Origin of the sequence: Cellulomonas sp. ICMP 17802, from assembly GCF_041295535.1 — a bacterium.
Lineage (GTDB): Bacteria > Actinomycetota > Actinomycetes > Actinomycetales > Cellulomonadaceae > Cellulomonas.
This window is the reverse complement of the sequence record NZ_JBGFQZ010000011.1, coordinates 1-56,396: the sequence shown is the minus strand read 5'-3', so window position 1 is coordinate 56,396 and position 56,396 is coordinate 1. Positions and strand designations below refer to the sequence as shown.

Genomic DNA, 56,396 nt, shown 5'->3' with positions numbered 1-56,396 from the left:
CCGACGTCGACCGCATCCCCGGCGCCAAGAAGCCCGACCCGATCGTCGTCGCCGACCACGTCACGCGGCACTTCGGCGGCATGACGGCCGTCGACGTCGACCACATCGAGATCCAGCGGGGCGCCATCACCGCCCTGATCGGGCCGAACGGCGCGGGCAAGACCACGCTGTTCAACCTGCTCACGGGCTTCGACAAGCCCAGCACGGGCACCTGGTCGTTCAACGGCAAGTCGCTGCACGGCGTCTCGGCGGCCCGGGTGGCCCGCTCCGGCATGGTCCGCACGTTCCAGCTGACGAAGGCCCTGAGCCGCATGCTCGTCATCGAGAACATGCGGCTCGGCGCCACCAAGCAGCCGGGCGAGAACCTGGGCACCGCCCTCTTCCCGCCGCTGTGGCGTGCGCGGGAGAAGGAGATCACGGTCCAGGCCGAGGAGCTGTTGGCGCGCTTCAAGCTGGACACCAAGCGCGACGACTTCGCCGGCAGCCTCTCGGGCGGCCAGCGCAAGCTGCTCGAGATGGCCCGGGCGCTGATGAGCAAGCCGATCATGGTGATGCTCGACGAGCCGATGGCCGGCGTGAACCCCGCGCTCACGCAGTCGCTGCTGGGCCACATCGAGGCGCTCCGCGACGAGGGCACCACCGTGCTGTTCGTCGAGCACGACATGCACATGGTCCGGCACATCTCGGACTGGGTGATCGTCATGGCGGAGGGGCGCATCGTCGCCGAGGGTCCGCCCGAGACCGTCATGCAGGACCAGGCCGTGGTCGACGCCTACCTGGGCAAGCACCACGACACGGACCTGGGCGACGACAGCCTGCTCGACGACGAGGTCACCGAGCAGCTGGAGGCCGAGGTCCGCGCCGAGGCGATCGCGCGCGGCGAGCAGGAGGAGACCGCATGAGCACCACGGCCACGGACACCAGCGACGCGGCGTCGGTCCACCGCGGGGCCCCCGCGGGCGAGCCGCTGCTCGACGCGAAGGACGTCTACGCGGGCTACATCCCGGGCGTCGACATCCTCAACGGCTGCAACCTGGTGGTGCACCCCGGCGAGCTGGTCGGCATCATCGGCCCGAACGGCGCCGGCAAGTCGACCTTGCTCAAGGCGCTGTTCGGCCTGGTCTCGGTCCGGCAGGGTGCCGTCACGCTGCACGGCGAGGACATCACGCACCTGCGCTCGGACTCGCTGGTCAAGCGCGGCGTCGGCTTCGTCCCCCAGTCGAACAACGTGTTCCCCTCGCTCAGCATCGAGGAGAACCTGCAGATGGGGATCTTCCAGGCGCCGAAGAAGTACAACGAGCGGTTCGCGTTCATCGTCGACCTCTTCCCCACCCTGGGCGACCGCCGCAAGCAGCGCGCGGGCTCCCTGTCGGGCGGCGAGCGGCAGATGGTCGCCATGGCCCGGGCGCTGATGATGGACCCGTCCGTCCTGCTCCTGGACGAGCCGTCCGCGGGCCTGTCCCCCGTGCGCCAGGACGAGACCTTCATCCGCACCCGCAAGATCAACAAGGCGGGCGTCTCGATCGTCATCGTCGAGCAGAACGCCCGGCGCGCCCTGCAGATCTGCGACCGCGCATACGTGCTCGACCAGGGTCGCAACGCCTACTCGGGCCCGGGCCGCGAGCTCATGCACGACCCGAAGGTGATCGAGCTGTACCTGGGGACGTTGGCGACAGACGTCGAGAACGCGAACAAGCCGACGGCCCCACCGGAGGCGTGACCCCTTCTACTCCTCGGGCCCGGTCGCGTCCGCGCGGCCGGGCCTGACGTCCGTCCCGGGCGTGGGCCGCACGTCGGTGATCCCGAGCTCGTCGGCGAGGAAGAGGAACGCCCGGCCGTAGGGGTGGCCGCCGACGTCGGCGCGCACCCGGTCCCAGTCGATCTGCTCGCGCAGGGCCCGCACGATGGCCAGCAGGCGCCCGAAGTCGCAGGCGTGCTCCCCGAGCACCCGCAGCTTGGCGGAGACCACGTCCGTGGCGCTGAGCACCGGCATCCGCACCGCCAGCACCTCGAGCACGTCGCTGCGCGCCAGGAGCTCGGCCGTGACCGGCTCCCCCACCATCCGGAAGAGCACGTCGACCAGCTGCCCGTGGTGGAACGCCTTGAACAGCCAGTTCTCGGCGGGGTCCCGGACGTCGAGCCCCGCGGCCGCGATGGCCGCCTTGGCCCGGTCCACGTCCTGCTCGGTCACGGCGAAGTCGGCGTCGTGGCTGGGCTCGGGTGCTCCCCGGGCCCACGCCGCGTAGCCACCGACGAGCGCGAACGGGATCCCCGCGTCCATGAGGGCGACGGCCGTCAGCCGCAGGCCGTCCTGCAGGGCCGTGCGGTCGTCGGGCGGGGCGGCGCCGGGCTGCGTCATGGCACCCGTGTCTACACGCCGACGCGCGCGTCCGCAGGTCGGCGTGTTCAATCGTCGGGGTGCGCCTCGCGACGTTCAACATCCTGCACGGTCGCTCGCTGGTCGACGGCGCCGTCGACGTCGACCGGTTCGCGGCTGCGGTCCGGGCGCTCGACGCGGACGTGCTCGCGCTGCAGGAGGTGGACCGCGACCAGCCGCGATCGCACGGCGCCGACCTCACCGCCGTGGCCGCCGAGGCGATGGGCGCCCCGGAGCACCGCTTCGCCGCCGTGCTGCACGGCGAGCCCGGCCTGTGGACCGCCGCCACGGGCGACGCCCAGCCTGCGACCGCGAGCTACGGCATCGCGCTGCTGAGCCGGTTCCCGGTGGTCGAGTGGCGGGTGCTGGCGCTGCCGACGCTGCGGACGCGCGCTCCCGTGCGCTGGCCCGGCAACCGGTGGCCGTCCCTGGTGCGCGACGAGCCGCGCGCGGCCCTGGCGGCGGTGCTGGAGACCCCCGAGGGGCGCTTGACGGTGGTGGGCACCCACCTGACCGTGATCCCGGGCTGGACGGCGCGTCAGCTGCGGCACCTGACCGGAGGGCTCACCGCACTCCCCCGCCCGCTGGTGCTCCTGGGCGACCTGAACCTCGAGGGCGACCGCCCGGCCCGCTCGACCGGCATGCGACCGCTGGCGACCGGCCCGACGTACCCCGTCGACGCCCCCGCCCGGCAGCTCGACCACATCCTCGCCGACGGCCCGGTCCGCGCCCTCGCGCCCGGCCACACCGTGGACACGGGCCTGTCCGACCACCGCGCCCTCGTCGTGGACGTCGAGCTGTCCTGAGACGCGCCGAGGGCCGGCGCGGATCGCTCCGCACCGGCCCTCGGTGATCGTGCAGCGTCTGTCGACGCGATCAGAGCAAGGTCACTTGACCGAGCCCTCGACCGCCTTCACCCAGACGTTCTTGTTGTCGGCCCCGTACTTGTAGACGCCGATGAAGGCGCTGGACGGGTCGTTGTCCGCGTTGAACGGACCCACGCCGGCCTGGCCCTTGTACTGGATGTCCTTGCCGTCGTCGAGGAGCGCGACGCAGTCCTTGAACGTGGAGCACTCCTCGCCGCCGTTCGCGCCCGAGACCGCCGCCAGGTTCTTCTGGATCGTCGTGCCGTCGGTGCCCTTGCCCTTCACCGCGGCGAGCGCGGCGAGGATGGTGGCGTCGTACGACTCGGGACCGTAGGCGAAGTCCTTGAGGTTGGCGTCGACCGTCTTCAGCTTGGCCTGGAACTCGTCGCTCGGGAACGCGCCCGGGATGGTGCCCTGGGCACCCTCGAGCGTGCCCGGCTGGAAGTCAGCCGAGTAGTCGGCCGTGTTGCCGTCGACCAGGTAGATGGTCGACGGGTCGACGCCGGCGCCGACGAGCGCAGGGATGATCTGCTTCGTCTGCTCGAAGGCGAGGACCACGACGGAGTCGGGGTTGGTGGCCAGCAGGGCGGTGATGTCGGAGTCGAAGCTGCTCGCAGCCGGGTCGAACTCCTGGCCCTTCTTGCCGTACGTGATGGTGCCGCCGGCGTCCTCGACCGTCTTCTCGACGACGTCGCGCAGCGACGTGCCGTAGTCGTCGTTGAAGACGAGGATGCCCACGTTGGAGTGGCCGTCACCGGTGATCAGGTTGCCGAGCGCCGCGCCCTGGACCGTGTCCGGCGGAGCGGTGCGGAAGTAGAACGGCGAGTAGCCGGACAGCTTCGTGGCGGTGTTGGCCGGCGAGATCTGGACGACCTTGGCCGCCGTGATGTCGTCCACGACGTTCAGCGTCACCGACGAGGAGGCCGCACCGATGATGACCTGGACCTTCTTCGAGAGAAGGTCGGTCACCGACTGCGTGGCGACCTCGGCGTGGTCGGCGTCGGACGAGTCGGCGTCCTCCTGGACGACGTCCTGGCCCAGCACGCCGCCGGCCTCGTTGATCTCCTTGATGGCGAGCCCGACGCCCGCGATCTCGGGCGGGCCGAGGTAGGCCAGCGATCCAGTCTGCGGCAGGAGCGTGCCGACGATCAGCGGATCGGTGGAGCCGGCCGCGCTGGCGCTGTCGGTCGCGTCGCCGCCGCTGTCACCGGAGCCGCCACAGGCGGCGAGGACCAGCGCTGCTGCACCGGCCAGGGCCGCGGCCCGAACTGCGTGAGTCGAACGAATCATGCGTGGTACCCCTCTGTGAGTACTGCGATCCGCGGGATCCCGGTAGGAGTCCTGCAGGTGTGGCGCGAAGGTACTCATTGTTTGTGTCCGCGATGTGAATCGACATGTCTCAGCGTGGGTTGTTGCCAAGTTGTGACCGACCAGTAACTAGCCGAACTGGACGATTGACCGGCATCCGCGCCCTCCCGGACATGACGAAGGCCGGCCCGGAGCTTCCCGGACCGGCCTCGGCATTCACCCGTCAGGACGAGCCGCCACCCACCTGCTCGATGACCGCGTCGGCCACCTCGCGCATGGTCAGGCGACGGTCCATCGACGTCTTCTGGATCCACCGGAACGACTCCGGCTCCGTCAGGCCCATCTTCGTCATGAGCAGGCCCTTGGCCCGGTCCACGCGCTTGCGGGTCTCGAACCGTTCGGCCAGGTCGGCCACCTCGGACTCGAGCGCGCTGATCTGCGCGTACCGCGAGATCGCGATCTCCACGGCGGGCAGCAGGTCCGCGGGGCTGAACGGCTTGATGACGTACGCCATGGCGCCCGCGTCGCGCGCCCGCTCGACGAGCTCCTTCTGCGAGAACGCCGTGAGCAGCACGACCGGCGCGAGGTGGGCCTTGCCGATGCGCTCCGCCGCCGAGATGCCGTCGAGGACGGGCATCTTGACGTCCATGACGACGACGTCCGGCTTGAGCTCCGTGACCAGCTGCACGGCCTGCTCGCCGTCGCCGGCCTCGCCGACCACGTCGAACCCGGCGTCGCGCAGCGTCTCGACGACGTCCATCCGGATCAGCGCCTCGTCCTCCGCGACCACGGCGCGCCGGGCGGGGCGGCTCGGTGCCGGGGTGGGCTCACCCGCGGGAGCGGGGCTGCTCAGGTCGAGGGCGGCGTCGGGGGCCGTCTCGTTCGGGGGGGTCGCGTCGGTGCTCACGTGCACAGAGTAGTGGGCGGCACCTCCGCCTTCGCAGTGGTTGCACCTGTGAGGCAGCCCACGCGGCGCGCCACGCCCGCGTGAGGACCGTGTCGCGCCAGGCGCAACAAGGTCCTCACGCGAGGGACGACGGACGCTCCGGGCTCGTCGGCGCGGCTATCCTGCTGCACGGCCCCGATAGCCCAACCGGCAGAGGCGTTCGGCTCAAACCCGATCCAGTGTGGGTTCGAATCCCACTCGGGGCACCGCACAGGCAGGTCAGAGGCCGCACCTCAGCCATCTGTCCTCGCGTGCCGCAGCACGTCGGGCGAGCCGCGCTGCGGATCGGCGGACGCCCACCGCCGAGACGCCCGCGTGCAGGCGGGACCCGGCGCACTTAGCGTGTGCCGATGAGCAGAGTCGTCGTCGCGGTCCCCTGGCGACCGCAGGCGTCTCGGCTCGACGCGTTCGATCGGCTGGTCACGTGGCACCAGCGCCACCTGCCGGACGTCGAGCTGCGCACGATCGACACCGACGACGCGATCTTCAACGTCGCGCGCTGCCGCAACCAGGCGGTCGGCGCCGAGGGAGGCGACGACGTCGTGGTGCTCAACGACGCCGACACGCTCCCCGAGCGGGATGCGCTGCTGCGCGCGATCGAGGCGGCGGCGGCGGTGCGGGCCGTGCACCTGCCGTACACGGAGTACCGGTGGTTCGGCGCCGCCGGCAGTGCGCAGTACGCCGACGGGGTCCCCGCCGACGAGTGCGACTTCGAGCTGGTGCGGGGCGCGTGCTCCGGCGTCACCGTGACGACGCCTGCGACGTGGTTCGCCCACGGCGGGCAGGACGAGCGGTTCAGCGGGTGGGGCTTCGAGGATGCCGCGTGGTACCTCGCCCACCAGACGATGCTCGGGCGCCCGCCCGTGCGGACCGCCGGCCGCGTGTACGCGCTGCATCACGTGCCGGCCGAGCGCCGTGGCCACCAGTACGACGCGAACGCCCGACTGATGGCGCGCTACGAGGCGGCCGCGGGCGACCGCACCACCATGCCTCAGCTGATCGCCGAGGCGCCGACCGCGCGGAACGCCCTGGCCGGCCCGGGGTCCTGAGCGAGGGACGCGGCCTCGGCCGCCAGGAGCTCGGCGCCTGAGCCGCTGAGCAGACGGAGAACGGCGTCGCGGACCTCGCGCACCGACGCCAGGTTCGGGTCGAGCACCTCGCCGACGCCGACCCGCTCGACTGCTGCGGCGCCGGCGAACTGGTCGGTCGAGAACGGCAGGACCAGCATCGGTGTCGCCGTGCCGACGGCCTCGGTGACCGAGTTGTTGCCGCCGTGCGTCACCAGGACCGCCGCTGCCCGGAGCAGGCGCACCTGCGGGAGGTACTCACGCACCAGCCAGCCCGGGGGCAGCTCGCCCAGCTCGTCGACGGGGGTGGCGCCGCTGGCGATGGCCGCCCGCACACCGGCCGCGCGCAGCGCCGCCACCACGGTGCGCAGCACGTCGCCACGGACGGACAGGAAGCTGCCGAAGCTGACGTACACGAACGGCTCCGCGGTGGCGAGCCACGCGTCGACCTCGGGATCGGCGGCCTCGGCGCGCAGGCTGCCGCCGAGGTACTCGTGCGGAGGCAGGTGGGGGGCGCGCTCGGGCGCGGCGAGCAGCTCGGGGTAGTGGAAGAGCACGAGCGGGCCGTGCAGCGCGAACGCGTCGTCGACCGGTGCGATCCCTGGCGCCAGCTGGGCACCGGCCGTGTTCCACTCGGCCGTGAACCGGGCGGCCACCCGGCGGCACAGCACGTCCAGCTCCGCGAGCTCGCCCGGGTCGGGCCGGAACGCACGTGGCCAGACCGGCGGGCGTCCGTAGACCTCGTCGCCCACGGGCAGGGCGGTGGGGTGCCCGAGCACCACGTCGGCGTACGGCACCTGCGCCGCCCAGAGACCGAGCCGCGCGCCGTAGGCGAGGTGGTCGACGAGGATGGCGTCGGGCCGCACGGCGTCCGCGACCGCGAGGGTCGCCCGCGCCTTCTCGACCGGCTGCCACATGAGGTCGACCAGGCGCTCGCGGGCCTGGTACGCCAGGGTCGGCACCATCCCGCGCCGCGTCGCGTCGAAGAAGCCGCGGAGCGAGTCCGCCTCCGCGTCCGCCTGCTGCTCCGCCCGGATCACGCCGGGGTTGGATCCCCGGCCGAGCTGCAAGGGCGCCCGCTCGTAGCCGAACGAGTCGACGATGCCCGCGGTCGCGTCGCCGCTGGCGACCACGACCCGCTCCCCCGCGTCGCGCCACGCCGTGGCGAGAGCCGCGAGCGGGATGAGGTGCGAGGCGTAGTCCGGGCTGATGACCAGGAGGGTCATCCCTGACCGACCAACGCCGACCGTGCCGCCAGCTCGTCGGCCGCGACCCGTCGGTAGACGTCACCGAGCGTGTCCGCCATCCGCTGGATGGTGAAGCTCGCCGCGACGGTCTCGTGAGACTGGCCCGCCCGGCGCGCGTCCGTCTCCGCGAGCGACGCGTCGAGCGCGGACCCCATGGCGGCGGCCAGGCGGTCGGCGTGCCAGGTGGCGGTCAGGAAGCCGGTCACGCCCTCGTCGACGTAGGTGGCCGGGCCGCCTCCGTCGGGCGCGACGACGACGAGGCCGGACGCCATCGCCTCGAGCAGCGCGATGCCGAACTCCTCCTTGAGGCTCGCGCACACGTAGATGCCCCGCGGCGCGCTGAGCCCGGGCAGACCGGTGCGCGCGGCCGCGACCCAGCGGGCGACCACGTCGTTGGGGCGGTGGCCGGGGAGCAGCAGGCCGGCGGACGCCCGCTCGACGGTCGGCACGACGGCCTCGATGACGTCGAGCTGCTCCCGCTCGTCGGCCGACGGGTCTTGCAGGTCCCCCCCGACGACGAGCAGGTTCGCGCGCTCGCGCAGTCCGCCGCGAGCCCACGCGTCGACCAGGGTGGCCACACCCTTGACCCGGTGGAGTCGCCCCACGCTCACGATCAGCGGCAGCTCCCGGCGCTCGCGGGGCAGCTCCGCCACCAGGGCGCGCAGCTCGCGCAGCGCCTCCGTCGGCTCGTCGCCCGCGGCGTGCGCCTCGGCCTCGGCCACGGCGCGGTCGACGACGACGAGGTCCACGCCCTCCGGCACGATCGTGTGCCGCTCGGGGTGCGCCGTGACGTCGATGCCGACCAGCTCGCGCATGTCGCGCCGCAGCTCCGGACGCGGGAACAGGACCGTGTGCGCGGCGTTGGCAGCGAGCCGCTGCACCAGCCGGGCGCGGAACCAGAAGTGCTCCACCTCGTCGACGACGCCGAAGTTCTGCCGCGTGAGGCGGCCGGCGAGGTCGAGCGACTGGATGACGGCGTGCGGGTCCGGCGCGACCGTGAACACGACGGGGATGTCGAGCTCGCTGGCCACGTCGGCGGCGGCCAGGCTGCCGACGTCGGCCATGCGCAGGTGGATCAGGTCGACCCCGCCGGCGGCCCGCAGGACGCGGCGGATGCCCCGGCGTGCCGAGACCCGCAGCGGCCACGCCGCCGCCATCGGCACAGGCTGGTGACGCAGCGGGACCCGCCCGTAGTGGTGCCCACCGCCCCCGAGGGTCCCGAGATCGGCGGCGGCCTCGGCGACGGAGCCGCGCGAGAGCGTGAGCACCCGGTCCACCGGCCGCCGCTCGCCGGCGACGAACGCGTCCCCGAGCCGCACGAGCAGGGTCGCGATGCCCCCGTTGTCTCCCGCGCCGGCCGCGCTCAGCCGGGCGTCGATGTCCGCGTGCAGGAACAGCTGGGCGACGCTCAGGCCGTCCCTCGCGGGCTCGCGCCGCCACGACGCGGCCGCACCGATGTCGACGAGCGACAGCCGGGCGACGTCCGCCAGCTCGTCCTCGCCGCCGGCCAGCCGGTTGAGCAGGCCGATCACCGCGGTGTCGCCGGGTCGCTGGCCCAGGGCGGCGACCGCCGCGGTCCGCACCCGCTCGTCCTCGGTGACGTCCGCGGCGAGCGCGAGCAGGGGCCGGACGGCGACGGCGTGCCGGACGAGCCCGAGGGTCTCCGCGATCCGTGCCCGCGCCTCCGGCTCCGTCACCCCCAGCAGGGCAGCCTCGAGGCCCACGGCGACCGGCTCGGGTGCGCCGGCCGACCACTGCTCGAGGGTCCGCTGCGCAAGCATCCCGCCGAACCCGCCGGACTCGGTCAAACCGATGAGCCGGGCAACCGCATCGGCGCGCGGGAGCCCCGAGCCGAGCACCCAGGCGGCGTGCTCGCGGATGAACGGCCGTTCGTCGGACAGGAGCCGGGCCACGGCGCGCGAGGCCTCGTCGTCTCCGATCTTGGCCAGCGCGTGCACCGCGGCGATCGCGACGAGCTGGTCCGCGTCGTGCAGGGCGCCCGTGAGCACGCGGATGGTCCGGACGCCGGGATCCCGGGTGCTCTCGAAGGCCAGCTCGTCGGCGAGCCGCATGCCGTCGACGATGCGCTCGGCCGAGCGGAGCGTGTCGAGCGAGGTCTGGATGCCCACGGGATTCCTCTGCGTCGTTGGCGCCGGATCGGCGACGGTCCGGCAGGCCGATGCTAGGTCGGCTCTCGAGGACCGGCTCGTCGAGTTGCTGGCAAAGCTCTCAGGATCGGTCGCCGCGACGGCGTGAGCGCCTGCAGTGCCGGCAGGGTGGCCGTCCGTGCGAGTGATCACCCGCTCACGGCGTGCGGGTCTGCCGGTCGCTTCGTAGCGTGACGTGACCGAACCCCCACCCCACGAAGGAGGAGAACGGCATGGCTACTGTCGAGGAGACCGTCGACGTGCAGGCACCGCTGAGGACCGTCTACGACCAGTGGACGCAGTTCGAGGAGTTCCCACGGTTCATGGGCGGAGTCGACGAGGTCCGGCAGATCGGTGACCGCCTCACGCACTGGCGGACGTCGATCGGCGGCGTGACGCGGGAGTTCGACGCGGAGATCGTCGACCAGGAGCCGGACCAGCGCGTCGCGTGGCGCAGCGTCGACGGCACGACGCACTCGGGCGTGGTCACGTTCCAGAAGATCGACGCGGATCGGACGCGGGTGGCTGCCCGCATCGACTGGGAGCCGGAGTCGGTCGTCGAGAAGGTGGGTGCGGCCGTCGGTGTCGACGACCGCCAGGTCAAGGCCGACCTCGAGCGGTTCCGCGTGTTCATCGAGGAGCGCGGCGTCGAGACGGGTGCTTGGCGGGGCACCGTCGACTGAGCCGAGCACGTCGACGCCGGCCGGGCGCCCCCCGGCCGGCGTCGACGCGTCCAGGGACAACCCCGGCAGCGTCGCGCGACCGCCCCTCGTCGCGGTGCGTCGGCGAAGGCCCGGCGAGGTCTACCCCTGCCAGGGAGGGTGCGAGGTAGAAGCCAAGCCGTGGCGGTCATGGGGTTTCGTAGGGCACGCGCTCCCAGCTCAGCACGTCGGCGGCGCCGTGGGGGTTGATCGTGACCTTGAGCCAGTCGTTGTTGTTGCTGGAGCCGTCCACGGTGATGCGGCGCAGGTTGTCGGCCGAGCCGGTGATGCCGTAGGTGGTCAGCCATGGCGAACCGGCCGCGAGCGGCTGGTCGTCGTTGTAGACGTGGCTGTCGCCGTTGACGAGGTACACCTGCCCGTCGAACCGACGCGACTCGTCGACGAGCGACTGCACCAAGGGCTGGAAGGCCGAGATGTCCGTCCACGCCGGCGTGTAGGTCGGGTCGAACATGTCGGCCTGCAGGAGCACGGTCACGGCCCGGTCGTGCCGCTGCCGGGCAGTGGCGAACGTCTCGTGGACCACCTTGAGCGCGTTCGCCATCCGCGCAGCCTCGGCGGCGGTCTGCTCGGGCGTCGCGGCCGTGTTGCCGAGGCCGCTCCACGGCTGCAGGCCATCGTTGCTGCCGACCACGTGGATGACGGCGAAGTCCACCCGGTGGCGACGCAACTGCACGTTCTCCGGGTACCCGCGGCGCGCCTGCGTGTCGAGCCTGATCGGGTGCTGCCCGAGCGACCAGCCCGGGTGCGCGAAGAAGACCGACCGATCGAACGCGAGCCGTTCCAGAGGGTTGTACCCGCCGTTGTTCACCCGGTGGCAGTCGGTCCACTCGTTGTCCCCGGGGGTGTAGATCAGCGGGGACTTGAAGCGGTCGAAGTCCGACTTGATGAGCGCGTAGTACGGGTCGTCGCACCGGGACGAGCCGTTCTTGATGTCGCCGACGTGGAAGGTCAGCTCCGGGTCGGCGGCGTTGATCTGGTCGATCCACGCCGGGAACGCCGCGATCTGCGCGTCCCCATAGGGGACGTCCCCGATGATCGCGAACGAGTACTGCCCGAGTCTGTGCTGCTCCTCGCCCTGGTCGGACGAGGCCGAAGCGGGCCCGGCGACAGTGCCGACAAGGGCAAGGACAGCCAGGACCGTGGGCAGAGCAGTGCGGCGAAGCTTCATCGATTCCCCCGATGGGTGCGGTGCGGTGCGGACGCGACATCCCGGACAACCCACCCACCATCACAGGCCAACCCGTGACGCGGACGAACGGTCGGTGACGCTCGAGCGAACATCAGCGCACCGTGGCCGATCCGACGGGTGGCTCGCCGACCCCCGCCGTCGGCTCGGCCGTCCTGCTGCTGGCCGGCGGTGCGCTGTTCGGGTGGGCGTACGACGGGTCGGGCGGTGGGGGCGGGCACGTCGTCTCGCTGGCGCTGTCCGCCCTCGCGTACTGGCCGGCGGTGATGGTGCTCGTCGGCGTCGCCACCGCGCTCTTCCCACCTCGGGACCTCGGACCCTACGGCGGGCGCGCAGGGGCGACACAGGGTGGAGGTGTCGACCGGAGTGGCACGACGGGATCTCAGCGGAGGTGCGAGATGAGCCGGACGATCGTGGTGGGGTACGACGGGTCGGCGCACGCCGCCGACGCCCTGACCTGGGCAGCACGGGAGGCGGCGCGCGAGCACCTGCCGCTGCGGATCGTGCACGTCACACGCACCGTCGTGGACGGGTTCGTGGTGGGTGACCGACCGCTGGACCTGTCGGCCCAGGCCGGCGGCCAGGTGCTCGCGGACGCGACCGAACGCGCCTACGCGGTGGACGGGGACCTTGAGGTGAGCACCCAGCTCGAGGTGCGCGAGAGCGTCGCCGCCGTCCTCACGGAGCAGAGTGCCGACGCCCGGCTGCTGGTCGTCGGGTCGCGGGGACGCGGCGGCTTCGCCGGACTCCTGCTCGGCTCCGTGAGCATCGCCGTCGCGACGCACGCGCACTGTCCTGTCGTGGTGGTGCGCCGCCACACCGAGGCCGCGCCGTCGGCCGGTCTCCCGGTCGTGGTGGGCGTCGACGGGTCCCCGACCAGCCAGCGCGCCGTGGACCTGGCCTTCGACCAGGCCTCCCGCCGGGGCGTCCCGCTCGTCGCGGTCCACGCCTGGGAGCTGCCCGCGATGATGGGCCCGGTCCCCCCGTGGATGCCGGAGGAGATCGAGGAGCTGCGGGTCGCGGAGAAGGCTCTGCTCTCCGAGAGCCTGGCGGGGCACGCCGAGCGGTACCCGGACGTCGAGGTCCGGCCCGTGGTCCGGCGTGGCGGGGCAGCCCACGTGGTGCTCAGCGCCGCCGTCGACGCGGAGCTGCTGGTCGTCGGGTCGCGGGGTCGCGGAGGGTTCCGTGGGCTGCTGCTCGGGTCCGTGAGCCAGGCCGTCCTGCACCACGCCACGTGCCCCGTGGTCGTCGTCCACCCGGAGCCCGCGGCCGAGACGCACTGAGCAGGGCGACTCTCCGCGACGGGTGGCGACGACGCTCCTAGGGCTCGGGCATCGTCAGGACGGCGGCGCCGGTCAGCCTGCCCTCGGCCATGTCGTCGAGGGCCTGGTCGGCGTGGTCGAACGGGTACACGACCGTCCGGGCCCGCACGTGGACCGCCGCGGCGACCTGGAACAGCTCCTCGCCGTCGCGGCGGGTGTTGGCGGTCACGCTGCGGACCTGGCGCTCGCGGAAGAGGTGCCGCGCGTAGCTCAGGGTCGGGATGTCCGTGAGGTGGATGCCGGCGATCACGAGCGTGCCGCCGGGCCCGAGCGCCTCCAGGGCGACCGGGACCAGCTCCCCCGCGGGGGCGAAGAGGATCGCCGCGTCAAGCGAGACGGGCGGCCGATCGAAGGCCGCGCCGACGGAGGCCGCGCCCAGCTCGACGGCGAGCTCACGCGCCCCGGCATCGCGGGTCAGCACGTGGACTTCGGCACCCTGCCCCCTGGCGACCTGCGCCGTGAGGTGGCCGCTCGCGCCGAACCCGTAGATGCCGAGCCGCCCCCCACGCGGCAGCTCGGCGAGCCGGAGCGCCCGATAGCCGATGATGCCGGCGCACAGCAGTGGTGCGGCCTCGACGTCGGTCAGCTCGTCGGGGATCGGGTAGGCGAAGGCGGCGGGCACCACGGCGTAGGTGGCGAAGCACCCGTCCGCGTCCCAGCCGGTGTAGAGCGAGGCGGGGCAGAGGTTCTCCGCCCCCGAGGTGCACCACCGGCACCGACCGCAGGTGCGGCGCAACCACGGCACACCGACCCGGTCGCCGAGCTCGAACCGGCGCACGGCTCCCCCGCGGGCGACCACCTCCCCCACGCCCTCGTGTCCCGGGACGGCACGGGGCGCCCGGGCAGGCAGGTCGCCGTCGGCGAGGTGCAGGTCGGTGCGGCACACGCCGCACGCCCGCACCCGCAGCAGGACCTCGTCGGGCGCCACGGCGGGCACCGGGCGTCGCCCGCGGTCCAGACGATCTCGACCGCCCGGACCGACGACGGCCCAGGCGTCCGTCTCGGTCGGTACGGTCCCGGCGCGCATGCCGATCAGGCCGTCGGGCTCGGCGCGTCCTGCGGCACCGGCGCGCCGATGGTGGCGTCCGGGCCCGGGAAGAGCAGGCCCACGTGGCCGGAGTCCGACCAGCGGACGAGGAAGGGTGGCTCCCCGTCGCCACCGCGCACCTCCAGGACCTCGGCGTCCCGGACAGGATCACCCACGTGTCCGCCCGCCACGACGAGCCGGTCACCCGTGTGTGCCTTCATCACAGCCTCCTCAGGCTCGCTCCGGACTCCGTCAGTCGACGAGCACCCGCTCGCCCCGCCGCGGGACGGTGACCGCGCAGTCGTGCGCGTCACGGATCCGCTCCGCCAGGGCGCGGGACGCCTGCTCCTCGCCGTGCACCACGTAGACGGTCGCCGGCGGGGTCGCCATCTCCCCGAGCCACTCCAGCAGCTCGTCGGCGTCGGCGTGCACGGAGAACTCGTCGTCGTGCACGATCTCCGCCCGCACGGGCACGTACCGCCCGAGCAGCTTGACCTCCCGCGCGCCGTCCGCCAGGACGCGACCTCGGGTTCCCGGCGCCTGGAAGCCGGTGAGCACGACGCTGTTCTGCCGGTCCGGCAGCCAGTCGCGCAGGTGGTGGACCACCCGGCCACCGGACGCCATCCCGGACGCGGAGACGACGATGCACGGTGACTGCGGCTGGTTGAGCGCCATCGACTCCCCGGGGCTGCGCGCGAGGCGCAGGGTCGGCAGGTCGACCAGGTCCGGGCCGATCCCGGCCCGCAGCTGGCCCAGGCCGGCCGCCTCGCGGTAGACGTCCAGGGCGGCGAGGGCCATGGGGCTGTCGACCATGACGGGCACCTCGGGCATGGCTCCCTGGCGCATCATCGTCGAGATCGCCTGCAGCACCAGGGCCGTGCGGTCGATGGCGAAGGCCGCGACGAGCACGGATCCTCCGCGCGCGACGGTCCGGCGGATCGCCGCGGCCATGGCGGCGTGCTCGACCGCCACGGTGGGATGGCGCCGGTCGCCGTAGGTGGACTCCATGACGACCGTGCCCGCGTCGGGCGGTAGGGCGCGGGACGGGAGCACGGGATGGGTGGGCCGTCCGAGATCCCCCGAGAACAGCACGCGCGACCCGCCCGCGTCGACCAGGACGCTCGCCGAGCCGAGCACGTGCCCGGCCGACGAGAGCACCGCGCGCAGGCCGTCGCCGACGACGATCTGCTCGCCGTAGTCGACCGACCGGAACCGGTCGATCGCCCGGTCCGCGTCCTCCACGGTGTAGAGCGGCAGCGGCGGGTCGTGCCGCGAGTACCCCCCGGCGCGGGCGTACTGCGCGTCCCGCTCGTTCAGGTGCGCGCTGTCGCGCAGCACGATGGCTGCCAGCGCGGCGGTCCACCGGGTGAGCCAGATCGGCCCGCGGAACCCGCCCCGGACCAGCACGGGCAGGTACCCGCAGTGGTCCAGGTGGGCGTGCGTGACGACGACGGCGTCGATCCCCTCGGGCGGCACCGCGAAGGGTTCCCAGTTGAGGCGCCGCCAGTGGCGCTCACCCTGGTACAGGCCGCAGTCGACGAGCAGGCGGTGGCCGGCGTGCTCCAGCAGGAACGCGCTGCCGGTGACGGTCCCGGCGCCACCCAGGAACGTGAGGACCGTCTGCTCCTCGTCCATGTCCGGTCTCCGCTCCCGGCACGCGCCTGCGGGCCGTGTCCCCCGCACCACCAGGCTCCGCGCCGCGGGCTCGCCCGCCCAGGGCCGGAAGTCCCGCGACTCGGCGCCGGCGCGACCTCGGGACCTTCTGCTCTACGCGCCCGACCTGCCGCGACGAAGGCCGGGAGCGAGTGGAGGGCGCCCGCCGCCCGGCGATGCCGCCCCCGCCCCCAAGGGAGTGAGCGCCGTGGTACGCGACAGGCACCTCGAGCGGAGTCCGCGATGACCAGGCACATCGTGGTCCTGGGCGCTGGCACCGCGGGCACGATGCTGGTGAACGAGCTGCGCCGGCGGCTCGACGACACGTGGGCGATCACGGTGGTCGACCGCGACGACGAGCACCCGTACCAGCTGGGCTTCCTGTTCGTGCCGTTCGGCGGACCGACCGACGGCCTGGTGCGGTCCCGTCACGCGTTCGTCCACGACGGTGTGGAGCTGGTGCTCGAGGCCGTCGACCGCGTCGACGCGGCGGCCCGGGAGGTGCTGCTGCTGGACGGCCGCCTGCTCCCCTACGACTACCTCGTGATCGCGTCGGGCTCGTGCCTGCGCCCCGACCAGACACCGGGGATGCTCGGCGACGAGTGGCGGCGCACGATCTTCGACTTCTACACGCTCGACGGGGCGAAGGCCCTCGCGGAGGCGCTGCGCGGGTTCCGGGGTGGCCGGCTGGTGGTGCACGTGACCGACCTGCCCATCAAGTGCCCCGTGGCCCCGCTGGAGTTCACGTTCCTGGCCGACGACTGGCTGCGCCGGCACCGCCTGCGGGACTCCACCAGCCTGACCTTCGTCACGCCCCTGGACGGCGCCTTCACCAAGCCGATCGCGTCGGAACGTCTCGGGTCGATGCTGGTCGACCGCGACGTCGCCGTGGAGGCGGACTTCCTGGTCGAGCACGTGGACGGCCGGACGCTCGTCTCGTACGACGGACGCGAGGTGCCGTTCGACCTGCTCGTCACCGTCCCGGTGCACATGGGCGCCGAGTTCGTCACGCGCTCGGGCCTGGGTGACGAGCTCGGCTTCGTCCGGGTCGACAGGCACACCCTGCAGAGCACGGCCGACCCGCGGATCTTCGCGGTCGGCGACGCCGCGGACATCCCCACCTCGAAGGCCGGCTCGGTCGCGCACTTCTCGGTGGACGTGCTCGTCGACAACCTGGTCGAGCTGGCGGCCGGGCGCCCGATGACGCACTCCTTCGACGGCCACGCGAACTGCTTCGTCGAGTCGGGCGACCGCAAGGCCCTGCTCCTGGACTTCAACTATGAGACCGAGCCGCTCCCCGGCACGTTCCCGGCGCCGTACGTCGGGCCGATGAGCCTGCTGAAGGAGACCCGGGCCAACCACCTCGGGAAGCTGGCGTTCCGCTGGGTCTACTGGAACGTCCTGCTACCCGGCCGTCCGATGCCCCTCTCGCCGACCATGTCGATGGCCGGCAAGAAGGATCCCGCCACCACGTCCTAGGAAGGGACACGCCATGCCAGTCACGACCCTCGACGGCCACCAGGTCCACGTCGACGCACAGGGGTTCCTCACCGAGCCGTCGGAGTGGGACGACGAGCTCGCCACGGTCCTGGCGGCCCAGATCGGCCTCACCCTGACCGACGAGCACCGCGCGGTGCTGGCGTTCCTGCGCGAGGACTACGCGCAGCGGGGCGAGACGGCGACCCTGCGCCGCGCCTCGTCCGGCAGCGGGGTCTCCGTGAAGGACCTGTTCCGGCTGTTCCCGCAGAAGCCGGCCAAGAAGATGGCGTACGTCGCCGGGCTGCCGAAGCCCGTGGGCTGCGTCTGACCCGCGCGACGACGAGAGGCACTGCCATGACCACCACCGAGACCGCACCGGCCGTCGTCCCCCAGTTCGGCGACGACGAGCCCTCCGGTCGGACGCTCGCGATCATCTGCTCCAAGGGCAACCTCGACATGGCCTACCCGGGCCTCATCCTGGCGAACGCCGCGCTCGGCGAGGGCGTCCAGACCCACTTGTTCTTCACCTTCTGGGGCCTGGACATCATCACCAAGGCGACGATGGACGACCTGAAGTTCACGATGCTCGGCAACACCGCCACGCACATGCCGCAGGGCCTGGGCGGTCTTCCCGGGATGACCGCGATGGCGACGTCGAGGCTGAAGAAGGCGATCGCCGAGCTGGACGTGCCCGACGTGCCCGAGTTCCTCGAGCAGATCGTCGCGTCCGGCGGGCACCTGTGGGCGTGCCGGCTGTCGGCGGACATGAACCACCTGACCCTCGACGACCTCGACCCGGACGTCGAGGGGATCATCAGCGCCAGCGACTTCATCGAGAAGACCGAGGGCGCGCAGCTGCTGTTCATCTGAGGGCGACGCGCGAGCGCGATCGGCCGGTGCGCTCGATAGCGTGGAGATATGTCCCGGTCTGCACCGACGTCGCCGCCGCCGTGGTGACACCCCTTCCTGCAGCACGCACCCCCTGAGGAGTCACGCATGCCCGGCGCACCCGACTTCAGCGGACTGACGGCCACCTTCGTCAACTGCACCCTCAAGCGCAGCCCCGAGCTCAGCCACACCCAGGGGCTCGTGGACGCCAGCGCCGCCATCATGCGCAAGCACGGGGTCGACGTCCGCGAGCTGCGGCTGGTGGACCACGACGTCGCCACCGGCGTCTACCCCGACATGCGGGAGCACGGCTGGGCCACCGACGAGTGGCCCGACCTCTACCCCGGGATCCTCGCCAGCGACATCCTCGTCGTGGCGGGCCCGATCTGGTTGGGCGACAACTCGAGCGTCACCAAGCGGCTGATCGAGCGGATCTACTCGCTCTCGGGCCTGCTCAACGACAAGGGCCAGTACCTCTTCTACGGACGCGTCGCGGGCTGCCTGATCACCGGCAACGAGGACGGCATCAAGCACTGCGCCCAGAACGTCCTCTACTCGCTGCAGCACGTCGGGTACACCATCCCGCCGAACGCCGACGCCGGCTGGATCGGCGAGGCCGGCCCCGGCCCGTCCTACCTCGACCCCGGCAGCGGCGGCCCCGAGAACGACTTCACCAACCGCAACACCACGTTCATGACGTGGAACCTCATGCACCTGGCCAGGCTCCTCCGGGACGCCGGCGGCATCCCCGGCTACGGTAACCAGCGCTCGGCGTGGGACGCCGGGAACCGCTTCGACTTCGAGAACCCCGAGTACCGCTGACGGCACCCGAGCCCCCGCTGCGGGCGGCTGGTACGGCGTGCAGACCCGCGGCCGCCCGATCCACAGTGGAGACGACGCCGGACGGGTGTGGCCGCACGAGGGAGGTGCCCGATGCCCGGTCGCGATCCTGGTCCGAGCGTGAAGGACAAGAAGGTCTACGAGGCCCTCCGCGACGAGGGCAACAGCAAGGAGAAATCGGCGCGGATCGCCAACGCGAGCGCAGGCTCCAGCAGGCGCGCGGTCGCGTCGACGGGCGGACGGTCCGGCTCGTACGACGACTGGACCCTCGCGCAGCTCAGGAAGCGCGCGAGCGAACTCGACATCGAGGGTCGCTCGTCGATGAGCAAGGCCGAGCTGGTCGACGCGCTGCGCCACCACTGAGGGCGTCACGGGTCCACGGCAGGGCGCTAGCCCTTGCCCGACGTGCCCTTCCCAGAGGTGCCCTTCCCCGACGAGCCCTTCCCGCTGCCGCCGTCCTCCTTGCCGCTCCCCTCGTCCTTCCCGCTCGTGTCGTCGGTCTCCGCGACGTCCGGGATGGGCGACGTCGCCGCGACGGACGGCAGGACCTCGGGCGCCACGGACGGGGTGGGCGCCAGGAGCGACGGCGCGGGCGACGGCGACGCCGGCGTCGGGTCCGACCGCGGCTCGTCGGCGCCAGCCCCGGAGGTCGTCGGCGCGACCACGGGGTCGACCACCGCCGCGGGCGCTGGATCGTCGCCGTCCTCGTCCGGGTGGGTCGTCCCGACGACGGACGTCCCGCTCGACACCGACGCGGGCGCGTCGGCCGGGAGCGGACCGCTCGCCAGCGCACCACCTGCCGCGGCCGTCGACACCGAGAGCACCAGGCCGATCGTCCCCGCACCCTGGAGCGCGCCGACCGTGCTGAACCGCTGCACGACGGACGGCAGGTCGGAGGCGAAGGAGGGCAGGCTCGGGAGGGCCGACAGGACGCTCAGCGGTCCGGCGACCCGGCGCAGGCGCCCCAGCCCGATGGCGAGGAACGCCCTGACCACCTGCGGGTCGAACTGCTCGCCGGCGCACCGCGCCAGCTCGGCGCGCGCGGCGGACGCGGACAACGCCCGCTTGTACGACCGGACCGAGGTGATCGCGTCGTACGCGTCGGCGACCGCGACGATGCGCGCCCCCTCGCTGATCGCCGTGCCGGCCAGTCCCGCGGGGTATCCGCCGCCGTCCCAGCGCTCGTGGTGCTGACCGATGACCTCCAGCCAGGGACCGAGCCAGTCGCGCAGCGGCTGCGCGATCTCCATGCCTGCCTCGGGGTGGCCCGCCAGGATCGTCCACTCGCTCGTCGTGGGCCGGCCCGACTTGCTCAGCACGTCGGCGGGGACCCGCAGCTTGCCGACGTCGTGCAGCAGGGCCGCCCAGCTGAGCCTGGCGGCCTCGCGCTCGGAGAGGCCGAGCTCCTTGCCGATCAGTGCGGAGTAGGCCTGGACGCGCTCGCTGTGCCCGCGGGTGAGCTGGTCGTGCTCGCTGATCGCCGCGACCAGACCGAGGATGCGGTCGGCGTGGTCGTCCTGCGGGTGCACCCCTCGACGGTCCGCGTGCAACGCGTGCGGGGAGTAGTGCCGCATCGCGACGGCGAGCCGCGACGGGGCACGGTCGGGGAAGTAGAGCGTGAGGCGCAGCAGCGTGGCCAGCGGCGTCAGCCGGCGCGCCAGGCGCGTCGCGGCGATCAGGACGAGCGTCGCGCAGGAGACCTCGACCAGCAGCCACAGCCACGGGTCGACGCCGAGGCGGTGGGGCGGGAACCAGCGCACGGCCGCCAGCCCGAGCCCGACCGAGAGCGCGACGGGTCCGACGACCAGGAGCGCCCGGGCAGTCGCCGCCACGACCGGTCGGCCCTTCCAGACCCCGAGGCTCGGGTCGTCGTAGTTCTGCGTCGGACCAGAGGCCATCCTCTGGTGTCGACACCCGCCTCCGGCACCTTGAACCTCGTTCGGGTGACCCGAGCCGGCCGAGCAACCCGGTCCGCGGACGGTGTGTGACGCCGCCGCGGACCGGGCAGGCCTCAGCCCTCCGTGCCGGTCACGCCGATGAAGACCGCCGGGTTGCCGCGGGGGTTGAGCAGCACCACCGGGGCGATGCACCGCTGCGGCAGGGTGACCGTGGCGTGGATCTTGGCGTCACCCGTGGCCGAGAACGGGACGACGGCCGTGGTCGCGACCACCGCGCCGTTGCACGCGACGCTGGCCGAGAGCTGCATGACGGGGTTCGCGCCGGTGGACGTCAGGACCAGGCCCTCGACCCGGACGTCGACCCGGCCGTCGCGGCGCAGCCTGGCCTCGCCGTTGTCGATCACCCAGTCGGCGCCGCCGGGCGCCACCGTCCCGAAGAGCTTCTGGTCGGTGGTCAGGCTGCCGGCCACCTCCGCGCTCAGGATCGTGCGACCACCGCCGCCGCCGTGCTCGTGCTCGCCGTGGGCGAAGGCCGCGGGAGCCCCGATCAACCCGACGGTCAGCACGACCGCCGCCGCCACTGCTGTGCGCCTCAGGATCGTCTTCATCGTCAACCCTTCCTCCGCGAGCCCACGACGGGCCCGACACGAGTTGACACGAGACGGCGTGTCGACGGGTTCACCCGCGGCGGGAGCCGGCGCCGGTCCGGGGTCAGCGCCGCGGGTCGAGGAGCGCCATCGCGCGCGCGACGTGCGCCCGGGCGGCGTCCGGGGTGGGTGCGGTGACGACGATCCCGAAGACCATCCGCCACGCGAGCAGGACGTCGTCGACCTCGACGCCGGCCGGGACCCGTCCCGCCGAGACGGCGTCGGGGAGCGTGCGCGCGATCAGCTCGCGCAGCCGGTCGTCGCCGTCGTAGGCCGGCGCCGAGCTGCGCGCCTCGACCACCATCTCGACGAAGGCCGCCTCCCGCACGGTCTGCTCGAGCAGGACCGCCCAGAGGGCGCCGAACGCGTCGGGACCGCCCCCCGCGGCGGCCGCCTCCAGCTCGACGAAGTTGTCCTCGAACACGGCGAACGCGAGGTCGAGCCGCGTCGGGAAGTGCCTGTAGAGCACGCCCTGACCCACCCCGGCCTCGGTGGCGATCGCGCTCAGCGGGACGAGGAAGCCGCGATCGGCGAACAGCCGACGGGCCGCGTCGAGGATGGCGGCGCGGTTCTGCGGCGCGGCGGAGGGACCACGGTTGACGCGTCGGGCGGCGGGAGGCATGCTGCATCGTAGAACCGGACAGTGTTGTCCGGTAGTCGAGAGGACTGCGCGATGGCACCGAAGGTTCCCCAGGAGAACACCTACGACGTGGTCGTCGTCGGCACCGGCGCGGCGGGATTCGCCACCGCCATGGGTGCGGTCGACGAGGGTCTGTCGGTCCTCATGGTCGAGTCGACCGACAAGTGGGGCGGGTCCACCGCGATGTCGGGCGGCGGCATGTGGCTGCCGAACAACCCCCTGATGACCCGCGCCGGGGTCGGCGACTCCCGCGCCGAGGCGCTCACCTACATGGAGGCCTCGATCGGCGACGACGTGGGCCTCGCGTCGACACGCGCCCGCAAGGAGGCGTTCGTCGACGGCGTCGACGACTTCGTGCTCACCGCGGAGAAGTTCGGCGTGACGTTCGCCCGCGCCACCGACTACCCCGACTACTACCCCGAGCTGCCGGGCGGGAAGATCGGCCGCTCGATCGAGGTCAAGCCGCTCAGCTCGAAGATCCTCGGCCCGTGGTGGGACACCCTGCGAAACGCCCTCCCGCTGCCGGCGATGACGAACGACGTCTGGCTGCTGGGCCGCTCCTGGTCGACCCCGTCGGGGATGGTGCGCGGCGTCCAGGTCGTCTCCCGCGTCCTCGGCGGCGTCGTCACGGGCCGGCGGCTGGTCGGCATCGGCAACGCCTGGGCGACCGCGTTCTGCCACGCCGTCGTCGTCCGCAAGGGCGTCCCGCTCTGGCTCAGCTCGCCGCTCGAGGAGCTGCTCGTCGATGACGGCCGCGTGGTCGGGATCCGGGTCCGGCGCGACGGGCAGCCGATGACCGTCCGCGCGACGCGCGGCGTCATGCTCGCCGGCGGCGGGTTCGAGGGCAACAAGGACTGGCGGCAGAAGTACCACGGCATCGACGGCGCACCCTCGGGCAACCCCGGCAACCTCGGTGTCCCGATCGCCGCCGCGCAGGAGCTCGGGGTCGCCGTGGAGCTCATGGACGAGGCCTGGTGGGGTGCGTCGATCGCCGCCCCGCCCGGCGGTGGCCCCATGTTCATCGTCGGCGAGCGCTCGATGCCGTACTCGATCATGGTCGACGCCCGCGGTGACCGCTTCGCCAACGAGTCGGAGTCCTACGTCGACCTCGGTCACCACATGCTCGCGCAGGACGGCGGCGCGGGCCCGTACTGGCTGATCCTCGAGGCCCGCCACGTCCGTCGCTACTTCCGCACGTTCGCCATGGACCCGAGGGCGGTCAAGGCGATGCGCGCGGCGGGCATCGAGGTCAGGGCGCGCACGCTGGACGAGCTCTCGCGCGCCATCGAGGTCGAGCCCGCGCGCCTGCGCGCCACGGTCGCGCGGTTCAACGGCTTCGCCCGGTCCGGCGTCGACGGCGACCACGGCCGCGGCAACTCCGCGTACGACCGCTACTACGGCGACCCGACCGTGCACCCGAACCCGAACCTCGGCCCGATCGAGAAGGGTCCGTTCGTCGCGTACCGCGTGGTGCTCGGCGACCTCGGCACCAAGGGCGGCGTCGTGACCGACCCGGACGGACGCGCGCTGCGCGAGGACGGCACGGTCGTGCCCGGCCTGTACTCGGCCGGGAACAGCTCCGCGTCGGTGATGGGCCGCACCTACCCGGGCCCGGGTTCCACGATCGGTCCCGCCGCGGTGTTCGGGCTGCGCGCCGCGCGGCACATGGCCAAGGGCTGAGGCGCACCATGCAGATCCGTGATCACGTCTTCGTCGTCACCGGCGGCGGCAACGGCATCGGCCGCGAGACCGTCCTCGCGCTCCTGCGGGACGGCGCGCACGTCGCCGCGGTCGACCTGCGCGAGCCCGCGCTCACCGAGACCGCCCGCCTCGCCGGCGCGCCCGACCGCCTCACCCTGCACACCGCGGACGTCAGCGACGAGGCGGCGGTGTCCGCGCTGGCCGAGGACGTGCTCGCCGCCCACGGGCACGTGGACGGGCTGATCAACGTCGCCGGCATCATCCAGAAGTTCGCCAAGGTCGCCGACCTGAGCCACGCCGAGATCGAGAAGGTCATGGCGGTCAACTTCTGGGGCGTCGTCCACACGACGAGGGCGTTCCTGCCCGCGCTGCGCAGCCGGCCCGCGGCCTCGCTCGTCAACGTGTCGAGCATGGGCGCGCTCGTGCCCGTGCCCGGCCAGTCGGCGTACGGCGCCTCCAAGGCCGCGGTGAAGCTGTTCACCGAGGGGCTCTACGCCGAGCTGCACGGCACGCCCGTCGCCGTCACGGTCGTGTTCCCCGGCGGGGTGGCCACCGCGATCGCGGAGAACTCCGGCTCGGCCATCCCCGGCCAGCAGAGCGACACCTCCGGGATGGAGGCGAAGCTGACCAAGCCCGCCGACGCCGCCGCACAGATCGTCGACGCCGTGCGCACCGGCCGGTTCCGGGTGCGGATCGGCGGCGACGCCCGCCTGCTCGACCGGCTGTCGCGCCTGGCGCCGCGGCGGGCGACAGAGCTGGTCGCCCGACGGATGAGCGCGCTGCTGGGCTGAGCTCCGCCGGTCGGGCCGCCCGGCGCGTGAAGACTCGGTGCACATCGGCGCTCGACGGCCCGCGCGTGCCTACGGTGACCTCATGGTCGGCGTGGACGTCGCACGAACCGGGTCCGCGAGCCGCGGGCGGACCCGCACGGCCGCGCACGTGCTCCTCTGGACGCTCGCGCTCTGGCTCCCGGCGGCGGCCGCGGTCACGGTCGCCGCGGCGCTCGGCTACGGCATCGGCCAGAACCTGCTGCGGTCGTCGGCGAACGACCCCCAGGTCCAGGTCTCGAGCGACGCGGCCGCCCGCCTTGCCGCCGGCGACCCGCCCGCGTCGGTGACCCGCGGTCCGACGGTCGACCTGGCCACGAGCCTGGCGGTCGCCGTCACCGTGGTCGACGCGGACGGCACCGTCCTGGCCTCCAGCGGGCGGCTCGACGGGCAGCCCGCCCGGCCGCCGCAGGGCGCGCTCGACGCGGCCGCGGACCACCAGAACGTGGTCACCTGGCAGCCGCGCCCCGGGGTCCGGATGGCCGCCGTCATCACCGCGTGGTCGACGCCGGACGGCTCCGGCACGGTCGTCGCCACCCGCTCGCTGCGGCTGGTCGAGCAGCGCGTGACGCAGCTGACCCTGCTCGTCGCCGCGGGCTGGCTCGCCGGCCTCGCCGCGACCGGCCTGGCCGCCTTCGTCGCGAGCTGGATCCTCCCGGCGCGCCCGTCGCCCTGAGACTCCTCAGCGTGCGTCTGTCGCGCGCGGTGCGAACAGGGTCACGGTGGTGGGGCGCCGGGCGGAGAGCACCACGCGGCCTCGCGCCTGCGCGGCCAGCCGCTGCGCCATCAGGAGGCCGATCCCGTGCGGCTGCCCCGGTTCGGGCGGACCCGGCACCGGCCAGCTTCCGACGAACTCGCCCTCGTCGAGCACGTCCACCGCCACGACGTCGTCCGACTCGCCGCCGATCGCGTCCCGCAGGCGCACCGTCACGGCACCCGAACCGTGCTGCTCGGCGTTCTCCACGAGCACCTGCAGCACGTGCCGGACGGCCTCGACGGGCATGGCGATCCGCCAGGACCGGTCGTGGTCGATCTCCAGCAGGAGCCGGCGCCCTCGGGCGGCCAAAGGCCCGGTCCAGCGTTCGGCGGTGCCACGGAGCTCGTCGGTCATGTCCGTGGACCCCGCGGCGGGAGCAGAACGAGTCAGGTCGAGCAGGTCGCGCACGCTGTGGTCCAGGTCGGCGATGTCCCGGACGGCCGCCGCGGCCGCGCTGCGCAGCTGCTCCGGGTCGCCGTCGATCGCCTCCTCGAGACCCCACCGCACCCGGGTCAGCGGCGTGCGGAGCTGGTGCGAGGCCTCGTCGGCGAACGCACGCTCGCGGGTGAGCGCCTCGGCGACCGCCGCCGCCGAGGCGTTCATGCCGAGCGCGACCTCGTCCAGCTCGGCGATGCCCGACAGCTCTGCCCGGCTCCGCAGGTCGCCGTCGGCGTGGGCCTTGGCGACGGCCGCCAGCGCGCCGACGGGACCGCTGAGGCGCCGGGCCGCACGCCGGGCGACGAGCCACGCGACAACGAGCGCGAGGGCGGCGACCGCGAGGATCGCGCCGACCGCGAGGGCCGTGCGCCGGGCCACCGCCCCGGGTGCTCCGGCCGCGCGGCTGGCCCCGATGACCTGTTCGGCGTCCCGGACGGGCACGGCCACGACCGTCCGGCCGCCGACCACGTCGTCGGTCGTGTGCCCGGCGAGCGCGGCGGTGGTCGCCGCATCGGCCCGTGCCGGGCCCGCACCCGCCACCCGGGCACCGTCCGCGTCGTAGACCCCGAGCTGCACGCCCGCCGGGACCCGCGGGAGCTCCAGAGCGTCGCCGCGACCCAGGGCGCTGTTGACCTGGCCGGCACCGAGGAGCGCCGTGCGTTCCAGCCGAGCCACCTCGTCGGCCCGCAGCAGTCCACCCGCCGCGATCGCGAGCGGCAGGCCGAGCACCACGAGCGCGACCGCGGTCACCACGAGGGCGAGCCGGACGATCCGGTGCTGCACGGCTCTCCTCCCGCAGACGTCGGCGCTGGCGACCGACGATAGCTCCGGACCGAGCCGTGCCGACCCGCGGCCGGCGGTCCGCCCGAGATCGTTAACCTCCCGCTTGCCCAGCGCACACCCGGCGCTGGTCGGGCCGCTCCTAGCGTCGACGCACGACCTCGACCCCGGGAGCCCCGATGCACCTCACCGTCCGCAGACTCGTCTCCCTCGCCGTCGTCGGCGTGGTCGCCCTGGGAGCATGCAGCGCGCCGTCGTCCGGGTCGCCGGCCGCCGGGCAGTCCGTGACGCCGGGCGCACCCGAGGTCAACCCCGCGGGTGACATCCCCGACAACCAGGTGTTCATCGTCTACGCCGACCCGTCCGGGGCGTTCAGCCTCAAGGTGCCCGAGGGCTGGGCCTCGGCGGACGCCGGCGGAGCCGTCACGTTCACCGACAAGCTCAACGCGATCCGCATCGAGTCGTCGAGCACCCCGACACCCCCGACCTCCGCGTCCATGACGGCCGAGCTGCCCGCGATCTCGTCGTCGACCCCGGGCTACGTGGCGGGCACGGTCACGGACGTCACCCGCTCCGCCGGGGCGGGGATCCTGGCGACGTACGAGGGGGACGCCGCCGCGGACCCCGTGACCGGCAAGGTCGTGCACGACGCGTTCGAGCGATACGAGTTCTGGCACGCCGGACGGCTCGTCGTGCTCACGCTGTCCGGTCCGGTCGGCGCGGACAACGTCGACCCGTGGAAGATCGTCAGCGACTCGCTGACGTGGTCCGCATGAGCGCGCCGGCCCTGGCGGCGCACGACCTCTACAAGTTCTACCGGGCCGCCGACGAGGAGACCCGCGCGCTGCGGGGCGTCAGCCTCACGGTCGACGGCGGGGAGCTCGTCGCGGTGACCGGCCCGTCGGGTTCGGGCAAGTCGACGCTGCTCGCCTGCCTCGCCGGTCTCGAGGAGCCCACGGGCGGCGACGTGCTCCTGCACGGCCGCCGGATCAGCCACCGGGCCGAGACCGACCGCGCTCGTCTCCGCGCCCGGCACGTCGGCATGCTGTGGCAGTCGTCCAACCTGGTGGCGCACCTGAGCGTGCGCGACAACGTCCGCCTCGTCCAGACGCTCGGGCCGGGCGAGCCCCGCCCGGTGGAGGCCCTGCTGGAGTCCCTCGGGATCGACCACCGGGCGACCGCGCTCCCCCACGAGCTGTCCGGCGGCGAGGCCGCCCGCGCCGGGCTGGCCGTCGCGCTCGCGAGCTCGCCGTCCATCCTGCTGGCCGACGAACCGACGGGTGAGCTCGACTCGGACTCGGAGGCCCTCGTCCTGCACCTCCTGCGCGAGCTGGCCCGCTCCGGCAGCGCCGTCGTCGTCGTCAGCCACAGCCCGAGCGTGGCGGCGATCGCCGACCGGGTCGTCCCGCTCGCGGACGGGCGGGTGGCCGCGTGATCGCCGTCGTCTGCACCGAGGTCGCCCGCACCTTCGGCACCGGCAGGACCGCGGTCGTCGCCGTGCACGCGGCCAGCCTCACCGTCCGGGCCGGGCAACGGGTCGCCCTGCTCGGCCCGTCCGGCTCGGGCAAGTCGACCCTGCTGCACCTGATGGCCGGCATCGAGCGGCCCACGGCCGGCACGGTGTCCTGGCCGGGCCTGACGATGCATCCGGACGGCGGGCGCCCGGCGGCAGGCCGGCTCGGGCTCGTCCTGCAGGGTCCGAGCCTCCTGCCCCCGCTCGACGTGCGCGAGAACGTGGCGCTCCCCCTGGTCCTGGCGGGCGTCGACGAGCGCGAGGCCGCACTCCGCGCCGACGCAGCGATGGAGCTGGTGGGCGTCTCCGACCTCGCCGCCCAGCTGCCCGAGGAGCTCTCCGGGGGCCAGTCGCAACGCGTGGCCATCGCGCGCGTCGTCGCCATGCGCCCGAGCCTGGTGCTCGCCGACGAGCCGACCGGGCAGCTCGACCACCCCACGGCCACCCACGTCCTCGACGTGCTCGACGCCGCCGCCGCCGAGATCGGCGCGGCCGTCGTCCTCACCACGCACGACCCGGCCGTCGCGGCACGCTTCGACGCGCGGTGGACCATGCGGGACGGCCGGCTGGCCGTGCACGACGGGGTGCTCGCATGACGGTCGTCTGGTTGCGCGGCCTGCTGCGCCACCGGCCGGGCTCGATCCTCGCCGCGGCAGCCGGTGTCGGCGTCGCGGTGGCGCTCCTCGCCTGCCTGGGCAGCTTCCTCGCCGCCTCCAAGGCCACGATGACGGCCCGAGCAGCGGGTGGCGTCGGCGTCGACTGGCAGGTGCAGGTAGCCGCCGACGTCAGCCCGGCGGCGGTCGACGCGGCCGTGCAGGCCGAGCCGGGCACGCGCGCGACGTCCGTCGTGACCTTCGCGTCCACTCCGGGCCTGACCACCACGGCCGGCGGCACCACGCAGTCCACCGGGCCGGGCAAGGTGCTCGGCCTCGGCGCCGACTACGCCACCCGGTTCCCCGCCGAGATCCGGCTCCTGACCGGCGACGCCACCGGCGCGCTGCTCGCCCAGCAGACGGCCGCGAACCTCCACGCGGGGCCCGGGGACACGGTGCTGATCGCCCGCGCGGGGCTCGACCCTGCGAGCGTCCGGGTCTCGGGCGTGGTCGAGCTGCCGCTCGCGGACTCGCTGTTCCAGACCGTGGGCGCGCCGCCGGGCAGCGGCGCCACCGCGCCACCCGACAACGTGATCCTGCTGCCCAGCGCCGTGTTCGCCGACGTCATGGCGCCGGTCGCCGCCGTCCATCCCGAGCAGCTCGGCGCCCAGGTCCACGTGCAGCGGTCGCACACCCTCCCGGCCGACCCCGCGGCGGCCTACGCGGCCGCGACCGGCGCCGCGCACCACATGGACGTCACGCTCGCGGGAGCGGGGCAGGTGGGCGACAACCTGGGTGCGACGCTCGACGCCGCGCGCCAGGACGCCCTCTACGCCCAGGCGCTGTTCCTCTTCCTCGGGCTGCCGGGCGCGGTGCTGGCCGGGCTGCTCACCTCGATGATCACCGGGACGGGTGCGACGCGCCGGTCGCTCGAGCAGGCCCTCCTGCGCACCCGCGGCGCCTCCCTCGCGGACCTCACCCGGCTGGCCGCCGTCGAGGCGGCCCTCGTCGGTGTCGCCGGCGGCGCGCTCGGCCTGGTCGCCAGCCTCCTCGTCGGGCGCCTGGGCTTCGGCTCCTGGGGCTTCGGCGGCGGCCGAGCGGCGTGGGCGTGGACGGCGCTGGCCGTCCTGGTCGGGCTCGTGGTCGCGGCGCTGACCGTCCTGGTCCCGGCCCGCCGGGGCGCCAGGAGCCAGACCGTGGCGGCGGGCCGCGCCGTCACCGGACGCGCCGCGCAGCCCCGCTGGATGCGCTGGTGGCTCGACGGACTGCTCCTCGCGGGTGCCGGCTCAATCCTGTGGCTCACGCGCTCGGCCGGGTACGCGCTCGTGCTCGCACCCGAGGGCGTCCCCCAGCTGTCGGTGAGCTACTGGGTGTTCGCGGGGCCGGCGCTGCTCTGGGCCGGCGCGGCGCTGCTCACCTGGCGCCTGGTGGACCTGCTGCTGACGCGGGGCCGGCCGGTGCTCGTCCGCGCCCTGCGGCCCGTCGCCGGCCCGCTCGCCGGGACCGTCGCCGCGACGCTGGTCCGCCAGCGCCGGCCGGTCGCCCACGCGGTCGTGCTGCTCACCCTCGCCCTGTCGTTCGCCGCGTCGACCGCCACGTTCAACGCCACGTACCGCCAGCAGGCTGAGGTGGATGCGCAGCTCACCAACGGCGCCGACGTCACCGTGACCGAGCCCCCCGGCACGGTCGCCGGTCCCGCAGAGGCTGCCCGGCTCGCAGCCGTTGCGGGCGTGCGCGCCGCCGAGCCGCTGCAGCACCGGTACGCCTACGTCGGCTCCGACCTGCAGGACCTGTACGGCGTCCGACCGCGCACCGTCGCCGACGCCGTCCACCTGCAGGACACGTGGTTCCGCGGCGGGTCGGCGCGCGACCTCATGGGCGCCCTCGCGGCACGACCCGACAACCTGCTGGTGAGCGCGGAGACGGTCACCGACTTCCAGCTGCACCCCGGCGACCTGGTCCGGCTGCGCCTGGTGGACGCCCGCACCGGTGACCTGGTCACCGTGCCGTTCCACTACGCCGGCGTGGCCCTGGAGTTCCCGACGGCTCCGCGCGACAGCTTCCTCGTCGCGAACGCGGACTACGTCGCCCGACAGACCGGGAGCGACGCCGTCCACATGTTCCTGCTGGACACCGGCGGGGCTCACCAGCGAGCGGTCGGCGACCGCGTCCGTCACGTGTTGGGGACCGGGGCCCAGGTCAGCGACCTGGGATCGACCCGGGCCGTGATCGGCTCGAGCCTGACCGCCGTCGACCTCGGCGGGCTGACCAGGGTGGAGCTGACCTTCGCGGTCGTCCTGGCCGCGGCCGCCGGCGGCCTCGTGCTGGTGCTCGCCCTGACCGAGCGGCGCCGGACCTTCGCGCTCGCGTCGGCGCTCGGCGCCTCGCGCCGACAGCTGCGCGCGTTCGTCCTGGCCGAGGCCGGAGTCGTCACCGTCGTGGGCGTCCTCATGGGCGCGATCGTGGGATGGGCGCTGTCCCGGATGCTCGTGCAGGTCCTGAACGGTGTCTTCGACCCCCCGCCGGACGCGCTGGCGGTCCCGTGGGCCTACCTCGGTCTCACGGTGACCGTGGTGGTCGCCGCCATCGCCGGGGCCTGCGTGTGGTTCGCGTCGCGCGTCACCGCCCGAGCGAGCGCAGCGGACCTGCGTGCGACGTGATGCCCGTCAGGGCGACGCGGGCACGGGGTCGATGCGGTAGCCCCGGCCGCGCACCGTCGTGATGGCCGGCGCGTCGTCGCGTGCGGCACCCGCCGCGTCGGCGAGCTTGCGACGCACCGCGGCGACGTGCACGTCCAGCGTCTTGGTCGAGCCGAACCAGTTCTCGTCCCACACGTCGGAGATGAGCCGCTCGCGGGTGACGACGACGCCGGGTTCCGCGGCGAGGCGGGCGACCAGGTCGAACTCCTTCGGCCGCAGCCGCACCTCGACATCGCCGAGGTGCACCCGGCGCGCACCCACGTCCACCACCAGCGCCCCGACGACGCGGCTCGGTGACGACGTCGGACCGTCGACGGCGGGCATCCGGCGCACGTGCGCCCGGACCCGCGCCAGCAGCTCCGTGAGCCCGACCGGCTTGACCAGGTAGTCGTCGGCGCCCGCCTCGAGCCCGACCACGACGTCCATCTCCTCGCCCCGCGCCGTGAGGATGACGATGACGGCCGGCTCGCAGGAGAGGCGGACCGCGCGGCAGACCTCGACGCCGTCCACGTCCGGCAGGCCGAGATCGAGCAGGACGACGTCGGGCTGCATGGTCCGTGCCTCGACCACCGCCGAGACCCCCGTGCGCAGCCAGGTCACCTCGTGCCCGTTGGCCTGCAGGGCGCGGCGCAGCGGGGCACCCACCCCCTCGTCGTCCTCGACCACCAGGACCTTCGCCACTAGGCCGACGTTCCTCGGCCCAGCGCTCCCCGTCCAGCCGCCTCGGGCTCGCGTCCGGCGACCCACGCGCGCGCCAGCAGCGCGGGCTCGACGAACCGGTGCCACAGACCCGTCAGCAGCACGATCGCCGCGCCGGAGACGAGGACGGAGCCGACGACGTCGCCCAGGTAGTGCACCCCTAGATAGAGGCGCGAGAACGCGACGAGCGCGACGAAGCCCGCACCGAGGACGGCGACCGGGCGCGACCACCTCGTGCCGCGGGCGAGGAACCAGGCCGCGACCGCGATGGAGAACGCGAACGCCACGTGGCCGCTCGGGTAGCTGTCCGAACCGGTCTCGGGCGCGAGGGAGTGGACCACGTCGATCGGGGGGCGCGGGCGTGCGACCAGCAGCTTCACGCCGAAAGCTGCGAGCCAGCCGACCACCACCACGAGGAACGTGGCGGCGGCCGCCAACGGTCGGCGACGCCACACGAGCCAGCCCGGCCAGAGCACCAGCGCGACGCACGCGACGACCGGAGAGGCCAGGAAGCTGATGCCGAGCATGACCGGCGTGAGGAGGGCCGACCGCACATCGGTCGCGATCTCGACGTCGAGGGCGAGCCCGTGCGGCTGCAGCAGCGTGGTGTCGGCCGCGACGAGGCCGAGCAGCAGCGCCGCCACCCCGAGGACGACCGAGAGGACGGGCCAGCGGCGGACGTAGGGCATGAGGAGCGGCTCCAGGGCAGGTCGGGACGGCGGGTGCACCCCACCGTGCGCGACCGGCACTGAGAAACGCCTGAGTGCGGCATCCGCAAGGGGGTTCTGCCGGTACCTGGAACGGCCGGGACTCCCCCGTCGTGGGGATCGCCTGTTGGCTGGGTCGCAGACCGGAGCGGAACCGCGCCCGGCTCGATCGAGAGGCACGACAGCATGCGAGCAACGTCCCTGTACGGTGCCGGCGACGTCCGGGTCGAGGAGGTCCCCGAGCGACTCCCCCGGTGTGCCAGAGATCAGGCTGGCCCGCAGGGCTACCCGCGCACGCTCAACGCGCTGCGGGCCGTCGACGAGATCACACTCTGACCGGGAGGTCCTCGTGCGCACCTGGCTCATCACCGGCGTCAGCTCGGGCTTCGGCCGCGAGCTGACCACCCAGCTCCTCGAGGCCGGCGACCGCGTCGTCGGCACCGTCCGGGACACCGACAAGGTCGCCGACCTGGTCGCGGCACACCCGGACACGTTCCGTGCCGAGATCCTGGACGTCACCGACACGAGAGCGGTCCGTGCGGTCGTCGACCGGGCCTTCGCCGACCTCGGCCGCATCGACGTCGTCATCTCGAACGCCGGCTACGGGTTGTTCGGCGCCGCCGAGGAGCTCACCGACGCGCAGGTCGACCACATCATCGCGACCAACCTCACCGGGTCCATCTCGCTCGTCCGGTCCGCGCTCCCCCACCTGCGTGCCCAGGGCGGCGGACGGATCATCCAGATCTCCACGTACGGCGGCCAGGTGGCGTTCGCGGGCAACTCGCTCTACCACGCCACCAAGTGGGGCATCGAGGGCTTCGCCGAGTCGGTCGCGCAGGAGGTCGCCCCCTTCGGCATCGGCGTGACGATCGTCGAGCCCGGCGGCGCCCGCACCGAGTTCCGCTACGGCTCGGCGCAGGTGGCCACCCTCACCCCGACCTACGACGGCAACCCCGCCCACGCGTTCCTCGCGATGCTCGACCCGGCCAACGGGCTCGCCCCGGGCGACCCGGTCCGGATGGCGGAGCGCATCATCGAGTCGGTCGACGTCGAGCCCGCGCCCCTGCGCATGGTGCTCGGCTCGGTGGCGCTCGACGCCACCCTCGCCACCCTGCGCGCGCGCGTCGCGCAGCTCGAGGCGCAGCGGGACCTCGCCGCGTCGACCGACTTCCCGACGGAGGGCTGATCGCCGGACCTGGCGAGGCACCACCGACGCAGACCCGAGACAAGGAGCTGTCCATGGAGATCACCCCGCTGCCGCCCACGCAGAAGGGCCCCGCGCAGTGGTTCACCGGCGACGTCTGGTTCGACGTCCTGGCCGCACCCCCGGCGCCCGCCCGCCTGCGCGCCAACGCCGTGCGGTTCGCGCCGGGCGCGCACACGTTCTGGCACCGGCACGTCAACGGGCAGACCCTGCACGTCACCGAGGGCACCGCGCGCGTCGGCACCCGCGACGGCACCGTGGTCGAGCTGCGGCCCGGGCAGACCGTCTGGACGCCGCCGGGCGAGTGGCACTGGCACGGCGCCGCGCCGGACCGCTTCATGACGCACCTGGCCATGTGGGAGATCGGCGACGGCACCGCGGGCCCGGACACCGAGTGGGCCGAGGAGGTCACGGACGAGCAGTACGGCGCAGCGGGAGGATGAGCCGACGGTGTCCGCCATGACGACCGAGAGGGCGAGTGAGACACGATGGTCATCCCCACCGACGGCGGGGGCCCTCCGCCTCCCCCGGTCAACCCGTGCAACACCCCGGCGTGCCTGAACGCGAAGGCCGAGCTGGCGACCGCCCGGACCGAGTTCGACCGGACGTGCCACGGCCTCAAGACGATCGTCGCCATCCTGCGGTTCCTCAAGCCGATCGTCACCGTCTCGCTCTGGTACGTCCTGGTGATCATCGTCCTGGCGATCGTGCTGTTCTTCCTGGGCCTCGGCTGGCTCGCCGTCCTGCTCTGGGCGCTGATCCTGGTCTACGTCATCGCCTGGATCGCCTACCTCGCGTTCAGCCGCTCGGCGGCGTCGCTCGCCCTCGAGCTTGCGGAGCGCACGAAGGCGATCCAGGAGGCCATCGCGAAGGTGATCGCGGCGTGCCCGGAGAACTGCCGCGGAGACCTGTCGATCCCGGTCTGCGACGCCGTGATCCCGTGATCTGATGATCGCGGTCGGCGACGCCGCAACCCGCGCCGACAAGAGAGGAGACCCGGTCATGCGCCACACGCCGCGCTACCTCATGACCGACCCCGAGGAGGTCAAGCGCCTCGTCCGGCAGAACCCCTGGGCGACGTTCGTCTCCCCCGCGTCGACCGGACTCGTGGCGTCCCACTACCCGGCCCTGGTCGAGGACGGCGACGGCTTCTCGATCGTGAGCCACTTCGGCCGGCCCGACGACGTCCTGCACGAGCTCGGGCAGCACGAGATCCTCGTCATCGTCCAGGGTCCGCACGACTACGTCTCCCCCAGCTGGTACGCGCCGGGCGACCTCGTGCCCACCTGGAACCACGTGACCGCGCACCTGTACGGCACACCCGAGATCCTGTCCGACGACGAGAACTACGCGATGCTCTCGCGACTGACCGACCACTTCGAGCAGCACCGCCCGGGCGGTCGGAGCCTGAGCGAGGACGAGGAGGGCACGCGCCGCACGGCCAAGGGCACCGTCGGCCTGCGCCTGCGGGTCACCCGGTTCGATGCCCGGGCCAAGCTCAGCCAGAACAAGTCGCCGGAGGTCGTCGAGAACGTGATCGGCCGGCTGGAGCCCACCAACCCGGCGCTCGCCGACGAGATGCGGCGAGCCCGCCGGTCCTAGCTCCTCAGTCCCTCACCGCGGACGGCGTGCGCGGCGACATCCCGGCGGCGGCGTAGATCGCGTCGACGTCGCGCATCGCGGCGACAGCCTCGGGTGTGCCCGTGAGGACCGGGCCGCCGGAGACCACGGCGTCGCGGAACGCCTCGAGCTGGTACCGGTAGGTCGGCGTGGGGTCGACCGGCGTCGTGGTGCCGGCGCCGTCGGCGTCCGTCACCGTGATCGTCGCGCCGAACTGCGGGTGGTACGGCATCGCGACGTGGATCGTGCCCGCCGTCCCGACGATCCGCAGCTCGGCGCCGAGCACCGCGTCCTCCGTCATGTCGGTCTCGACCGTGCCGACGACCCCGCCCGCCAGCTGCAACGTCGCGGTCATCGCGCCGTCCACGCCCCCGGTCTGCTCGGCCCGCGCCGCGAGCACGGTCGGCGCACCGAACAGGTGGGTGAGCAGCCGCAGCGGGTACACGCCCATGTCCATGAGCACCCCGCCGGCCAGGTCGAGCTGCCAGCGGATGTCGCCCGGCTCGTGGTTCGGGTTGCAGAGCGAGGCGTACGCCGTCTCGACCGTGCCGATCGGGTGCGCGGCCAGCAGCGTCGTGAGGTCGGTCCACAGCGGGTGGTAGGCGGAGTGGAACGCCTCCATGACCACGACGCCGCGTCCCTGGACGGCCGCGGCCACCTCGGCGGCCTCCTGCGCGTTGGCCGTGAACGGCTTCTCGCACAGGACGTGCTTGCCCGCGGCCACGGCGCGGAGCACCCACTCGCCGTGCAACGACGCGGGGGTCGGGATGTACACGGCGTCCAGGTCCGCGTCGCGGACGAGCGCGTCGTAGTCGGCGACGACGCGCGGGATCCCGTGCGCCGCGGCGTACTCGGCCGCGCGCGCGGGGTTGCGGGCCGCGACCGCGGCGACCTCGACCCCCGCCACCTGCGCCGCCGGCTCCAGGAGCGCCATCTCGACGATGTTCGCTGCGCCCAGCACGCCGATCCGTACCGTCATGACTGCTCCTGGTGCTCGTGGGTGGTGGCGCCGACCGGGTAGGCGACGTAGGCGAGCCGGCGGGAGTCCGGCGCCCAGCTGTTCACGTTGATCGTGCCCTGGCCGCCCGGCAGCGCGGCGACCGTGCGGCGCTCGCCCGTGGCGAGGTCGAGCACGACGAGCTCGACGGGCAGGTCGGCCGGGTGCCCCTGCGTGCCGGGCGGGTAGCTGAGGTAGCAGACCCGGCGGCCGTCGGGCGAGACGTGCGGGAACCAGTTGACGCGCTCGTCGTGCGTCACCTGCTCCGTCGCGCCGTCCCGCAGCCCGTGCCGGAAGATCTGCGCGTGGCCGGGCACGTCCGAGCCGACCTCCGAGTTGAACCACAGCGACGTGCCGTCGGGCGAGTACTCGGGCCCGTCGGCCGGCGAGAAGCCGTCGCCGACCAGCGCCTCGACGCCCGTGCCCAGGTCCACGGTCCACAGGCGGCGCGTGCCGATCTCGTCGTCGCCCAGCAGCTCGGTGCCGACGTACGCCAGGGTGCCGCCGTCCGGCGAGATGCCGTGCAGGAAGTGCCGGAACGCGCGCCCGGGCTCCTTCGACGAGGTCACCCGGCGCACTGGTCCGCCCGCCCAGTCGGCGACGTAGACGTGACCGTCGTTCACGGAGACGTAGTGGAGCGAGCCGTCCGGGGACAGGATGTGGTCGTTGTTGAGGTCGGTGGGTACCCCCTCGAGCGGGATGGGCACCAGGCCCGTCTCCGGGGCATCGACCTCCACGCGGAAGAGCCGGCCGTCCGCGTTGAGGACGATCCACCGCCCGGACGGGTGCCAGCTGGGCGACTCGACGAGATCCTCCGTCAGCTCCAGCAGCACCGTCGAGCCGCCGGTGTCGACGTCGAGCACGACGAGCTGGGACCGCTGCCCGGGCGCGAGCTCCCGCACCCAGCGGACCGCGTCCTCGCTCACGCTGCGCCCCCCGCCGGCTGCTGGGCCGCGAGCTCCGCGCGCAGCGCCTCGACCACGAGCGCGTGGTCCTCCCGGTCGTCGCTCAGGCCCGACACCGTCGCGACAGCGACCATCCCGGCCCCGCGCACGGTGATCGGCACGGCGCCGCCCGCGAGCGTGTGGGTGCGCGCGTCCAGCCAGCCGTGGTCCGCCGGGGAGATGCCTGCCTGGGCGAACCGCCGCTGCACCAGCAGCGTGCTGCTCTCGAACCGGAACGCGGTGGCCGTCTTGCGCTCGATCCACCGGTCGTTGTCCGCCGTGGTGCCCGGCAGCGACGCGTGGAACAGCACGTGCGACTCGCGGCGGACGTCGACGGCGACACCCAGCCCGCGCTCGATCGCCAGCCGCACGATCCGCGAGCCCACGTCCCAGGCGGTGATCGGCGTGAACGCGGAGAACACCAGCTCGGCCTGCTCGCTCTGCAACGCCTCGATCCCCGCCTCCGTCCCGCCGTCGGCGCTCGTGCGGCCGTCGCCGGGGGCCCGGTCTCGGGACTCGTCGGTGCTCATCGGTTCCTCACCTCGCGTGCGGGACAGCCTCGTCGAAGGCATCGCGGTCCTCGAACCGGCGACCGCCTGTGTGATGATACGTATAACCATTGAGGGGGATCAAGGGCCGATCGCGCAGTGCACCCGCGTCGCTCAGGGGGCGGGCCGGTCCCGAGCCGCTCGATCGGGACCATGAGTGCGAGCACGCGACCGGTTCGGCGCGTTCCTGGCCAGGACGGAAAGGCGTCGGCTAGTGTGACGATTCACCAGATCGGGGGGTAGAGATGGCCAGGGCAGTCACCGCGAAGGACGTCGCACGCGAGGCCGGCGTCTCCCAGGCGACGGTGAGCTACGTCATCAACGCGCACCCCGGCCAGAAGATCTCGGCGCCGACGCGGGAGCGCGTCCAGGCCGCGATCGACCGCCTGGGCTACACGCCGTCGGAGTCCGCGCGCGCCCTGCGCAAGGGCAGCTCGAACGTGGTGCTCCTGGTGCTCCCCGACATCCCGTTCGGCCCCACCCTCGCGCACCTGATCGAGCAGATCGCGGACGAGCTCGAGCCGTTCGGCCTCACGACGATCACCCGCCGGGTGCGCGCCACCAGCCCGCTGGCGTCGCACTGGCGGTCCCTGCAGCCCGTCGCTGTGGTGAGCATCGCGGCGATCTCCCCCGAGGACGAGGCGGAGATGCAGGCCGCGGGCGTCCTGGTGGTCAGCGCCCTGCTGTCCCCGAGCTCCCAGCGCCTCGGGATCAGCGTGCCCCAGACCCTCATCGGGCGGATGCAGGTCGAGCACCTCGCCTACGCCGGCCACCGCCACCTGGGTTACGCCGCACCGGACGACGTCCGCGTGACCGGCTTCTACCAGCTGCGCCTGGAGGGCGTGCGGAGCGCGTGCCTCGACCTGGGGCTGGCGGACCCGGTGGTCGTGCCCGTGGCGCTCGACACGTCGAGCGCCGAGCAGGCCGTCCGGTACTGGCGGTCCCTGCCCGACCCCGTCACCGCGGTGGCCGCGTACAACGACGAGACGGCGTTCGCCGTGCTCGCCGGGATGCAGCGCCTCGGGCTGTCCGCGCCGCGCGACCTCGCCGTCATCGGCGTCGACAACATCCCGCTGGCCGCCCTGGCGAGCCCCCCGCTCACCACGATCGACCAGAACCTCGGCATGGTCGCCGCCTACGTGGCTCGCCAGATCGCCAGCGTGACGCACGGGATCGCCGAGCCGATGCCCCTGCGCTCGGACGCGGTGACCCTGGTGCTGCGCGAGTCGGCGTAGCCGCTCCCGTCGCGTCGGCGATGCCTGACGCCGACCGCTGAGCCGCGGCCGACCGCGTCGCCGCAGGTCACCCCAGCGTCCGCAACCGGGCCGTCGCGCCCGCTCCCCCGCGCTCCGGACGGTCGGGCGCACCTTTGTGAAATCTCCCTCTTGCGCACTGATCGACCGTGTCGTATCTTCACTGAATCGTATTACCTATTCGTATCAGTGCCTCGGTTGCTCAAGGGAGAGTCATGCGCAGACGTCTGCTGGTCATCGGTCCCATCGCACTCACGCTGGCTCTCGCCGCGTGCTCCGGAGGCGGCACCTCCGGCACCAGCTCAGGCTCCGGCAGCGGCGGCACGCTGACGCTGGCCCCCGTCGTCGTGGCCCAGCCGTGGGACCTCAAGGACGCCGGTCTCGGGAACAACACGATCTACTACCAGCCGGTGTACGACCAGCTGTTCCGGCTCGACCCCGAGGCCAACCCGCAGCCCAACCTCGCGACCAAGTGGGAGTACGACGACGCGCTCACCACGCTGACCGTCACCCTGCGCGACGACGTGAAGTTCACCGACGGCGAGCCGTTCAACGCCGCCGCCGTCCAGGCCAACCTCATGAACACCAAGAGCGGCACCAACGAGGCCGCCAACCAGCTCAAGTCGGTTGCCAGCGTGGACGTCGTCAACGACACGACCGCGGCGATCCACCTCACGGCGCCCGACCCGTCGCTGGTGCCCAACCTCGGCAACACGGCCGGGATGATGGCCTGCCCCAAGGCGATCGGCACCGCGGAGCTGCAGACCACCCCGTGCGGCTCCGGCCCGTACGTCATGGACAAAGCGAACACCACGGTGGACGCCAAGTACACGTTCACGCGGAACGCCGACTACTGGAACACCAAGGCGTTCCCGTTCGACAAGATCGTGCTGACGCCGCTCACCGACTCGACCGCCGTCCTCAACGCGCTGCAGTCCGGTCAGGTCGACGGCGCCGTGGTCACCGACTCGAAGAACGTCGCGACGGTCAAGGGCGCCGGGCTCAACACCCTGGAGTACCAGCCGGGCTCGATCATGGGCTTCTACATCTGGGACCGCGCCGGCACCATCCAGCCCGCGCTCGCCGACGTCAAGGTGCGCCAGGCGATCAACATGGCGTTCGACCGTCAGACGATCATCGACTCGGCGCTCGCCGGCCTGGGCAAGCCGCAGGCCCAGCTGTTCAACGCCCAGACCGCCGCGTACGACGCGTCGCTCAACGACCTGTACCCGTACGACCCGACGAAGGCCAAGAAGCTCATGGCCGAGGCGGGCTACGCGGACGGCTTCGAGCTCACCATGCCCGACCTGTCGGCCTTCAACGCCGGCGCCCAGGCCGCGATCGTCGAGGAGCTCGGCGCGATCGGCATCAAGGTCACGCTCGAGAACGCACCGCTCGACACGGTCATCAACGACATGCTCGCCGGCAAGTGGGCCACGAGCTTCTTCCAGCTCGACTCGTTCCGCCCGTGGGACACCATCCAGATCCAGCTCACCAAGGACGCCCTCTGGAACCCGTTCCACTACGAGGACCCGAAGGTCACGGACCTGATCAACCAGGCGCAGGTCGCCACCGGTGCTGACCAGGACGCGCTGTACAAGCAGATCAACACCTACGTCACCGAGCAGGCCTGGGACGCACCGTGGACCGCCGCGACGGCCACCTACGCCTACTCCAAGCGGGTCAAGGTAGTGGCGCAGAACTTCAGCTCCACCCCGGCGCTCTACAACTTCACGCCGGCCGGCTGATCACCGCGGCCGTGGGTGGGCCGGTGAACTCCGGCCCACCCACGGACCACCACCCTGCACGTCTCCTGCCCATGTCGACGCCGCCAAGGGGTAGCCATGCTGATGTTCTTCCTCCGCCGACTCCTCGCCGGGGTCGTCCTCGTCATCGTCGCCGCGTCCGTGATCTTCGGGCTCATGAGCCTGTCGGACAACGCCGTGGCCCGCGCGATCGCCGGGCAGACCGCCAGCCCGGAGCAGGTCGCCCAGAAGGCCACCGAGCTGGGGCTCGACCAGCCGTTCCTCACCCGGTACCTCGACTGGCTCTCCGGCCTGCTGCACGGTGACCTGGGTTCGTCCTGGTACTCGGGGCAGCCCGTCACCACGATCATCTCCACCAAGCTGCCGGTGACGCTGTCCATCCTGCTGCTCGGCCTGCTCGTGGCCGCGGTGCTGGCGGTGCTCATCGGTGTCGCCGCCGCCGTCCGGGGCGGCTGGCTCGACCGGGCCGTGCAGGCCCTGGCGATCCTCGGCTTCGCCGTGCCGGCCTTCCTGGTCGCGCTGGTGCTGTCGGTGCTGTTCGCCGTGCAGCTGAAGATCTTCCCCGCCGTCGGGTTCGTGCCCTTCGCCGAGTCGCCCAGCGGCTGGCTCATGTCGGTCACCCTGCCGGCGATCGCGCTGGCCATCGGCGCGACGGCCGCCACGGCGCAACAGGTCCGGGGCTCGATGATCGACGTCCTGGGCGCGGACTACGTGCGGACGCTGCGCAGCCGCGGCCTGTCGGAGCGCAGCCTGCTGTTCCGCCACGCCCTGCGCAACGCCGTCCCCCCGGCGCTGACCGTCCTCGGTCTGCAGTTCATCGGCCTGGTCGGTGGCGCGGTCGTCGTGGAGAAGGTGTTCGGCCTCTACGGGATCGGCACCGAGGTGTTCTCGGCGTCGACCTCCCAGGACCAGCCGGTGGTGCTCGGGATCACGGTCGTCATGGTGATCATCATCGTCGTCGTCAACCTGCTCATGGATGTCTCCTACGGCCTGCTCAACCCCAAGGTGCGTGTGTCATGACCATCCCCGGGCTCATGTCGACCAGTCCCGTCGACGCCGCCGCGCCCGCGCCGCTGCCCAAGCGGGCCGGCCGGATCAAGCGACTCCTGTCCGACCCGACCGCCGTCGCCGCGATCGCGGTGCTCGTGATCCTGGTCGTGGCGAGCTTCGCCGCCCCGCTGCTCACGGACGCCGACCCGAACGCGCCCTCCCTGGCGAACACCCTCGGGCCGCCCGCTCCGGGCCACCCGCTGGGCTTCGACGGGGTCGGTCGCGACATCTGGTCGCGGCTCCTCTACGGCGGTCAGGTCAGCCTGATCGGCGCCGCCCTCGCGGTGCTCGTCGCGCTGGCGATCGGCGTGCCGACCGGCCTCGTCGCCGGGTACTTCAAGGGCGGGTTCGACGGGGTCGGCGCCTGGGTGGCCAACCTCGTGATGTCCCTGCCCGCGATCGTCATCCTCATCGTCGTGTCGCAGGTGATCGGGCAGGGCACCAACGCCACGATGCTCACCTTCGGCGTGCTGATGTCGCCAGGCGTGTTCCGCCTGGTGCGCGGCTCGGTGGTCGCGGTGCGCGAGGAGCTCTACGTCGACGCCGCCCGCGTCTCGGGCCTCGGCTCGACGCGGATCATGCGCCGCCACATCCTGCCGGTGGTGGCCAAGCCGACCATCATCCAGGCCGCCCAGATGTTCGGCGTCGCGATCATCATCCAGGCCGGCCTCCAGTTCCTCGGGATCGCGCCCTCGAACGAGGCCTCCTGGGGCGGCATGCTGGCCGACGCGCAGGCCAACATCTACATCGCCCCGCGGCTGCTCATCTGGCCCGGCGTGGCGATCGTCCTCACGGTCGCGGCGTTCGCCCTGCTGGGCAACGCGCTGCGCGACGTGCTCGGCGCCCAGTCCGTCAAGCAGTCCCGCGCCACGCGCCGGGCCGCGAAGGCCGCCGCCAAGGTCGCCGCCGCCAACCGCATCGCCGGCACGACCATCCAAGCAACCCACGCGGACGTCGCCCCGGTCGTCACCGACCCCGGCGTGCTGCTCGAGGTGGACAACCTGCGGGTCGCCTACCCCAAGATCGACGGCGAGTCGGTCGTCGTGAACGGCATCTCGCTCGTGGTGCGCAAGGGCGAGGTGCTCGGCCTGGTCGGCGAGTCCGGCTCGGGCAAGACGCAGACGGCGTTCTCGATCCTGGGCCTGCTGCCGCCCGAGGCGAAGGTCTCGGCCGACAACATCACGTTCGGCGGCGAGGAGCTCGCCGGGATGAGCCGGTCGGCCATGAACGTGATCCGCGGCCACCGGATCGCGTACGTGCCGCAGGAGCCGATGTCCAACCTCGACCCGTCGTTCCGCATCGGCTACCAGCTCACCGAGCCGATCCGCCAGCACCTGGGCCTGAGCAAGAAGGACGCCAAGGCGAAGGCGATCGCGCTGCTGGCCCGGGTGGGCATCGCCGACCCGGAGCGCACGTTCAAGGCGTACCCGCACGAGATCTCGGGCGGCATGGCCCAGCGCGTGCTCATCGCCGGTGCGGTGTCCTGCGACCCGGAGCTGCTCATCGCGGACGAGCCCACCACCGCCCTCGACGTCACCGTCCAGGCCGAGGTGCTCGACCTCATGCGCTCCCTGCAGGAGGAACGGCAGATGGGCATGATCCTGGTCACCCACAACTTCGGGGTGGTCGCCGACATCTGCGACCGCGTCGCGGTCATGCAGACCGGCCAGATCGTCGAGACGGCACCCGCCCGCGAGCTGTTCGCCAACCCCCAGCACCCGTACACGCGGATGCTGCTCGACTCCACGCTCGAGGACTCCGAGCCACGGCCGCAGCTCGCGACCGCCGGCGCGGCCACCTCCGCAGCATCCTCTGCACAGCCGACCCGGGGGGAGGGCGCATGAGCGCCACGACACCGACCACAGAGCCGTTGCTCGTCGCCGACGACGTCGTCGTCGAGTACCCGATGAAGGGGTGGCGCAAGCCGCCGTTCAAGGCCCTCAAGGGGGTGTCGCTGTCGATCCGCGCCGGGGAGACGGTCGGACTGGTCGGCGAGTCCGGCTCCGGCAAGACCACCCTCGGCCGGGCGGTGCTGGGCCTGGCCCCGGTGACCGGCGGCCAGATCCGGTACGCCGGCCGCCCCATCAACGGGATCAGCGTCAAGGAGCGGCGGGGCCTGAGCGAGGACATCCAGGTGGTGTTCCAGGACCCGTACACGTCCCTCAACCCGGCGATGACGGTCAACGACATCCTCACCGAGCCGCTGCTGGTCGCCGGCACGAGCCGCAAGGACGCCACCCGGCGCGTGCGCGACCTGCTCGACAGCGTGCACCTGCCCGCCGACGCCGGCGAGCGCCTCCCCCGGGAGTTCTCCGGCGGCCAGCGGCAGCGGATCGCCATCGCGCGGGCCCTGAGCCGCAGCCCCAAGCTCATCGTCTGCGACGAGCCGGTCAGCGCCCTGGACCTGTCCAACCAGTCCCGCGTGCTCGACCTGTTCATCGAGATCCAGGAGCGCACCGGCGTGGCGTACCTGTTCATCACCCACGACCTGTCGGTGGTGCGGCACATCAGCCACCGGGTCGCCGTGATGTACCGCGGCGAGATCGTCGAGTCGGGCGATGCCGCCACCGTCACCACGGCCCCCGAGCACCCGTACAGCCAGCGCCTGCTGCTGGCCGCGCCCGTGCCCGACCCGGTCCGCCAGCAGCAGCGCCGGGCCGACCGGCTGCGCCTCGCCGCCCAGCTCGCCGAGCAGGACGAGCAGGCCGGCGCCGGCGCAGGCGGGACCGAGGCCCTGCCGAAGTCCGCCTGACCTCCCACGACCTACAGAGGGGCACCACCGTGCTGCTGAACCCGGCCGTCTCCGGCTTCCACCCCGACCCGAGCGTCGTCCGCGTGGGCGACGACTACTACCTCGCCTGCTCGAGCTTCGAGTACTTCCCGGGCGTCCCGCTCTTCCACAGCACGGACGCCGAGCACTGGACGCCGATCGGGCACGTGGTGACCCGGCCGGGCCAGCTGGCGATCGAGGACGTGCCGACGGGCGGGGGCGCGTGGGCTCCGACCATCCGGTTCCACGACGGGCAGTTCTGGCTGACCGTCGCGGACGCGATGGGCCGCGGCGGGCTGATCTTCACCGCGACCGACCCGGCGGGCGAGTGGAGCGACGGCGTGGTGATGGTCGGCGCGGACGGCATCGACCACGACATCACCTGGGACGCCGACGGCACCTGCTACGTCACGTACTCGGGCCTGCTGCTCACCGGTCCGGAGTTCGGCACCCACCTGGGCATCCAGCAGGTGCGGATGGACCCGACGACGGGCCAGGCCCTCGAGGCGCCGCGCTCGCTGTGGTCCGGCACCGGCCTGAAGTTCCCCGAGGCACCGCACCTCTACGAGATCGACGGCACCTGGTACCTCATGATCGCCGAGGGCGGCACGGAGCGCGGGCACGGCGTCTCGATCGCGCGCGGCCCGTCGCCGGAGGGTCCCTTCGAGGGCGCGCCCGTCAACCCGGTGTACTCCCACCGGTCCACCAGCCACCCCGTGCAGAACGCCGGGCACGGCGACCTGGTGCACACCGACGACGGCTGGCGCATGGTGCTCCTGGGCACGCGCCCGGGCGGGATGAGCCAGATGTTCGCCCCGCTGGGCCGCGAGACGTTCACGACCCGGGTGGCCTGGGTCGACGGCTGGCCGGTCGTCGAGCGGTTCACCCTGACTCCCGACCTGCCCCCGGTCGAGACGACGACCTCGTTCGCCGAGCCGCTCGGCCTGGAGTGGCTGTCCATCCGCGACGCGGAGCGCGGCTGGCTCGCACGGTCCGACGGGCGCCTCGTGATCACGGCCCCGGACGACGCGCCGCCGGTCGCGATGGACGCGCACCGCCCGCACTTCCTCGGCCGTCGCCAGCTCCACCTCGGCAGCCGGTGCGCGGTGCGGGTCGACGCGTCGTCGGGCACCGGCGGGCTGTCGGTGCGCTACGACGAGCGGCACCACTACGACGTCGAGGTCTCGGGTGGCCGCCTGGTCGCCCGCGTGCGGCTGGACCAGCTCGAGCAGACCTGGGAGGCGGCCGTCCCGGACGGCCCGGTCGAGCTGTGGATCAGCACGACACCCGTCGTCCCCGGGCCCGGGCTCGACATGCCCGACCTCGCCACCTGCGACCTGGTCCGCCTCGGCTACGGCAGCGGCGCGGACGCGGTCGAGCTCGCCGTCGTCGACGGGCGCTACCTCACCTCCGACGTGACGTCGTCGTTCACCGGCCGCGTGACCGGCATGTACGCGGCCTCCGGCACCGTGGCCTTCGAGGGCTTCGAGTACGCGGGGCACGATGCCTGAGAGCCCCCGGCTGCCGGACCGGATCCGGGTCGGCGCCGCCTACTACGCCGAGTACCAGCCGTACGAGCGCCTGGACGCCGACCTCGACCTCATGGTCGCCGGCGGGTTCTCCGTGATCCGGGTGGGCGAGTCCGTGTGGTCGACGTGGGAGCCGCGCGACGGCGAGTTCGACCTCGACTGGCTCCAGCCTGTCCTCGACGGCGCGCTGGCCCGGGGCATCGAGGTCATCGTCGGCACCCCCACCTACGCGGCCCCGCCCTGGCTGCGCGTCACGTACCCCGAGACCACGGCCCACGTCGCCACCGGCGCGCCCATGCCGTACGGCGCCCGGCAGGACGTGAACTACGCGCACCCCACCTTCCGGCGGCTCGCGGAGCGCGTCGTCCGGGCCGTCGTCAGCCGCTACGCCGACCACCCGGCCGTCGTCGGCTGGCAGGTGGACAACGAGCCCGGCAACAAGATCTTCTTCAACCCGGACGTGTTCGCCGGCTTCGTGGACACGCTCCGCGCCCGGTACGGCACCGTCGAGGAGCTGAACCGGCGCTGGGGCCTGACCTACTGGTCGCACCGGATCGCCGACTGGTCCGAGCTGTGGACCCCGGACCTCAACACCACCCCGGCGTACGACCTCGCGTGGCGGCGCTACCAGGCGACCCTGGCCGACGACCTCATCGCGTGGCAGGCCGATGTCGTGCGCGAGTACGCCCGGCCGGACCAGTACGTGATGACCTGCATCGCGCCCCACCACCGGGCGCAGGACCTCACGACGATCGCCCGGCCCTTGGACGTCGCCGGCGCGAACATCTACTACGCCACCCAGGAGTCGCTCACCCACCCGGGTCCCGACGGGCTGGTCGGCGGGATCGCCGACGACTTCGTCCCGTGGGCCGGCCCCGCGTTCCCCACCCTGCAGGCCGACCTGGCCCGCGGCATGCGCGACGAGCCGTTCCTCGTCACGGAGACGAACGCGACGTCGATCGGCGGCGCCGGCGACAACCTGCCCTGCTACGACGGCCAGTGGCGTCAGGCGGGCTGGCTCATGGTCGCGCGCGGCGCCCGGATGCTCGAGTACTGGAGCTGGGCCACCCAGCACTACGGCGCCGAGTCGTACTGGACCGGCATCCTCGGGCACAGCCTGACCCCGGGCCGGACCTACGCCGAGCTGTCGGCGCTGGCGCGCGACCTCGAGGCCGCGTCGCCGCAGCTCATGGACCTGCGGGCGCACAGCGACGTCGGCCTGCTGGTCAGCCCGGAGAGCCGCTGGGCGCTGGAGTTCCAGGGCCCCCTCGCGGTGACTCCGCACACCTGGTTCGGCGACCCGACCTCGTACGAGCAGATCCTCGCGGCGTTCTACCGCGGGCTGTTCGACGCCGGGCTCGCGGTGGACGTCGTCGGGCCCGACCAGCTGCCCGACGACCCCGACGCCCTCGTCCGGCGCTGGCCCGTGCTCGTCGTGCCCGCGCTGTACATCGCCTCCGACGCGACCCTCGACCTGCTCGTGCGGTACGCCGCGGCCGGCGGGCACCTGGTGCTCACGCCGCGCACCGGCTACGCGACCGAGGAGAACGTCATCCGGCCGGTCGTCGCCCCCGGGGTCCTGGCCGGGCCGGCCGGCGTGCACTACCTCGAGTTCACCAACCTGCCCGTCGACGTGCTGGTCACCGGCGCGGGCTGGTCCGGCTCGGCGCACGCGTGGGCGGACGGGCTGCTGCCCGACGACGCCGAGGTGCTCGCCGGGTACGACCACCCGCACCTGCGCCAGTTCGCGGCGATCACCACGCACGCCCACGGCGCCGGTCGGGTGACGACCGTCGGCACGGTGCCGGACCGTGCCCTCGCGGCGGGGCTGGCCACCTGGCTGGCCGGCACCTCGCTGCCGCCGGACCCGTGGCGCGACGCCCGGCCGGCGAGCGTCACGGTGCACACCATGGCGTCCGACCGCGGGCCTGACCGGCTGCGCGTGGTGCACAACTGGTCGTGGGACCCGGCGGGCTACGTGCTGCCTGCCGCCGTGACCGACGTCCTCATCGGCGACGTCCTCGACGCGGGCGACCGCATCCTGCTCGGCCCGTGGGACGTCCGCGTGCTGCGCGAGCACGACCTGACCTGACCCGACCTGACCCAGCCCGAGTTCACCGGAGAACCTCATGACGCAGCTGACCGCCCTTCCCGTCCCCGCGGTCGACGAGGGCGACCTCGCGCGCCGGCTCGCGGCGCTGTCCCTCGAGCAGAAGGTCCGCCTGATGACAGGCGCGGACTTCTGGTCGCTCTACGCCGAGCCGGACGCCGGCCTGCGTCGGCTGGTCGTCTCCGACGGACCGGCCGGGATCCGCGGGGAGTTCTGGGACGAGCGCGACACCTCGGCGAACGTGCCCTCCCCCACGGCGCTGGCCGCGACGTGGGACCCGGAGCGGATCGAGGCCCTGGGCCTCCTGCTCGCCGCCGAGGCGCGGCGCAAGGGCGTCGACGTGCAGCTGGCGCCGACGGTCAACCTGCACCGGACGCCCTACGGCGGCCGGCACTTCGAGAACTTCTCCGAGGACCCGTTCCTCACCGCCCGCATCGGCGTGGCCTACGTGCGCGGGGTCCAGGCCGGCGGCGTGGGCGCGACCGTCAAGCACTTCGTCGCCAACGACACCGAGACCGACCGCATGAGCATCGACGCCCAGGTGGACGAGCGCACGCTGCGCGAGCTCTACCTGGCGCCGTTCGAGGCCATCGTCCGCGAGGGCGGCGTCTGGGCCGTGATGGCCGCGTACAACCAGGTCAACGGCACCACGGCCACCGAGACGCCGCTGCTGCGCGACGTGCTGCAGGACGAGTGGGGCTTCGACGGCGTGACGATGTCGGACTGGTTCGCCACCCGCTCGACGGTGGCCGCCGCGACCGGTGGCCTCGACCTCGCGATGCCCGGGCCGGCGGGCCCCTGGGGCCCCGCGCTCGTGGACGCCGTGCGGTCCGGCGACGTGGACGAGGCGCGGATCGACGACCACGTGCTGCGGATCCTGCGGCTGGCCGCACGAGTCGGCGCGCTCGACGGCATCGAGGCGGTCGCGCAGGCACCGTCGTTCACCGACGCCGAGGTGGCCGAGCGGCTGCGTGCCGACGCCGCCGCCGGCTTCGTGCTGGTCCGCAACGTCGGCCTGCTCCCCCTGCCGGCGGACGCCCTGACCAGCGTCGCGGTGCTCGGTCCGAACGCCGAGGTCGGTCGGACCCTCGGCGGCGGCAGCGCGACGGTCTACCCGCCGTACACCGTCTCCCCGCTGGACGGGATCCGCGCCGCGCTGGGGTCCCGGGCGTCCGTCACGTTCGCCGAAGGCGTGCGCGCCCACCACCGCACCTCCCCCGCCCGCGACGTCGTCACCACGCGCGCCGACGGCACCCCCGGCGTCGACATCCGCTACCTCGCGGCCGACGGCTCGGTGCTGCTGACCGAGCCCCGCTCGGGCGGCACGTTCAACTGGCTGATCGGCTTCCCGGCGGACGCGGCCGACTGCACCGCGGTCGAGGTCGCCACCCGGGTGACCGCCACGTCGACCGGCACCTGGGAGGTCGGCGGGTCCGGCCTCGGGCGGTTCCGCCTCGTGCTGGACGGCGCGGAGGTCCTGGACACCGAGCTCGTGCTGCCCCCGGGCGCCGACCTGGTGGAGGGCATGATGGCCCCGCCGCAGGGGGTCCACCACGTCGAGCTCGCCGCCGGCGAGTCGGTGGACGTCGTGCTGCGGCACGACCTGACCGGTGCCTCGACCTCGCCCGACGGCCTCGAGCTGGGCACCATGCTCCAGCTCAACATCGAGCCCCCGCACGCCACGGACGACGAGGCCATCGCCGCGGCCGTGGCCCAGGCCGCCGCGGCGGACGTCGCCGTGGTGGTCGTCGGCACCAACGAGGAGGTCGAGTCCGAGGGCTACGACCGCGACACGCTGGCCCTGCCCGGACGGCAGGACGAGCTGGTCTCCCGGGTGGCCGCGGCCAACCCGCGCACGATCGTGGTGGTCAACGCCGGCGCCCCCGTGCTCATGCCGTGGGCCGACGAGGTCGCGGCCGTCCTGCTGGCCTGGTTCCCCGGGCAGGAGTTCGGCGACGCCCTCGCCGACGTGCTGCTCGGCGTCGCCGAGCCCGGCGGGCGCCTGCCCACCACCTGGCCGCTCGACGAGACGAACCTGCCGTCGGGCACCCCGGTCGACGGCGTCGTGCGGTACGACGAGGGCCTGCTCGTGGGCTACCGCAACCCGGACCGCACGGCCCGGTACGCGTTCGGTCACGGGCTGGGCTACACCACCTGGGAGTTCGAGTCGGTCGGCGTCCCGCTGGCCCCCACCCACGACGGGCCCGGCGAGGTCGAGGTGACCGTCCGGAACACGGGCACCCGCGCCGGCCGTGAGGTCGTCCAGGTGTACGCGTCCCGGCCCGGCAGCGAGGTGGAGCGGCCCGTGCGCTGGCTCGTCGGGTTCGCCGCCGCGGTCGCCGAGCCCGGGCAGTCCGTCACCGTGCGGGTGCCGCTGCCCACGCGGTCGCTGGCGCACTGGGACGTCGACTCGCACGCGTGGACCATCGAGCCGGGCACGTTCACCCTCGAGGTCGGGCGCTCCAGCGCGGACCTGCCGCTCGTCGAGGAGCTCGCCTGGACGGAGACGCGCTGATGTCGACGCGCCTCCGGGTGATCTCCGACAACGACTACTCGGGCGACCCCGACGGGCTGGTCCAGCTGGCGCACCTGCTGCTCTCGCCGTCGGTGGACGTGCGCGCCGTCATCGGCTCGCACCTGCGCGCCGGCGACCCGTTCGACCCCTCGACGACCACCGCGACGAAGGCCAAGGCCGCAGCGGACGTCGTCGTCGACCTGCTGGGCCTCACCGACCGGGTGACCGTGCTCGAGGGCTCGAACGACGCCCTGGCGGACCGGCACACGCCGATCCGCTCCGCGGGCGCCGAGGCGATCGTCGCCGAGGCGATGCGCGACTCGGACCAGCCGCTCTACGTGACGCTCGGCGCCGGGCTGACCGAGCTGGCCAGCGCCTTCCTGCTCGAGCCGCGCATCGCCGAGCGGCTGACCGCCGTGTGGATCGGCGGCCCGGAGCACGACGGCCTCGCCGTGGCGCCCCCGCGGGCCGACGGGCCGGAGGTCTCGGAGTACAACCTGCGGATCGACGTCACGGCCGCGCAGGTCGTGCTGGACTCGCCGATCCCGCTGTGGCAGGTGCCGCGGGACGCCTACCGCCAGGCGATCATGAGCATGGCGGAGCTGGAGACGCGGGTGCGCCCGCACGGGGCGATCGGCGAGCACCTGGTCGACCGGCTCGTGGCGGTCACCGAGATGGCCGCCGCGCACGGGTTCCACGCCGGCGAGGTCTACATCCTCGGCGACAGCCCGTTGGTGCTGCTCACGGCCCTGCAGTCGTCGTTCGAGCCCGACCCGTCCTCCTGCCGGTACGTCACGCTGCCGGCACCCGCGATCGACGACGAGGGCCGGTACGTCGCGCGCCCGGGCGGTCGCCCGATCCGCGTGTACACCCACCTGGACAACCGGCTGATGTTCGACGACCTGGTGGCCAAGCTCGCCCGGCACGCGGCCGCGACGGCGATCGCATGAGCACCGTCGTCGCCCAGCTCTGGGCCGGGGACCGGGGCCGGCCGGAGTTCCTCGCCACCGGCAGCCCGACCGTGTCCTGGGCCGTGCGCAGCGACGAGCTCGCCTGGGAGCAGACCCGCGCCGAGCTCGAGCTGCGGGTCGACGGCGCGGTGAGCACCGCCGGCGTGACCGGACCGGTCGCGCAGAAGGTCGCGTGGCCGTTCGCGGCGCTCGGTCCGTACGCCAGCGCCGAGCTCCGGGTGCGGGTGCACGGCACCGGCGGGGAGCCGAGCGCGTGGAGCCCGTGGCACGCCGTGCGCACCGGGCCCCTGGGTCCGCAGGACTGGCGGGCACCGTTCGTCACGGTCGACCCCGCGCTGCCGTGGCCGGAGCGGGGCACCGCCCGGTTCCGCACCGAGCTCACCGTGCCGGCCGGCCTGGTCGGCGCGCTGCTGTCGTTCACCGCGCACGGCATCGTCGAGGCGAGCCTGGCCGGCGTGCGGGTCGGCGACGAGGAGCTCGCCCCGGGCTGGACTGCGTACCGGGACGTGCTGGCCTTCTCGACCGTCGACGTCACCGCGCAGCTCGCCGCGGCCGGCGACGGACCGGTGGTGCTCGGCGCCACGGTGGCGGAGGGCTGGTACGGGGAGCGCTTCGGCTTCGACGGCGACTTCCACCGCGCCTACCCGGGCCCGGTGGCGCTCGCGGCGCAGCTGCGCCTGGTCGACGCGGACGGCGCGGTCACCTGGGTGACCACCGGACCCGACTGGTCGGCCACCACCATGGGGCCGGTCACCTCGGCGAGCATCTACCAGGGCGAGTCCGTCGACGCCCGGCTGCTGGACGACGCGCTGCTGAGCCCGCGGGCCGTGCTCCCGGGCGGCCGCCCGGTCGTGCTGCTCGACGACGTCCTCGCCGACGACCCGCTGGCCGCCGACGCCGTGCGCCCCGACCGCCTGGTGCCCGCGTCCGCACCTCCGGTCCGGGTCGTCGAGACCGTCCACGTGCGCAACCTGATCCGGACGCCGTCCGGCGCCACCGTGCTCGACCTCGGCCAGAACCTGGTCGGGCGCGTGCGCCTGCGGGTGGACGGACCGGCGGGGACGACGATCACCCTGCGGCACGCCGAGGTGCTGGAGAACGGGGAGCTCGGGGTGCGCCCGCTGCGGTTCGCCAAGGCCACCGACACGCTCGTGCTCGCCGGGGCCGGGCCGATCGACTGGCACCCCCGGTTCACGTACCACGGCTTCCGGTACGTCGAGGTGACCGGGTGGCCGGGCGACCTCGACCCCTCGGCCCTCGTCGCCGAGGTGCTGCACACCGACCTGGTGCGCACGGGCCACCTGACCACGTCCGACCCGCTGCTCAACCGGCTGCACGCCAACGTGGTGTGGGGCCTGCGGGGCAACGCCGTCTCCCTGCCGACCGACTGCCCGCAGCGCGACGAGCGGCTGGGCTGGACCGGCGACATCCAGGTGTTCGCGCCGACCGCGAGCTTCCTGTACGACGTGTCGGGCTTCCTCGGCTCCTGGCTGCGGGACCTCGCGGCCGAGCAGCGCCGCGGCCCGTCGGTGCCGGTCGTGGTCCCCAACCCGCTGCGCTTCCCGATGCCGCCCGCCGCCGCCTGGGGCGACGCGGCCACGCTCGTGCCGGACGCCCTGTACGCGCGGTACGGCGACGCTGGTGCGCTGGCGGAGCAGTACCCGAGCATGCGCGCGTGGGTCGATGACGTGCGCGCGCTCGCCGGCGACCGGAACCTGTGGACCGGCGGGTTCCAGTTCGGCGACTGGCTGGACCCCGCCGCCCCGCCGGACCGCCCCGCCGACGCCCGGACGGACGCCGACATCGTCGCCAGCGCCTACTACTACCGCTCGTGCGCCGCCCTGGCGCGGGCGGCGCGGGTGCTCGGCCACGATGCCGACGCGCAGGAGTACGGCGCGCTGGCCGAGCGCGTCCGCGCGGCGTTCCTCGCCGAGTACGTCACGCCCGCGGGTCGCATGATGTCCGACGCCCACACGGCCTACGCCCTCGCGATCGGGTTCGACCTGGTCGACGACGAGCGCCGGACGCTGCTCGGCGACCGCCTGGCCGAGCTGGTGCGCGCGCACGGCTACCGCATCGGCACCGGCTTCGTCGGCACCCCGCTGGTGACGGACGCCCTCGAGGTCAGCGGCCACGCCGACGTCGCGTACCGCCTGCTCCTCGAGCGCGAGTGCCCCTCGTGGCTGTACCCGGTGACCATGGGCGCCACCACCATCTGGGAGCGCTGGGACTCGATGCTGCCCGACGGCTCGATCAACCCCGGCGAGATGACGTCCTTCAACCACTACGCGCTCGGCGCGGTCGCCGACTTCCTGCACCGCCGGGTCGGGGGGATCGCCTCGGGCGAGCCCGGGTCGCGGGTGGTCGACGTGCGGCCGGTCCCCGGGGGCGGCCTGACCTCGGCGGAGTGCTCGCTGGACACCGGGTACGGCGTGGTCCAGGTCCGGTGGACGCGCGACGGCGACCGCTTCGCGATGCGCGTCCGGGTGCCGGCCAACATGCGCGCGCGGGTGACCCTGCCGACCGGGACGTCCACCGAGGTGGGCTCGGGCGAGCACGACCTCACGTGCGCGCTGCCGGCCGAGCCGGACGCCGAGCCCCGGACCTGGGACCTGGAGACCCCGATGTCGGCGTTCATGGACGACGACGTCGCCCGGGCCGCCCTGCTGGCGGCCTGCGCGGACGAGGGGTACGGCATGGCCCTCGGCTGGGTGGCGGACGGGCGCTGGCGCAGCGACACGACCCTGCGGCAGTCGCTCATGCTCATGACGCCCGACGGCATGGCGCGGATCGAGGCCGCGCTCGCCGCGGTGGGCCGCGAACGGGCGGAGGTGACCGGATGACGCAGCACGTGCTCGCCGTCGACCTGGGCACCACCAACGCGAAGGCCGTGCTCACCACCGCCGCGGGGTCGATCGTCGCGCGGGGCTCCTGCCCCCTCGGCATCGCGTTCCCCGCGCCGCGCTGGGTCGAGCAGGACGCCGACGAGATCTGGTCCGCCACGCTCGCCGCGGTGTGGGCGTGCCTGGCCGGCGCGGGCGGCCTGGTGCCGGACGCGCTGGCGGTGTCCAACCAACGGGAGTCGGTGGTCGCCTGGCACCGCCGGACGGGTGCGCCGCTGGGGCCCGTGCTCGGGTGGCAGGACGGGCGGACGGCCGACACCTGCGCGCGCCTGGTCGCGGACGGGCACGGCGTGACGGTCCGGGCCCGCACCGGGCTCGCGCTGGACCCGATGTACTCGGCGCCCAAGATGCGGTGGCTCTACGACGCAGCGCTGGCCGCGGGGACCGCTCCCGAGGACATCTGCCTCGGCACGGTCGACTCGTGGCTCGTGTGGAAGCTCACCGGCGGCGAGGTCTTCGCCACCGAGGCGGGGAACGCCTCGCGGACGCTGCTGCTCGATCTGGTGGACCTCGACTGGCACCCCGACCTGCTGGCGGTGTTCGGCCTCCCGCGCGAGGCGCTGGGCCAGGTCAGAGCCTCGGACGGCGGCTTCGGCACGACGACGGACCTGGGGGTGCTCCCGGCGGGCCTGCCGGTCGCGGCGGTGCTCGCCGACTCGCACTCCGCGCTCTACGCGCACGGGTCCGGCGTGCCGGGCCGCGCCAAGGTGACGTACGGGACCGGGTCGTCGGTGATGATCCTCTGCGCGGCGCCGGACGGCGCACCGGACGGGATCGCGACGACCCTCGCGTGGCTCACCCGCGAGGGACCGGCCTACGCGCGCGAGGGGAACATCCTCGCGAGCGGTTCCGCGCTGGACTGGATGGCCACGATGCTCGGCGGGGACCCGGACCTGCCGGGTGGCGCGGTGCTCACCGAGCTGGCCTCGCAGGCGCCCGACTCCGGCGGCGTCGTGCTCGTCCCGGCCTTCGCCGGCCTCGGCGCACCCCACTGGGACCGGGCGGCCACCGCCGTCCTCACCGGCATGACGGCGGGCACCACGCGGGCGCACCTCGCGCGCGCGGCGCTCGAGGCCGTCGCGCACCAGGTCGCCGACGTCGTCGAGGCGATCGCCTCAGGCCCCGGTGCCCCGATCCGCGAGATCGTCGCCGACGGCGGGGCCACCGCGAGCGGCGCGCTGATGCAGGCGCAGGCCGACCTGCTCGGACGCCCCGTGCGGGTGGCCGAGGCGGCCGAGGCGT

Annotated in this window: 51 protein-coding genes and 1 tRNA gene (1 of these 52 running past the window's edge); 34 read left to right on the top strand and 18 right to left on the bottom strand. The window is 73.5% G+C overall.

The features are described 5' to 3' along the window. Together AB5970_RS10900 and AB5970_RS10895 are read left to right on the top strand one after the other, a co-directional pair. On the top strand, positions 1–902 hold the 3' portion of the coding sequence (locus tag AB5970_RS10900; RefSeq protein WP_370503962.1) for an ABC transporter ATP-binding protein. 73 nt of this gene lie to the left of the window's left edge; only the last 902 of its 975 coding nucleotides appear in the window; its start codon lies off the left edge, out of view; the stop codon is at positions 900–902. Continuing rightward, positions 899–1,720 carry an ABC transporter ATP-binding protein gene (locus AB5970_RS10895; RefSeq protein WP_370503961.1) on the top strand — a complete coding sequence of 274 codons (822 nt, stop codon included), beginning with the start codon at positions 899–901 and terminating at the stop codon, positions 1,718–1,720. The genes AB5970_RS10900 and AB5970_RS10895 overlap by 4 nt, the downstream gene beginning before the upstream one ends. Positions 1,721–1,726: 6 nt before the next feature. Here AB5970_RS10895 and AB5970_RS10890 read toward each other — a convergent pair whose 3' ends face one another. After that, the gene (locus AB5970_RS10890; protein WP_370503960.1) at positions 1,727–2,359 is read right to left on the bottom strand and encodes a hypothetical protein; all 633 of its coding nucleotides are present in this window, start codon (positions 2,357–2,359) and stop codon (positions 1,727–1,729) included. 59 nt (positions 2,360–2,418) lie between these two features. On the opposite strand from AB5970_RS10890, the gene AB5970_RS10885 reads away from it, so the two are divergent. Continuing rightward, on the top strand, positions 2,419–3,183 hold the full coding sequence (locus AB5970_RS10885) for an endonuclease/exonuclease/phosphatase family protein (protein ID WP_370503959.1): 765 nt from the start codon (positions 2,419–2,421) through the stop codon (positions 3,181–3,183). 81 nt (positions 3,184–3,264) lie between these two features. Here AB5970_RS10885 and AB5970_RS10880 read toward each other — a convergent pair whose 3' ends face one another. Continuing rightward, the gene (locus AB5970_RS10880) at positions 3,265–4,533 is read right to left on the bottom strand and encodes an ABC transporter substrate-binding protein (RefSeq protein WP_370503958.1); all 1,269 of its coding nucleotides are present in this window, start codon (positions 4,531–4,533) and stop codon (positions 3,265–3,267) included. Between the two features lie 241 nt (positions 4,534–4,774). Next, complete coding sequence (locus tag AB5970_RS10875; protein ID WP_370504004.1) at positions 4,775–5,404, bottom strand: ANTAR domain-containing response regulator; 630 nt, start codon at positions 5,402–5,404, stop codon at positions 4,775–4,777. Positions 5,405–5,629: 225 nt separating this feature from the next. Between AB5970_RS10875 and AB5970_RS10870 the strand changes: the two genes are divergently transcribed. Together AB5970_RS10870 and AB5970_RS10865 are read left to right on the top strand one after the other, a co-directional pair. Then, positions 5,630–5,703, top strand: a tRNA-Leu gene (locus AB5970_RS10870). Positions 5,704–5,847: 144 nt separating this feature from the next. Continuing rightward, the gene (locus AB5970_RS10865) at positions 5,848–6,546 is read left to right on the top strand and encodes a hypothetical protein (protein ID WP_370503957.1); all 699 of its coding nucleotides are present in this window, start codon (positions 5,848–5,850) and stop codon (positions 6,544–6,546) included. On the opposite strand, the gene AB5970_RS10860 is transcribed toward AB5970_RS10865, so the two are convergent. Together AB5970_RS10860 and AB5970_RS10855 are read right to left on the bottom strand one after the other, a co-directional pair. Further along, entirely contained in the window at positions 6,489–7,790 is a 1,302-nt protein-coding gene (locus tag AB5970_RS10860) for a nucleotide disphospho-sugar-binding domain-containing protein (protein WP_370503956.1), read from the bottom strand. The genes AB5970_RS10865 and AB5970_RS10860 overlap by 58 nt on opposite strands. Then, positions 7,787–9,940 carry a glycosyltransferase gene (locus AB5970_RS10855; protein WP_370503955.1) on the bottom strand — a complete coding sequence of 718 codons (2,154 nt, stop codon included), beginning with the start codon at positions 9,938–9,940 and terminating at the stop codon, positions 7,787–7,789. Before AB5970_RS10855 ends, AB5970_RS10860 begins: the two co-directional genes overlap by 4 nt. A gap of 251 nt (positions 9,941–10,191) precedes the next feature. On the opposite strand from AB5970_RS10855, the gene AB5970_RS10850 reads away from it, so the two are divergent. Continuing rightward, the gene (locus tag AB5970_RS10850; RefSeq protein ID WP_370503954.1) at positions 10,192–10,641 is read left to right on the top strand and encodes an SRPBCC family protein; all 450 of its coding nucleotides are present in this window, start codon (positions 10,192–10,194) and stop codon (positions 10,639–10,641) included. Between the two features lie 166 nt (positions 10,642–10,807). Here the strand turns inward: AB5970_RS10850 and AB5970_RS10845 are convergent, their stop codons facing one another. Then, on the bottom strand, positions 10,808–11,848 hold the full coding sequence (locus tag AB5970_RS10845) for a hypothetical protein (protein WP_370503953.1): 1,041 nt from the start codon (positions 11,846–11,848) through the stop codon (positions 10,808–10,810). 122 nt (positions 11,849–11,970) lie between these two features. Here AB5970_RS10845 and AB5970_RS10840 point away from each other — a divergent pair, with 122 nt between their 5' ends. Continuing rightward, complete coding sequence (locus tag AB5970_RS10840; RefSeq protein ID WP_370503952.1) at positions 11,971–13,149, top strand: universal stress protein; 1,179 nt, start codon at positions 11,971–11,973, stop codon at positions 13,147–13,149. A gap of 37 nt (positions 13,150–13,186) precedes the next feature. On the opposite strand, the gene AB5970_RS10835 is transcribed toward AB5970_RS10840, so the two are convergent. From AB5970_RS10835 to AB5970_RS10825, 3 genes are read right to left on the bottom strand one after another with little or no spacing between them, the layout of a single operon-like run. Further along, positions 13,187–14,215 carry a zinc-dependent alcohol dehydrogenase family protein gene (locus AB5970_RS10835; RefSeq protein ID WP_370503951.1) on the bottom strand — a complete coding sequence of 343 codons (1,029 nt, stop codon included), beginning with the start codon at positions 14,213–14,215 and terminating at the stop codon, positions 13,187–13,189. A gap of 5 nt (positions 14,216–14,220) precedes the next feature. Beyond that, positions 14,221–14,436, bottom strand: a complete 216-nt coding sequence (locus AB5970_RS10830) for a DUF1918 domain-containing protein (protein WP_370503950.1) — start codon at positions 14,434–14,436, stop codon at positions 14,221–14,223. 31 nt (positions 14,437–14,467) lie between these two features. After that, on the bottom strand, positions 14,468–15,850 hold the full coding sequence (locus AB5970_RS10825; protein WP_370503949.1) for an MBL fold metallo-hydrolase RNA specificity domain-containing protein: 1,383 nt from the start codon (positions 15,848–15,850) through the stop codon (positions 14,468–14,470). 261 nt (positions 15,851–16,111) lie between these two features. Between AB5970_RS10825 and sqr the strand changes: the two genes are divergently transcribed. The 5 genes from sqr to AB5970_RS10800 all read left to right on the top strand — a co-directional run bounded on the left by sqr (position 16,112) and on the right by AB5970_RS10800 (position 19,438). After that, positions 16,112–17,347: a type III sulfide quinone reductase, selenoprotein subtype gene (sqr, locus tag AB5970_RS10820; RefSeq protein ID WP_370503948.1), complete on the top strand. Its 1,236-nt coding sequence runs from the start codon at positions 16,112–16,114 to the stop codon at positions 17,345–17,347. Positions 17,348–17,360: 13 nt separating this feature from the next. Beyond that, positions 17,361–17,675 (top strand): TusE/DsrC/DsvC family sulfur relay protein, encoded by a 315-nt coding sequence (locus AB5970_RS10815; protein ID WP_370503947.1) that lies wholly within the window; start codon positions 17,361–17,363, stop codon positions 17,673–17,675. Between the two features lie 26 nt (positions 17,676–17,701). Next, complete coding sequence (locus AB5970_RS10810; protein WP_370503946.1) at positions 17,702–18,217, top strand: DsrE/DsrF/DrsH-like family protein; 516 nt, start codon at positions 17,702–17,704, stop codon at positions 18,215–18,217. A gap of 126 nt (positions 18,218–18,343) precedes the next feature. Continuing rightward, positions 18,344–19,057 (top strand): flavodoxin family protein, encoded by a 714-nt coding sequence (locus AB5970_RS10805; protein WP_370503945.1) that lies wholly within the window; start codon positions 18,344–18,346, stop codon positions 19,055–19,057. Positions 19,058–19,168: 111 nt separating this feature from the next. After that, positions 19,169–19,438, top strand: a complete 270-nt coding sequence (locus AB5970_RS10800; RefSeq protein ID WP_370503944.1) for a DUF7218 family protein — start codon at positions 19,169–19,171, stop codon at positions 19,436–19,438. Between the two features lie 26 nt (positions 19,439–19,464). Here the strand turns inward: AB5970_RS10800 and AB5970_RS10795 are convergent, their stop codons facing one another. The 3 genes from AB5970_RS10795 to AB5970_RS10785 all read right to left on the bottom strand — a co-directional run bounded on the left by AB5970_RS10795 (position 19,465) and on the right by AB5970_RS10785 (position 22,242). Further along, complete coding sequence (locus AB5970_RS10795) at positions 19,465–20,973, bottom strand: HD-GYP domain-containing protein (RefSeq protein WP_370503943.1); 1,509 nt, start codon at positions 20,971–20,973, stop codon at positions 19,465–19,467. A gap of 113 nt (positions 20,974–21,086) precedes the next feature. After that, entirely contained in the window at positions 21,087–21,581 is a 495-nt protein-coding gene (locus tag AB5970_RS10790; RefSeq protein WP_370503942.1) for a hypothetical protein, read from the bottom strand. Between the two features lie 103 nt (positions 21,582–21,684). Continuing rightward, positions 21,685–22,242, bottom strand: a complete 558-nt coding sequence (locus AB5970_RS10785) for a TetR/AcrR family transcriptional regulator (RefSeq protein WP_370503941.1) — start codon at positions 22,240–22,242, stop codon at positions 21,685–21,687. A gap of 51 nt (positions 22,243–22,293) precedes the next feature. Here AB5970_RS10785 and AB5970_RS10780 point away from each other — a divergent pair, with 51 nt between their 5' ends. The 3 genes from AB5970_RS10780 to AB5970_RS10770 all read left to right on the top strand — a co-directional run bounded on the left by AB5970_RS10780 (position 22,294) and on the right by AB5970_RS10770 (position 25,464). Next, positions 22,294–23,940, top strand: a complete 1,647-nt coding sequence (locus AB5970_RS10780; protein ID WP_370503940.1) for an FAD-binding protein — start codon at positions 22,294–22,296, stop codon at positions 23,938–23,940. A gap of 8 nt (positions 23,941–23,948) precedes the next feature. Beyond that, positions 23,949–24,752 carry an SDR family NAD(P)-dependent oxidoreductase gene (locus AB5970_RS10775; RefSeq protein ID WP_370503939.1) on the top strand — a complete coding sequence of 268 codons (804 nt, stop codon included), beginning with the start codon at positions 23,949–23,951 and terminating at the stop codon, positions 24,750–24,752. Between the two features lie 82 nt (positions 24,753–24,834). Then, complete coding sequence (locus AB5970_RS10770) at positions 24,835–25,464, top strand: hypothetical protein (protein ID WP_370503938.1); 630 nt, start codon at positions 24,835–24,837, stop codon at positions 25,462–25,464. A 6-nt stretch (positions 25,465–25,470) separates the two neighbouring features. On the opposite strand, the gene AB5970_RS10765 is transcribed toward AB5970_RS10770, so the two are convergent. Further along, entirely contained in the window at positions 25,471–26,766 is a 1,296-nt protein-coding gene (locus AB5970_RS10765) for a sensor histidine kinase (protein ID WP_370503937.1), read from the bottom strand. 176 nt (positions 26,767–26,942) lie between these two features. On the opposite strand from AB5970_RS10765, the gene AB5970_RS10760 reads away from it, so the two are divergent. The 4 genes from AB5970_RS10760 to AB5970_RS10745 are packed head-to-tail and all read left to right on the top strand — an operon-like array spanning position 26,943 to position 31,529. Further along, on the top strand, positions 26,943–27,539 hold the full coding sequence (locus AB5970_RS10760; RefSeq protein ID WP_370503936.1) for a hypothetical protein: 597 nt from the start codon (positions 26,943–26,945) through the stop codon (positions 27,537–27,539). Then, positions 27,536–28,198: an ABC transporter ATP-binding protein gene (locus tag AB5970_RS10755; protein ID WP_370503935.1), complete on the top strand. Its 663-nt coding sequence runs from the start codon at positions 27,536–27,538 to the stop codon at positions 28,196–28,198. The genes AB5970_RS10760 and AB5970_RS10755 overlap by 4 nt, the downstream gene beginning before the upstream one ends. Then, a complete protein-coding gene (locus AB5970_RS10750) occupies positions 28,195–28,872 on the top strand; it encodes an ABC transporter ATP-binding protein (protein WP_370503934.1) in 678 nt (225 codons plus the stop codon). The genes AB5970_RS10755 and AB5970_RS10750 overlap by 4 nt, the downstream gene beginning before the upstream one ends. Beyond that, positions 28,869–31,529, top strand: a complete 2,661-nt coding sequence (locus AB5970_RS10745; protein ID WP_370503933.1) for an ABC transporter permease — start codon at positions 28,869–28,871, stop codon at positions 31,527–31,529. The genes AB5970_RS10750 and AB5970_RS10745 overlap by 4 nt, the downstream gene beginning before the upstream one ends. Before the next feature lie 6 nt (positions 31,530–31,535). On the opposite strand, the gene AB5970_RS10740 is transcribed toward AB5970_RS10745, so the two are convergent. Both AB5970_RS10740 and AB5970_RS10735 read right to left on the bottom strand, forming a co-directional pair. Next, entirely contained in the window at positions 31,536–32,249 is a 714-nt protein-coding gene (locus tag AB5970_RS10740; protein WP_370503932.1) for a response regulator transcription factor, read from the bottom strand. Next, positions 32,249–32,956 (bottom strand): phosphatase PAP2 family protein, encoded by a 708-nt coding sequence (locus AB5970_RS10735; protein WP_370503931.1) that lies wholly within the window; start codon positions 32,954–32,956, stop codon positions 32,249–32,251. Before AB5970_RS10735 ends, AB5970_RS10740 begins: the two co-directional genes overlap by 1 nt. 367 nt (positions 32,957–33,323) lie before the next feature. On the opposite strand from AB5970_RS10735, the gene AB5970_RS10730 reads away from it, so the two are divergent. The 4 genes from AB5970_RS10730 to AB5970_RS10715 are packed head-to-tail and all read left to right on the top strand — an operon-like array spanning position 33,324 to position 35,780. After that, the gene (locus AB5970_RS10730) at positions 33,324–34,160 is read left to right on the top strand and encodes an SDR family oxidoreductase (protein ID WP_370503930.1); all 837 of its coding nucleotides are present in this window, start codon (positions 33,324–33,326) and stop codon (positions 34,158–34,160) included. Between the two features lie 53 nt (positions 34,161–34,213). Further along, entirely contained in the window at positions 34,214–34,621 is a 408-nt protein-coding gene (locus tag AB5970_RS10725) for a (R)-mandelonitrile lyase (protein WP_370503929.1), read from the top strand. 45 nt (positions 34,622–34,666) lie between these two features. Next, positions 34,667–35,122 carry a hypothetical protein gene (locus AB5970_RS10720; RefSeq protein WP_370503928.1) on the top strand — a complete coding sequence of 152 codons (456 nt, stop codon included), beginning with the start codon at positions 34,667–34,669 and terminating at the stop codon, positions 35,120–35,122. Positions 35,123–35,180: 58 nt separating this feature from the next. Then, positions 35,181–35,780: an FMN-binding negative transcriptional regulator gene (locus AB5970_RS10715; RefSeq protein ID WP_370504003.1), complete on the top strand. Its 600-nt coding sequence runs from the start codon at positions 35,181–35,183 to the stop codon at positions 35,778–35,780. A gap of 4 nt (positions 35,781–35,784) precedes the next feature. On the opposite strand, the gene AB5970_RS10710 is transcribed toward AB5970_RS10715, so the two are convergent. From AB5970_RS10710 to AB5970_RS10700, 3 genes are read right to left on the bottom strand one after another with little or no spacing between them, the layout of a single operon-like run. Next, positions 35,785–36,777 carry a Gfo/Idh/MocA family protein gene (locus AB5970_RS10710; protein ID WP_370503927.1) on the bottom strand — a complete coding sequence of 331 codons (993 nt, stop codon included), beginning with the start codon at positions 36,775–36,777 and terminating at the stop codon, positions 35,785–35,787. Beyond that, the gene (locus AB5970_RS10705; RefSeq protein WP_370503926.1) at positions 36,774–37,721 is read right to left on the bottom strand and encodes a TolB family protein; all 948 of its coding nucleotides are present in this window, start codon (positions 37,719–37,721) and stop codon (positions 36,774–36,776) included. Before AB5970_RS10705 ends, AB5970_RS10710 begins: the two co-directional genes overlap by 4 nt. Next, positions 37,718–38,269 (bottom strand): heme-degrading domain-containing protein, encoded by a 552-nt coding sequence (locus AB5970_RS10700; protein ID WP_370503925.1) that lies wholly within the window; start codon positions 38,267–38,269, stop codon positions 37,718–37,720. The genes AB5970_RS10705 and AB5970_RS10700 overlap by 4 nt, the downstream gene beginning before the upstream one ends. 263 nt (positions 38,270–38,532) lie before the next feature. Between AB5970_RS10700 and AB5970_RS10695 the strand changes: the two genes are divergently transcribed. The 11 genes from AB5970_RS10695 to AB5970_RS10645 form a co-directional block, all read left to right on the top strand. After that, the gene (locus AB5970_RS10695) at positions 38,533–39,522 is read left to right on the top strand and encodes a LacI family DNA-binding transcriptional regulator (protein ID WP_370503924.1); all 990 of its coding nucleotides are present in this window, start codon (positions 38,533–38,535) and stop codon (positions 39,520–39,522) included. Between the two features lie 233 nt (positions 39,523–39,755). Continuing rightward, positions 39,756–41,288, top strand: coding sequence for an ABC transporter substrate-binding protein (locus AB5970_RS10690; protein ID WP_370503923.1), 1,533 nt, complete (start codon positions 39,756–39,758; stop codon positions 41,286–41,288). A 96-nt stretch (positions 41,289–41,384) separates the two neighbouring features. Continuing rightward, complete coding sequence (locus AB5970_RS10685; RefSeq protein WP_370503922.1) at positions 41,385–42,326, top strand: ABC transporter permease; 942 nt, start codon at positions 41,385–41,387, stop codon at positions 42,324–42,326. Further along, on the top strand, positions 42,323–44,200 hold the full coding sequence (locus AB5970_RS10680; protein ID WP_370503921.1) for a dipeptide/oligopeptide/nickel ABC transporter permease/ATP-binding protein: 1,878 nt from the start codon (positions 42,323–42,325) through the stop codon (positions 44,198–44,200). The genes AB5970_RS10685 and AB5970_RS10680 overlap by 4 nt, the downstream gene beginning before the upstream one ends. Next, positions 44,197–45,108: an ATP-binding cassette domain-containing protein gene (locus AB5970_RS10675; protein WP_370503920.1), complete on the top strand. Its 912-nt coding sequence runs from the start codon at positions 44,197–44,199 to the stop codon at positions 45,106–45,108. The genes AB5970_RS10680 and AB5970_RS10675 overlap by 4 nt, the downstream gene beginning before the upstream one ends. 29 nt (positions 45,109–45,137) lie before the next feature. Beyond that, a complete protein-coding gene (locus tag AB5970_RS10670; protein WP_370503919.1) occupies positions 45,138–46,637 on the top strand; it encodes a glycoside hydrolase family 43 protein in 1,500 nt (499 codons plus the stop codon). Then, positions 46,630–48,747 (top strand): beta-galactosidase, encoded by a 2,118-nt coding sequence (locus AB5970_RS10665; RefSeq protein WP_370503918.1) that lies wholly within the window; start codon positions 46,630–46,632, stop codon positions 48,745–48,747. The genes AB5970_RS10670 and AB5970_RS10665 overlap by 8 nt, the downstream gene beginning before the upstream one ends. Before the next feature lie 37 nt (positions 48,748–48,784). Next, a complete protein-coding gene (locus AB5970_RS10660) occupies positions 48,785–51,280 on the top strand; it encodes a beta-glucosidase family protein (protein ID WP_370503917.1) in 2,496 nt (831 codons plus the stop codon). Continuing rightward, a complete protein-coding gene (locus AB5970_RS10655) occupies positions 51,280–52,230 on the top strand; it encodes a nucleoside hydrolase (protein ID WP_370503916.1) in 951 nt (316 codons plus the stop codon). Before AB5970_RS10660 ends, AB5970_RS10655 begins: the two co-directional genes overlap by 1 nt. Then, positions 52,227–55,094 carry an alpha-L-rhamnosidase gene (locus AB5970_RS10650; RefSeq protein WP_370503915.1) on the top strand — a complete coding sequence of 956 codons (2,868 nt, stop codon included), beginning with the start codon at positions 52,227–52,229 and terminating at the stop codon, positions 55,092–55,094. Before AB5970_RS10655 ends, AB5970_RS10650 begins: the two co-directional genes overlap by 4 nt. Further along, a partial coding sequence (locus AB5970_RS10645) for an FGGY family carbohydrate kinase (RefSeq protein ID WP_370503914.1) occupies positions 55,091–56,396 on the top strand: 1,306 nt, incomplete at its 3' end. The genes AB5970_RS10650 and AB5970_RS10645, both read left to right, overlap by 4 nt.

Bases quoted from the DNA above. Each gene is read 5' to 3' on its own strand.
- AB5970_RS10895 (WP_370503961.1), top strand. From the start codon at position 899: ATGAGCACCACGGCCACGGACACCAGCGACGCGGCGTCGGTCCACCGC.
- AB5970_RS10890 (WP_370503960.1), bottom strand. From the start codon at position 2,359: ATGACGCAGCCCGGCGCCGCCCCGCCCGACGACCGCACGGCCCTGCAG.
- AB5970_RS10880 (WP_370503958.1), bottom strand. From the start codon at position 4,533: ATGATTCGTTCGACTCACGCAGTTCGGGCCGCGGCCCTGGCCGGTGCA.
- AB5970_RS10865 (WP_370503957.1), top strand. From the start codon at position 5,848: ATGAGCAGAGTCGTCGTCGCGGTCCCCTGGCGACCGCAGGCGTCTCGG.
- AB5970_RS10860 (WP_370503956.1), bottom strand. From the start codon at position 7,790: ATGACCCTCCTGGTCATCAGCCCGGACTACGCCTCGCACCTCATCCCG.
- AB5970_RS10850 (WP_370503954.1), top strand. From the start codon at position 10,192: ATGGCTACTGTCGAGGAGACCGTCGACGTGCAGGCACCGCTGAGGACC.
- AB5970_RS10845 (WP_370503953.1), bottom strand. From the start codon at position 11,848: ATGAAGCTTCGCCGCACTGCTCTGCCCACGGTCCTGGCTGTCCTTGCC.
- AB5970_RS10835 (WP_370503951.1), bottom strand. From the start codon at position 14,215: ATGCGCGCCGGGACCGTACCGACCGAGACGGACGCCTGGGCCGTCGTC.
- AB5970_RS10830 (WP_370503950.1), bottom strand. From the start codon at position 14,436: ATGAAGGCACACACGGGTGACCGGCTCGTCGTGGCGGGCGGACACGTG.
- AB5970_RS10825 (WP_370503949.1), bottom strand. From the start codon at position 15,850: ATGGACGAGGAGCAGACGGTCCTCACGTTCCTGGGTGGCGCCGGGACC.
- sqr (WP_370503948.1), top strand. From the start codon at position 16,112: ATGACCAGGCACATCGTGGTCCTGGGCGCTGGCACCGCGGGCACGATG.
- AB5970_RS10815 (WP_370503947.1), top strand. From the start codon at position 17,361: ATGCCAGTCACGACCCTCGACGGCCACCAGGTCCACGTCGACGCACAG.
- AB5970_RS10810 (WP_370503946.1), top strand. From the start codon at position 17,702: ATGACCACCACCGAGACCGCACCGGCCGTCGTCCCCCAGTTCGGCGAC.
- AB5970_RS10805 (WP_370503945.1), top strand. From the start codon at position 18,344: ATGCCCGGCGCACCCGACTTCAGCGGACTGACGGCCACCTTCGTCAAC.
- AB5970_RS10800 (WP_370503944.1), top strand. From the start codon at position 19,169: ATGCCCGGTCGCGATCCTGGTCCGAGCGTGAAGGACAAGAAGGTCTAC.
- AB5970_RS10795 (WP_370503943.1), bottom strand. From the start codon at position 20,973: ATGGCCTCTGGTCCGACGCAGAACTACGACGACCCGAGCCTCGGGGTC.
- AB5970_RS10790 (WP_370503942.1), bottom strand. From the start codon at position 21,581: ATGAAGACGATCCTGAGGCGCACAGCAGTGGCGGCGGCGGTCGTGCTG.
- AB5970_RS10785 (WP_370503941.1), bottom strand. From the start codon at position 22,242: ATGCCTCCCGCCGCCCGACGCGTCAACCGTGGTCCCTCCGCCGCGCCG.
- AB5970_RS10780 (WP_370503940.1), top strand. From the start codon at position 22,294: ATGGCACCGAAGGTTCCCCAGGAGAACACCTACGACGTGGTCGTCGTC.
- AB5970_RS10775 (WP_370503939.1), top strand. From the start codon at position 23,949: ATGCAGATCCGTGATCACGTCTTCGTCGTCACCGGCGGCGGCAACGGC.
- AB5970_RS10770 (WP_370503938.1), top strand. From the start codon at position 24,835: ATGGTCGGCGTGGACGTCGCACGAACCGGGTCCGCGAGCCGCGGGCGG.
- AB5970_RS10760 (WP_370503936.1), top strand. From the start codon at position 26,943: ATGCACCTCACCGTCCGCAGACTCGTCTCCCTCGCCGTCGTCGGCGTG.
- AB5970_RS10755 (WP_370503935.1), top strand. From the start codon at position 27,536: ATGAGCGCGCCGGCCCTGGCGGCGCACGACCTCTACAAGTTCTACCGG.
- AB5970_RS10745 (WP_370503933.1), top strand. From the start codon at position 28,869: ATGACGGTCGTCTGGTTGCGCGGCCTGCTGCGCCACCGGCCGGGCTCG.
- AB5970_RS10735 (WP_370503931.1), bottom strand. From the start codon at position 32,956: ATGCCCTACGTCCGCCGCTGGCCCGTCCTCTCGGTCGTCCTCGGGGTG.
- AB5970_RS10725 (WP_370503929.1), top strand. From the start codon at position 34,214: ATGGAGATCACCCCGCTGCCGCCCACGCAGAAGGGCCCCGCGCAGTGG.
- AB5970_RS10720 (WP_370503928.1), top strand. From the start codon at position 34,667: ATGGTCATCCCCACCGACGGCGGGGGCCCTCCGCCTCCCCCGGTCAAC.
- AB5970_RS10715 (WP_370504003.1), top strand. From the start codon at position 35,181: ATGCGCCACACGCCGCGCTACCTCATGACCGACCCCGAGGAGGTCAAG.
- AB5970_RS10710 (WP_370503927.1), bottom strand. From the start codon at position 36,777: ATGACGGTACGGATCGGCGTGCTGGGCGCAGCGAACATCGTCGAGATG.
- AB5970_RS10700 (WP_370503925.1), bottom strand. From the start codon at position 38,269: ATGAGCACCGACGAGTCCCGAGACCGGGCCCCCGGCGACGGCCGCACG.
- AB5970_RS10695 (WP_370503924.1), top strand. From the start codon at position 38,533: ATGGCCAGGGCAGTCACCGCGAAGGACGTCGCACGCGAGGCCGGCGTC.
- AB5970_RS10690 (WP_370503923.1), top strand. From the start codon at position 39,756: ATGCGCAGACGTCTGCTGGTCATCGGTCCCATCGCACTCACGCTGGCT.
- AB5970_RS10685 (WP_370503922.1), top strand. From the start codon at position 41,385: ATGCTGATGTTCTTCCTCCGCCGACTCCTCGCCGGGGTCGTCCTCGTC.
- AB5970_RS10680 (WP_370503921.1), top strand. From the start codon at position 42,323: ATGACCATCCCCGGGCTCATGTCGACCAGTCCCGTCGACGCCGCCGCG.
- AB5970_RS10675 (WP_370503920.1), top strand. From the start codon at position 44,197: ATGAGCGCCACGACACCGACCACAGAGCCGTTGCTCGTCGCCGACGAC.
- AB5970_RS10665 (WP_370503918.1), top strand. From the start codon at position 46,630: ATGCCTGAGAGCCCCCGGCTGCCGGACCGGATCCGGGTCGGCGCCGCC.
- AB5970_RS10660 (WP_370503917.1), top strand. From the start codon at position 48,785: ATGACGCAGCTGACCGCCCTTCCCGTCCCCGCGGTCGACGAGGGCGAC.
- AB5970_RS10655 (WP_370503916.1), top strand. From the start codon at position 51,280: ATGTCGACGCGCCTCCGGGTGATCTCCGACAACGACTACTCGGGCGAC.
- AB5970_RS10650 (WP_370503915.1), top strand. From the start codon at position 52,227: ATGAGCACCGTCGTCGCCCAGCTCTGGGCCGGGGACCGGGGCCGGCCG.